This is a genomic window from Bacillus cereus group sp. Sample62, assembly GCF_036851315.1.
Lineage (GTDB): Bacteria > Bacillota > Bacilli > Bacillales > Bacillaceae_G > Bacillus_A > Bacillus_A wiedmannii.
Window position 1 is genome coordinate 488015 of record NZ_JAFLPK010000001.1, and the last position, 46986, is coordinate 535000.

Consider the following 46986-nt stretch of genomic DNA (forward strand, 5'->3'; position numbering starts at 1 on the left):
GTTGCTAACTTTCAAAGTGATGAGAAGTTAGTGGAACATAAAGTGAAAAAATATTTAAATCAATATTTACCCAACGATATTAGCATTACGAGTGTAGAAGAAGTACAAGATCGCTTCCATGCTCGTTACAATTCTAAAGCAAAAACATATCTTTATAAAATTTGGAATGAAGAGCATACAAATCCATTTATGCGTAAATACAGCATGCATGTGAATAAAAAATTAAATGTGAAAAGCATGAAAGAAGCTGCGAAACATTTAGTTGGTTCACATGACTTTACTGCTTTTTCAAATGCGAAATCAAAGAAAAAGTCTATGGTTCGAGAAGTATATACACTTGAAGTGATGGAAGAAGCAGGATTTGTACAAATTAGAGTAAGTGGTAACGGATTCCTTCATAACATGGTACGAAAAATTGTTGGAGCATTAATTGAAGTCGGATTAGGACAATTAGATGCGGACGCAATCCCAAATATTTTAGAGGAAAAACAACGTAATCAAATTAATTGTCTTGCAGAGGCGAGTGGTTTGTATTTGGAGAATGTTGAATTTTAATAAACAGTAAAAAAATCGAGCTGTGTAAGCTCGATTTTTTTATTGTTTTGGCATTAAGAAGATTTTTCTTTCTTCATACGTATCTTCAAATTCCAAAAAGCAGCAAGCATAATAGCTGCAAAGGAGCCGCTAATTGTTGCTAATAGTTTTGCATAAGAATAAGCATTCATATCAACTAGTAACATCATACATACAATGGTAGGGAAGAAGGCTAAGTATTGTAATAACTTTAATTTGTTATCATTACTCATATATATCGTTCCTTTCTAGTATGTTATATGTTTATTATAGAATATTTTTCCAATTTATATTTACACTTGGAAGCAGATTTATCCTGCATTAACAGACAATAAAAGTCCAATTGGTGAGGGTGAACAAAACCTCCACAGATTAAAGCTTCACTTCATTTCATATGTGTAAATGCAATTTTTTAATTCGATATTGTAAGTTTTGCCTACTTAATCCTAAAAACTTTGCAGCCTGTGAGATATTACCGTGATACTCTGTCAGAATTTGATTAATGTAGTTCTTCTCCATTGCCTCTATTGTGTGCTTTAACGTTTTAGGTGCATCAGCATCGTTATTAGTTAGGGAAGGTTGCATATTGAATTCTTTTTTTATTTGTTCACGAAAGCGAGTGGGAAGATGAAACGCTGTAATAATATTTTCATCCTCGACTAAATTCATCGAACCTTCAATGATATGTTCCAATTCTCGTACGTTTCCAGGCCAATCATATGCATACAAGAATTCTCTTACATGTACATCTAAATCTGTTACGCCAAGTCCAAATTGAATGTTGTACTTTTCGATAAAGTGCTGCACAAGATCAGGAATATCTTCTTTTCGTTCACGTAAAGGCGGGAGACATAAAGTAACGACGCTTAATCGGTAATATAAGTCTTCCCGTAATCGATTGTGTGTAATAGCTTCAAGAGGATCTTCATTAATAGTTGCTATAATACGAACATCAATTTCTTTTTCTTGTGTGCCTCCGATTCTTCGTATTGTTTTTTCTTGTATAGCTCGTAGCAACTTCGCTTGAAGTGCTGGACTTAATGAGTTGATCTCATCTAATAACAAAGTTCCTCCATTTGCTTCTTCAAATAAACCAGCTTTATCGATAGCTCCTGTAAATGCACCTCGGTTCGTACCAAATAATAAGCTTTCCATGAGTGTATCAGGTATAGCGGCACAGTTTTGTGAAATAAATGGTTTTGTTGAACGTTGACTTTCATTATGGATACTTTGTGCAAATAGTTCTTTACCGGTCCCTGTTTCTCCTACGAGAAGTATGGATGAGGATGTACGAATTACTCTCTTTGCTTCTGTAATGACAGATTGAAGAGCATTAGAATCACCGATTATGTGATCAAAGGTAAATTTATTATTTTGTTTTCGAGAAAGGTTCGTTTTCATTGTTTGTTTGAAATGGCTAATCTCTGTTGAAATTTCAATAGCGCCTTTAATTTTTCCGTTTTCTATTATAGGGAAAGTATTGTTAATCGTTGTAATTTCTTGCCCTTTATTGTTAAAATACGTTTGTTTTATATTTTTGTTTGTTTTTCCTAATTTTAATGCCTCTATAAGAGTACTATTTTTCTTTTCTTCAAATGCGAATACTTCTAAAGGACTTTTATATAGCACATCTGAGCGTTCCATTGATTCAATTTCCATCATTTTGCGGTTATAGATAATCGTTTTACTTTCCTCATTAATAATATGAATCCCGATATCGAGCTCATTGAGTAAAGTTTCATATAGCATATTCATTTCAATGATCTGTTTAAAATTAATTTCTTCTGTACGCATAGATTATCTTCTCCTCATTTCACCCTATGAAGACTGACTTTTTATAATTTTATTAAAATTCTTATAAAATCGCAAAATTTTTTTGCTATTTTCCCTTTAAAACTTCTCAAATGATAGAAAAATTTTGCGGTTATGAAGATTTTTTTTTGAGAAACCTTCATTTTAAATAGGAATTGGAGATTGGTACGCATTTTGCATAAATAATAGTTGAAATCTCTAAAGGAGGGATATGCAACGTTTCAGTACCAATTAATAAGAAGGAGGAGTTTATAAAGTGAAGATGGTTATAGAAGGCGTGTATAGTCCTTGTTACGGGAAAGTAGAGAAGTTATTTGTTACGGAAAGTTCTTACGTATACGAGTGGGAGAAATTAGCGTTAATTGAAACAATAGATAAACAGAAAGTAGAAATTAAAGTAGGAATCAGTGGATATATCGAATCATTAGAAGTAGTAGAAGGACAAGCTATCGCTGATAAAAAGTTATTAATAACAGTGAGGGATGATCTTTTAATAACAGGTAGTGATTGATACTATGTATTTTGCTCTTTTCAATAATTATTCTTATTATGAATGTTTTTAAAAACGCTTACATGAAATAGGTTTCCAAAGGGAAAAGGGGGGATTTATATGATGGATCAAAACCAAGGGTTAAAACGGGAATTGAAAAGCAGGCACATCTTTATGATTGCACTTGGAGGAGTTATTGGTACCGGTCTTTTTTTAGGATCTGGGTATACAATTCATGAAGCTGGGCCTGGAGGAGCGATTGTAGCGTATCTTGTTGGAGGATTTGTTATGTATTTAACGATGCTCTGTCTTGGAGAGTTAGCTGTTGCGATGCCTGACGCAGGATCTTATCAAACGTATGCTACAAAGCACATTTCCCCTGCAGCGGGTTATGTAGTCGGCTGGATGTCATGGCTAAACTGGTCTGCTACGATAGGTATTGAACTGATTGCAGTTAGTATTTTAATGAAACGGTGGTTTCCTGATGTACCGTCATGGATTTGGTGTGTAGCGTTTGCGGTACTGCTCTTTGCTATCAATGCGTTATCTTCAAGAAGTTTTGCAGAAGTTGAATTTTGGTTTGCAAGTATTAAAGTAATTACAATCATTGCATTTATTATTTTAGGCGGGGCAGCAATGTTTGGTTTTCTAGATATGAAAGGAAATGAACCAGCACCGATGTTCTCTAGCTTTACTGATTATGGTGGGTTGTTTCCAAATGGATTATCAGCCATTTTAATTACGATGATTGCAGTTAATTTTTCCTTCCAAGGAACGGAACTAGTTGGTATTGCAGCTGGAGAGAGTGAAAATCCAGAGAAAACGATCCCGAAGGCAATTAATAATACGGTTTGGCGTATACTTGTGTTCTTTGTATTATCTATTTTCATTCTTGCAGGCTTATTCCCTTGGCAGCAAGCGGGAGTGATAGAAAGTCCATTCGTAGTTGTATTTGATAAAATTGGTATTCCTTATGCGGCGGATATTATAAATTTCGTTATTATTACAGCGGTTCTATCCGTTGCGAATTCAGGATTATATGCAACTTCTCGTATGCTATGGTCTATGTCTAATCAAGGAATGATTAGTCCAATTTTCGGTAAGTTATCTAAAAATGGTGTTCCTATTTATGCATTGATTGTAAGTACAATTGTAGGTTGCCTTTCATTACTATCAGGTATTTATGCGGAAGATACAGTTTATTTATGGCTACTTTCTATTGCCGGGTTCGGGGCGATATTAGTTTGGGCATCTATTGCTCTATCTAACTTATTGGCTAGAAGGTCATACATTAAGCAGGGCGGGGATGTGAAGGACTTGAAATTTAAAACACCGCTGTATCCATTCGTACCACTGCTTGCGTTAGTATTAAATGTAACAGTAATTATTGGTATGGCTTTTATTCCAGAACAAAGAATGGCATTATATTGTGGTATTCCATTTATGATTGTTTGTTTACTGTTTTACCGTGCGACAAGAAATAAGGCACGTAAGGTAGAACATATTGAAAAAACAAATACAACAGAGGTAGAAAGTTTGTAAATATATTAGCAACTTATGCTAAAAAAAGAGACTGTAAAATTGTAAACAGTCTCTTTTTTTGTGACAATAAAGCTGGAAACATACTATGTATGCAAAGGGGAATTAGCGATGAATCAAGAAGTTTCACAGCTATTAGAACAGATTGATTTACGAAAAGATGAGTTACTAGAGCTTACAAAGACTTTAATTCGTTTTGAAACACCAGCACCGCCGGCGAGAAACACAAATGAGGCGCAAGAATTTGTTGCAGATTTTCTAAGAAAACGAAATTTTAGTGTTGATAAATGGGATGTATATCCGAATGACCCGAACGTTGTTGGGGTGAGAAGAGGGATAGAAAGTGACACACATAAAAGTCTTATTATTAATGGACATGTGGATGTAGCTGAAGTATCAGCAGATGAAGCGTGGGAAACCAATCCGTTTGAGCCATTTATAAAAGATGGTTGGTTAGTTGGACGTGGTGCGGCGGATATGAAAGGAGGACTGGCTGGAGCACTGTTTGCTATTCAACTTTTACAAGAAGCTGGCATTGAATTACCTGGAGATTTAATCTTTCAATCAGTAATTGGGGAAGAAGTTGGAGAAGCAGGTACACTTCAATGCTGCAAAAGAGGTTATGATGCTGATTTTGCAGTCGTAGTGGATACAAGTGATTTACATATGCAAGGACAGGGCGGCGTAATTACTGGATGGATTACTGTGAAAAGCCCCCAGACGTTTCATGATGCAACACGCAGGCAAATGATTCATGCTGGAGGACGTTTATTCGGAGCGAGTGCGATTGAAAAAATGATGAAAATTGTGCAAAGTTTACAAGAATTAGAGCGTCATTGGGCAGTTATGAAAACATATGAAGGTTATCCATCTGGAACAACAACAATTAACCCAGCTGTTATTGAAGGCGGACGGCATGCAGCGTTTATTGCGGATGAGTGCCGGTTATGGATAACGGTACACTTCTACCCGGATGAAACACATGAACAAATAATAAACGAAATTGAAAAGTATATTGAGAAAGTAGCGGCTGCCGATCCATGGTTAAGTGAAAATCCACCACAATTTAAGTGGGGCGGAGAATCAATGATTGTGGATCGTGGCGAAATTTTCCCTTCTTTAGAAGTAGATAGTGAACATGCAGCAGTAAAAACCCTTAGCTCAGTACACGAATCAATTATATCTAAAAATGCAATTTTAGATATGTCTGCAACGGTAACGGATGGTGGTTGGTTTAGTGAATTTCATATTCCAGCTGTTATTTACGGACCAGGTACATTAGAAGAAGCTCATTCAATAAATGAGAAAGTTGAAGTAAAACAGTTAATTGAATTTACAAAAGTAATAACAGCATTTATATATGAATGGTGTCATACAAAAAAATAGACTAGTATATTGAAATCGTACAGGTATGTATACTTGTACGATTTTTTAGTGAACTATTTCAGAGTTGAACAGAAACAACTGAAATAGTTCTTTGGTTTTCTATGTTTTTCGTTTTAGTTCGATTAATTTCTCTTTCGCTAATTCAACAGCAATTGCATCATCTAAATAGCCAATTGGAAAGAGATAGTCGGGAATAATATCTGTCGATAAAATGAAATACAGTAATGCGCCTCCAAGAACTGCACGCTCTTCTTTTGAGATAGTTTCATTGCAAAATTGTTGATACATATCGGTTAATTGTTCAATAAAAGGACCAGCGCTATCAATTTGTTCTAATTTACTCGCGAAACTTTCATGAATACGTTTTTCACCTTCTGTTGTCTGAGCATAGCGTTCATAGTTTTCAAGTTCTTGTTTTACGCGAGTTGTTGTATAGTCGAAATCGAATAAGTTAGAGGATTGCAGAGTTTGCTGAATTGTATCGAGAGATGTGTACATATCCGTCTTTTCTTTATTAATGTGAGGAGAATCAGGATACATTTCATCAAATAACAATTGGGGTGGAACTTGCAAACATTCTGCAAATTTTTGTAGATGTTTTTGTTTTGGCGGTTGTTTACCATTCATAATTCTTGAGATTGTAGCGGGATCAATATTTGTATGCATTCCTAATTGGCGCATGGATAAGGCACGTTCTTTTAAAAGTTTTTTTATTAATGTACTAAGCCGCTCATTTGGATTTTCTTTAGGCATAGTGAAGGCACTCCTTTTTATTGTTGAAAAAATGTTGAGTATTTATTACATGTATATGAAACAGACAGGCACAGTTGCTCAACATTTTCATAAGATGCATGGAAAAGTGAGAAAAAGGGGTGGCTGTTTATGAGTACGGCAGGTCTATTTTCAATTTTTTTAATCGGGATTGCTTCTAATTTAGATAATGCAGGTGTTGGGATTGCATATGGCATTCGTAAAATTCGAATTTCGTGGCTTAACAATTTTATCATCGCATTTCTTGGATTTTTATTTACTTTATTAGCTGGATTTTTTGGGAACTGGATAGCGTTATTTATTTCAGAGTTTACTGCAAACCTAATTGGAGCAATCGTTTTAGGGATAATCGGTGTGTTTATTTTATGTCAGCCTTTCTTGGGGCAAAGAAATACTGTAGGCTCTAAAGATGGTAGTGTACTTATGGGAATTTTACGTGATCCAGAAAAAGCAGATTTTGATGGTTCTAAAACAATTAGTTTTTCAGAAGCAATTGTTTTAGGGATAGCGTTGTCTATCAATAATATTGCAGGTGGATTTGATGCTGGGGTAACAAACTTGAATCTGTGGCTTACGGCAACTATTTCTGGGGTGTTTAGTTTTATTTGTATTAGTGGTTTTGCGTATGTAGGAAAACGATTTTTAGCAGAATACTTAGGGAAATGGGCTACTGTGATTGCGGGCGTGCTATTAATTCTTATTGGGATAGATCAGTTATTGTAACATACAATGTTCGAGCATTTCCTCGGAAATACTCGAATGAATTGCATATATCGACATCGGATGCGCAATTACCGAAACGTTACTGTTTTTATAAATATTAAAGCACCTACATAGGTGCTTTTTTAACGTATATCTTCAATTAATTGTTCCGATTCTTCATGCATACTGTATTCACTTAACACTTGAATGCAAAGCCACTTTAATTCTTCGATAGTATGTTCAAGTTCTTCTGGAAGTACATGATGAATGTCTTCAAGTCCCATTCCGAAATGAATGAGTTCAAGTACTTGATCATCGATGTTCCGATCCATTAGTAGTTCAAGCACTTCTAAATTGAATATGTATCGGTGAGCTTCATCGAGTGAAACAACTTTTAACTTCAAGCTTTCTACAATACTCAATATAAAAAGAAGAATTGTTTTTTCAAGAACAGGCTGTTTTTCCATTTGAAATATTAGTTTCATCTTTCACACCTCCACATATAGCGCTAGGTTGTACTATATTATTCAGGAGGGGGGAGCAAATATGCATGATATCGAGAAACTTTCAGCACGGTTTTTGTAAGGGGATGGATAGCTGATAAGGTTGAGGGTTTTATGAAATAAAAAAATCCTGCTAGTATAGCAGGATAACTCTCAATTAAAAAATGCTCCAACCTTCTTGAGCAGAAAGAAGTTCAAGAATTTTAAAACCAGCGATACTATTTCCGTTTGCATCTAAAGCTGGTCCGAAAATACCAATTCCCATTTCTCCTTTTACGCAGCCGAAAATACCACCAGCTACACCACTTTTGGCTGGAATACCAACACGAATCGCAAATTCACCAGACTCGTTATACATACCGCATGTAACCATAAATGTTTTACAGATTTTTGTAATATGTTTAGGGATAATTTGCTTTTTCTTATATGGATCATAGCCATCCATCGCAAAAATTAAGCCAATACGTGCTAAATCGATACAGTTTACTTCAACTGCACATTGACGAGTGTATAAATCCATAAGTTCTTCGATGTCACAATCGATAATTCCGTTTTGTTTCATATAGTAACAAAGTGAACGGTTTAAGTAAGCTGTCTCTAATTCTGAATTGGCAACTTTAGAAGAATAATTAATAGTAGGATTATCTGTTATTTCACGTACAAAATGAAGGATACGCTCCATTTTTTCTTCATTATCGTTTCCTGTTAACATACTTGTAATAGCTAGTGCCCCTGCATTAATCATTGGATTAAGTGGCTTAGAAGGACTTGTCGTTTCTAACTTAATAATAGAATTAAATGGGTCACCAGTTGGTTCCATTCCAACTTTAGAAAATACATATTCTTCACCACGATCTAAAAGGGCAAGTGCAAGTGTAATTACTTTTGAAATACTTTGAAGAGTAAATAGTGTTTGTGAGTTGCCAGCATGGATGTATTCTGTTTCTTTATGGAAAATGGCAATCCCTAAATCAGCCGGATTTGCATTTCCTAGTTCGGGGATATAAGTAGCAAGCTTTCCTTTTTTCGTATATGGTTTTACTTGTTCTAACAACTGTTGTAAGTTGTTTGTTTCAATGCACTGCATAGTACCAACGCTCCTATTTCGAATTAAATAAGTTTACTTTTCCCGATATGCTCGGAAATAAATAATAACATGAAAAAGTGGAATGATAAAACGAAAGTTACATGTTCTATAGTAGGTATTTCGTTTCGAGTATTCCATATTAAAAAGGAGAATTTTCCTTTTATATAACAGTTTGGAAATAGGAGATTTATCCATAAAAAATTCAAAAATAAAAACTACACATCTATACAACTATATGTTATTATGGTTATGTAAATAGAAAGCGTTTTCTAAGGCGTACTTATAATGATAACGATTTCATAAATTTGATAGGGGGAATTAAAATGTTGCAGTTTCTACAACGTATTGGTAAAGCATTAATGCTTCCAATCGCCGTACTACCAGCAGCAGGATTATTGCTTCGTTTAGGGCAACCAGATGTATTTGATATTCCTGTTATGGCACAGGCCGGTGCAGCAGTTTTTGATAATTTAGCACTTATTTTTGCAATTGGTATTGCAATCGGTCTTTCAGTTGATGGTAGTGGTGCAGCAGGTCTTGCAGGTGCAATTGGTTATCTGGTTATGAAAAACAGTATTGATGCACTTAGTAAGGGATATTCTACTGTAGAATTACAAGATAAATTAGGCAAAGTTCAAGATTTAGTAGGTAATAGCGCTAATGTAGATCCATCTAAGCTTGCAGATACAATGACACAGGTATCTAAGGCAGCCGAATTATCGACTAAAGTGGATATGAAAGTTTTAGGTGGTATTATTGTCGGTGTTATAGCAGGACTTCTTTATAATAAATTCCATAAGATTAAACTTCCAGAATGGTTAGGGTTCTTTGCTGGAAAACGTTTCGTTCCGATTGTTACATCGGTTGTGATGTTACTATTAGGAATTCTATTCGCACAAATTTGGCCGGCAATTCAAAATGCTATCGATGCATTAGCTCATGGAATTGTTAATTTAGGGGCAGTTGGTTCAGGTCTATTTGGTTTATTAAACCGTCTATTGATTCCAATCGGTTTACACCACGTAATGAACACATACTTCTGGTTTGTACTTGGTGACTTTACAAATGCAGCAGGTAATGTTGTAAATGGTGATATTGCTCGCTTCCTTGCAGGAGATAAAACAGCGGGTATGTTTATGACTGGTTTCTTCCCAGTTATGATGTTCGGTTTACCAGCAGCATGTTTCGCAATGATTGCGGCTGCTAAACCAGAAAACCGTAAAATGGTTACAGGTATGTTAGGTGGTCTAGCATTAACGTCATTCTTAACTGGTATTACAGAACCAATTGAATTCTCATTCATGTTCTTATCACCAGTATTATATGGTATTCATGCTGTATTAACAGGTCTGTCTCTATTCATTACAACAACACTCGGCATTCACGATGGTTTCACATTTAGTGCCGGTGCAATCGATTACTTCTTAAACTTCGGTATTGCAACAAAACCAGTATTACTCGCGGGAGTCGGTTTAATTTACGCAGTAATTTATTTCGTTGTATTCTACTTCTTAATTAAGAAGTTCGACCTGAAAACGCCTGGTCGTGAAGATGAAGAGGAACTAGCTGAAGGTGAAGAAGCTCCAGTTGCAGGTTCAATTGGTGAAACTTACGTAGCAGCTTTAGGTGGAAAAGAAAACTTAACAGTTATTGATAACTGTGCAACACGTCTACGCTTACAAGTGAAAGATGCTGGTCAAGTAAACGAAGCAGCATTAAAACGTGCTGGTGCAAAAGGTGTTATGAAATTAAGTAACACGAGTGTCCAAGTTATCGTAGGTACAAATGTTGAATCTGTTGCCGATGATATGAAAAAACACGTATAAATAATGAGATAAGAGGATATCCCAAAAGATTGATAATATCAATTTTTTTAGAGGATATCCTCTTTTTTTTGTTAACAATTTAACGGGAATCTTACTTTTGTAAATTTTCTTTTTCTTTTTCATACATATAGGTTGGTAATATGTGCAGTGCGTGATAAAGTAGGGATGACGTCGAATGGAATGTCAAAAATCTATGAAAAAGATCCGGAATGAATCTTGTGTAGTGGAATTAAATTATCGGTAAATAAGGGGAAAAAAGCAATCATGGATCAGGAAAAAAATAATGCGAATGGGAAAGCACGTCGGCCGATTGTATACATAAAAAGAACAATCATTCTCGTCTTACTATTTTCAGTTGTATATTTCATGTATACAAAAATTGTTGCGCATAATAAGAAAGAAGAAACTTTAAAAGCAGCGGCAGAAATGAAGAAACAAGAAGAGCTAAAAAAGAAAGAAGAAAAGAAGAAGCAAGAAGCACAAAAACAAAAAGAGCAGGAAGAACAAGTAAAGCAAGTACAAGCTGTGGAGAAGCCTGCTGAGGGACCACCTCAAGAAATTAATGAAAACGCTCAATTAGATCAATATTTACAAAACGTAGGATTTAGCGGGACAGCTGTTATTGTGAAGAACGGAAAAGTTCTTTTGAATAAAGGATACGGTATGGCGAACAAAGAGAAACAAGTACCGAATAATTCAGAGACAACTTTTTATATTGGTTCTATTTCAAAGGCATTTGTAGCGACTGCTATTATGCAATTAAAGGATCAAAATAAATTAAACGTAGAGGATACGGTTGCAAAGTATATTCCAGATTTCCCTCAAGGTAATGGTATTCAGTTAAAACATTTACTAACACATACATCAGGAATTCCAGAGTATGAGCAGGGAACAGAGGATATTTCTCATGAAGAATTGATAAAACGAATAGGAAAGCAAAAGCGTGTTGGGGGTCCAGGAGAGAAATGGAAGTATTCCGATTCGAACTATTCGATACTTGCCTACATCGCTGAGAAGGTAAGTGGACAACCGTTAGAAGAATATATTAAACAACATATTTTTACTACTGCGGGTATGAAGCAGTCTGGTTTCGGCAAAGCGTTAGAGCAAACAAGGTTTCCATCGACAGGTTATAAAATAGTAAATAACAATATGACAACACCTAATATTCCAAGTATGTCACAACTATATGGTTGTGGTGATATATATACAAGTGCACATGATTTATATTTATTTAATGAAGCACTCTTCTCTGGAAAGTTAATTTCAAAAGAGAGCTATGATCAAATGTTTACAGGCGGAAAAAAAGATTACGGATTTGGTTGGTATGTAGACCCGGGCAGTTATTCAAATCACGGTGTAATGCCAGGATGGAATTGCTTAAATGGATTTAGTAAAAACGGAAGTGTGTATGTCGTTTTATTATCTAATATTCAAAACAACATTAAATCGTTTGGTAAAGTGAATAACGACATTTTTACGATGTTGCGAAATATTGAAGTGTAAGAGGCTATCCTATTGGATGGTCTTTTTTTATTGAGGAGGTGTATGTGCAATGAGATAATGAAAAAAATGGAAAAGAGGGAAGGGGTATGAGTATACATAAGCATCACGCACGTAATGCAAAACGCATTTTTTTTGTATCTGTCATCGTATGGATTATCATCGCAATTGGATTAGCGGTGGAATATAAAAAAGGGGTGCTATTCACTTCGGAGAAAGAAAATCTAAAATTAATAGGTGTTGTACTACCAGCATTTGGATTATTAATATATAGTTTTATGGAAAAACGAAGGTCAAAAATGCTTAAACAGGAAAATTATAATATAGAGACTTCTGAATTATTTGAGCAAAAAAAATTTGTTGTTCGCAAAGAGGTAGGGGTATTTCAAGTAATAACGTACTTTGGATTAGATGGCAGTGCAGTAGGATTTTTAAAAGAAGAGTATGATTTGGTTATTCAACGTGTATGGCAAGCAGTACTTTCATTTCTTTTTAAGGGACTACATAAGCAACAATTTTATTTATATAATCATTTGGGAGAAAGGTTGTTGCGTGTTCAAAAGGAGAAGGGATTACGCAATTTCTATACTTTTTCTAATGTAGATGGAAAGAAAATTGGAGAGTTGAAACAAGTACTAAGTTTAACAAAGTGGGAATGGATCTTTTTAGGGGTGAATGGTAAAGAATTTGGTAAAGTGACTGGGGACCTTTCAGCAACAATGCAGAAAATAGATTGGCGAGATGGAACGCATATTGATGTAAAAGAAGATGGTATTCCTTTAGAAGCTGTTAAGTATTTCTCGGCAAGTGGTGGTTCACTTGTTACAGCTTCTATAAGTGAACAGGCAGAATTACCACGAGTGGTTTATTATGGTGTAGCTGCTATTGTTACAATTAAAAATTAAAATATATATAAAGATAGATGGGATACCATCTATCTTTTTTATGTGACTAGAAAAGATTGTTTCTTTGAAAAATGTATGCCTTACCTATCACAAAAAAAGCCTGATTTGTATACATTAAGATGTATGGATGTAATTTTTAAACTTTAAAAAATAATAGGAGGAGAAGTATATGTGTCTGTTCGGTAAGTATTGGAAAAAGTTATCGAGATTGTTTAATAGGCAATTAGATTATTTTTTAGACAATAAGCTATTGCCCGCTGTGGAAAGACTTTTATTTTCACAAAACTTCGCGAGATTTATTCAAAGAAACTCTAAGCAAGCTACGGAAGAATTTATTGAATCAAGTAGATTTCAATCTATTATTTGTAACATATTAAAAGAATGTAATACATCACCGTTCAAAGAAATTGCACAGCAATATTTAGGTAAAAACGTCGAAATTACTGTGACGGTTGGACAGCTAACGGGTGTGATTGTAGCAGTTGGTGATGATTTCTTAACACTGCAAGAAGGAATAGGAACAGAAGTTTTATTACCATTTACAAGTATTATATCAATTAAAGAAGCGTAAGAAAGGAGACTTATATATGTTATTTACTGATGAATTGCGTAACCATGTTGGTGAGTTAGTGCAAGTTGTGACAGCTGTAGAAATTGTTGCAGGTATTCTGTTATCTGTGACAGACGGGGCAGTAAGTGTTCGTACTTCTCCTTCTTATGGACCACCGGAAGATGTAGTGGTACGTATTCCTATTATTTCTTATGTTCGCTTGGAAGGGTAAGAGTGATACAAGTATGAGAGTATCAGTTGTTATTCCAGTGCATAATGAAGCGAGTACTTTATCACAAGTTTTAGTAGAAGTGGAGAAGCTGAAGCCATATGAAATTATCGTAGTAGATAATGGATCGACAGATGGGACGAAAGAAATAGCGTTACGACATCATTGCCAAGTAATTTATTATCAATGCTCTCTTGGCAATGATGTTGGACGGGCAATTGGAGCAAGAGAAGCGCAAGGTGACATTGTTTTGTTTTTAGATGGTGACATTGTCATTGATAGTAAAGAGCTGCAACGTTTCGTAAAAGGAATTCAGCAAGGCCACCAAATTGTTGTGAATAATTTAACATGGTCTGTTTATTTAAAGATGAGACCGCATTATACGACGGTTGGGAAATTTATGCTAAATCGTTATTTGAATAAAAAAGAGCTTGTTGTTGGATCTTTAATCGCAATTCCACATGCAATGAGTAGGGAAGTTATTCAGAAATTTGGTTGGTGGAATTTAGCAGATCCAGCACTGTTTCAAGCGATGGCGATGTCTAGAGGAGTAGATATTGTCGATATGGCTTCGGTCGATGTTATTCATACAAATAAAGTGCGTCCTGTTCATACTGGTACATCACCCGATTCGCCTTATCCGAAAGCGACTAGTCGTATTATGGGAGATCATTTACGTGCTTTGCAATACGTAATCGAAATATATGGTAAGCGTGGTGGTTTTTCGGAAGGAAATAGGGATAGAGGGTTTATAGGAAAGTATAAACCAGTTGTATTACAAAAGAAAAAAGCGAAATATAGTGCCATTATCCCCGTATCAGAAGAGAAAATGACTATAAGATTTGTTATACAAGAAGTAAAAAAAGCAGGTGTAGATGAAATTATAGTGGTTGCGAATGGAGCTGATATTGAGACAATTAAACAAGCAAAGTTAGAGAATGTGATCGTTATTGAATTCGAGGAAGCTCTCGGGCATAATGTGGCCCGAGCGATAGGCGCTATGCATGCCACGGCCGATATTTGTTTATTTGTCGATGGTGATTTTGTTATTCCGGGGAAAAAACTAATTCCCTTTTTACATGCTATTGAAGATGGATACGATGTGGCATTAAATGATTTACAGTGTTTATTAGATATGTTTCATCCGGCAGACCCAATTAGTATGGGGAAATATTTTGTGAATTTAGTAGCAAAACGACCAGATTTATGGAATAACTCATTAACAGCAGTACCACATGCTATGCATAAAAAGGTAATAGAACAAATAGGATATGACTCTCTCGTTATTCCGCCATTAGCTCAAATGAAAGCTATTTTGGAGGGATTTTCTATTACAGCGGTAGAATTTGTAGATGTAATAAAAACAAATCGAGTACGCCCAGAGCAACATGGATTTGTAAATGGGCGTATTCCAGCATTTGACCGTATTTTTGGTGATCAACTTGAGGCAATTGCATATTTATTACAATCCACAGACGAACGCGGGAGTTTTACAGATGGAGAGCGGGATAGAAATATAATTCAACAATTGAGAAAGGAAGAAGAGAATACAGATGAATGTTAGTAGTACAGTTGCCATTATCGGATTAGGATATGTTGGCCTTCCTTTGGCAGTCCATTTTGCAGAGAGAGGACATACAGTACTTGGATTAGATAAAGATACTAGAAAAATAGAATCAATTATAAAAGGAGAAAGTTATATTCCGGATGTTTCTTCTAAATTGTTACAAAGTTTATTGGCTAAAAAAAAATTAATAGTAAATACACCGGATCAAGGTATTGCTGATTTTCAAAATAGTGATTATGTTATTGTCACTGTCCCGACTCCAATTAATGAACAAAGAGAACCAGACTTAAGTGCCCTCATTTCAGCTTCGCATTATATACAACAAAACCTTCAAAAAGGACAAACCTTCATTTTCGAAAGCTCCACATATCCAGGTACGCTCGAGGAAGTTATTATTCCGATTGTTTCTCAAGGCGGCCAAAAGGTAGGAGAAGATTTCTATATCGGATATTCTCCTGAGAGAATTGATCCAGCAAATAGTCAATATTCCGTTCAGGATATTCCAAAGGTTATTAGTGGACAAACTGAACAGTGCAAACAAAAAGTACAGGATTTATATAGCACGATCTTCGATGTAGTCGTTCCTGTTAGCTCTCCAAAAGTAGCGGAAATGTGTAAGTTATTTGAAAATATTCAGCGCCTAGTCAATATTTCATTAGTAAATGAGTTAAACACACTATGTGAAAGTTTAGGAATTGATTTTTATGAGGCGCTTGAAGCTGCATCTACAAAACCGTTTGGATTTACCCCATATTGGCCAGGACCAGGAATAGGGGGACATTGTATTCCAGTAGATCCTTTATATTTCCAATGGAGAATAAAAAAGAATGGGACAATTAGTCAATTAATTGAAGCAGCACATGTGATTAATGAAGAAATGCCAGAGAAAATAGTCCGGAAAGTAAAAGGCGTGGTGCAATCACCTGCATCAGTTTTAATTGTAGGAATTGCGTATAAGAAAGATGTAAATGATTTGAGAGAATCACCAGCTTTACCAATTATTGAATTGTTAATAAAAGAAGGATATGAGATAGAGTATCACGATCCATATATTTCTTCTGCAAAATTCGGAGATAAGGTGTACCAATCGGTTTCTTTGGATGAACAAGTCATTAAACAAGCGGGCTGTATTTTAATTTTAACTGATCACTCTAATATCGATTGGAAGCTTTTTAAAGGAATGAAGCGAGTAATAGATACACGTGGAATTATAAAGAAGGTGAGTGTATGAGTAAGAAATGTTTAATTACAGGTGGAGCAGGCTTCATTGGATCGCATCTAGCTGAAGAATTGGTGGAAAGAGGAAATGAAGTCACGATTGTGGATAACTTCTATAAAGGGAAAAATAAATATCATGATGAGTTAATGAAAGAAATTCGGGTTATTCCAATAAGCGTTTTAGATAAAAACTCTATTTATGAATTAGTAAATCAACATGATGTAGTGTTTCATTTAGCAGCAATTTTAGGTGTGAAAACGACAATGGAAAAGAGTATAGAGCTTATCGAAACGAATTTTGATGGAACGAGAAACATTTTACAAGCAGCGCTAAAAGGAAAGAAAAAAGTAGTCTTTGCGTCTACTTCAGAAGTATATGGTAAGGCAAAGCCACCTTTCTCTGAAGAGGGGGATCGATTATACGGGGCAACTTCTAAAATACGTTGGAGTTATGCAGTGTGTAAAACGTTAGAAGAAACATTATGTTTAGGCTACGCATTAGAAGGTTTACCGGTAACGATTGTTCGTTATTTTAATATTTATGGTCCAAGAGCGAAAGATGGTCCGTATGCAGGGGTAATCCCACGATTTATCAGTGCGGCCCTGCAAGGAGAAGACATTCTCGTATATGGAGATGGAAAGCAGACACGTTGCTTTACGTATGTAAGTGATGCGGTAGAGGCAACGATTCGAGCAATGGATGAGAAGGTAAATGGTGAGATTATTAATATAGGTTCTGAGAACGAAAAGAGTATAAAAGAAGTAGCAGAAGTAATTAAAAAGCTAACGAAATCTTCTTCAAAGATTGTCCAAGTTCCTTTCGAAGAGGTATACCCACATGGCTTTGAAGAAATTCCAAATAGAAGACCAGATGTAACGAAATTAAAAGAACTTGTGCAGTTTCAAGCGACAGTAACGTGGGAACAAGGATTGAAAGAAACTATTAAATGGTTTCGTGAAGAAAACAATGGCTAAGTCGCTGTCGGTTATTATACCTGTATGTAATGAAGCGGATACGATTTCAGACGTTATTCAATCGGTAAAAGGATTAAATCCAGTAGAGGTTATTGTAGTAGCAAACGGTTGTAATGATGGTACAGAAGAGGTTGCTGGTCGTTTAGGGTGTAAAGTAATCAAGCATACAGAGCTACTAGGGAACGATGTTGGACGTGCAGTCGGCGCAAAACACGCGATAGGTGATGTACTACTATTTATAGATGGAGATTTTGCTATTCAAACTTCAAAATTACAATTATTCCTGAATCCAATTTTACATGATCAGGCCGACATCGTTTTAAATAATTTGGACGCATTATTTTTAAAGAAACAAAAACCACACTCTGTAACAGTATGGCGCCAAATATTAAATGCAATGTTAGAGCGTGAAGAGTTAAAAATTGATTCTTTATTATCTGTACCTCATGCGTTGACGAAAGAAGTTGTTCAAAGCATGGGATATGAATGTTTTGTTAATCCTATTGTCGCTCATTTACGCCTAGTACAAAGCAAATGGAGAATTAGTCGTCATTGTGCAATTGACGTTATTACACCGAATAAATTTCGGCCGGCCGAGCATGCTGCGTATGGCACAGGTCTTTCTCAATCTGAAAAACGGATGATAGGTGATCATATAGAAGCTGTAGCGGAGCGAATAGTAGGCAGTGGTGAGCGCGGAGGGTATTATGATGGAAATAGGAAAAGAGAGTGTGTCTATCATACTTTAAGTTTCGAAGATTTTTATCAAGGATGGGGCGTTACATCTAAGTTGTATAAAGGAAAACAATTATCGGTCATTATTCCTGTACAAGATGAAGAGAAAACAATTGGAAACGTTATAGATGAGCTTCGCAAAATTGAACCTTTTGAAATTATCGTTGTTGTAAATGGTTCGTCTGATAAAACAGCAACGATTGCAAAAGACAAGGGAGCAACAACAATTGTATATGAAGAAGCACTTGGAAACGATGTAGGGCGTTCACTTGGAACTTATTTTGCAAAAGGAGAAATTGTATTATTTATAGACGGTGACTTTGTTATTCCAGCTAGGGAATTATATCCTTTCGCAAAAGCTATTGCAGATGGAATGGATGTCGCATTAAATGATCTAAATCATTATTTAGATTTAAGAGTACCGCTTCATCTTGTAACTGCATTTAAATATGCATTAAATTTAGCTTGTGATAGAAAAGATCTAGGAGTAGGCTCTCTTATTGCAGTACCTAATGCATTCAGTCATAAGTGTTTGAAAGAAATCGGGTATAGATCTTTGCTGTCACCTTGTGTAGCGCAAGTGAAAGCAATTCTGTCAGGATTCGAGATTGCATGTGTAAGTCGCGTAGAGGTCGATAAGATGAATCGCATTCGTCCCAGTGAACATTTTGCAAAAATAGGTCATCCTCCAGCTGTCTTGCGAATTATAGGTGATCATATAGAAGGATTAGAGCAATTAATTGTATTAGAAGGCAGTCGTGGTGGATTCTATGATGGGAATAGAAAAAGAGATGTTTTAGAGTAGTAACAAAAAAGTGTACAACATATGTACACTTTTTTGTTCTGCTATAAAAACTATAACAGATTAGGAGAAAAGAGTATTACAGCTCTACAATGGGTATTGTTCTTATATTACAAAATAGGACTCGTATATAAGGATACCAAAAAAATACAATTAAGGAAAGGGTTAATTATAAAGACTTTTAAGTGAAGTTAACACTATGCACATAGTAGTTTGCTCAACATTTCACAAACATGTCACAACTATTTCGTTCACTTTCGCAAAAAAGTAGTATTCTAAGTGTGTAAGCTGTTATATAAAAAATCTTAGTCCTGTACTAATCAAAAATGGAGGAGATTAGGATGACTCAAGTATTAGAAAATGTTAAAAACGCATGGGAAAACTTTAAAGGTGAAAAATGGAAAGCAGAGATTGATGTTCGCGATTTCATTTTAAATAATGTAAACGTTTTCGAAGGAGATGAATCTTTCTTAGCGGGAGCAACTGAAGCAACGAAACAACTTTGGGATCAAGTAATGGATTTAACAACGAAAGAACGTGAAAACGGTGGCGTTCTTGATATGGATACAAAAATTGTTTCTTCTATTACATCACATGAACCAGGATATTTAAATAAAGATATTGAAAAAGTAGTCGGTTTCCAAACTGAAAAACCATTTAAACGTTCTTTACAACCATATGGTGGTATTCGTATGGCGGAACAAGCTTGTGAATCTTATGGATACGAAATGGATAAAGAACTTAGTCGTATTTTTAGAGATTGGAGAAAAACGCATAATCAAGGTGTATTTGATGCATATACACCAGAAATGAAAGCGGCTCGTAAATCAGGTGTAATTACTGGTCTTCCAGATGCATACGGACGTGGACGTATTATTGGTGACTACCGACGCGTAGCATTATATGGTATTGATCATTTAATTGAAGTGAAAAAAGCTGATTTGAATTTAACTGGCGGTGTAATGAGCGAAGATACAATGCGTTTACGCGAAGAGTTATCTGAGCAAATGCGTGCACTTCAAGAGTTAAAACAAATGGCTGCTTCTCATGGCTTTGATATTTCTAAGCCTGCAACAAATACACAAGAAGCATTCCAATGGTTATACTTCGCATATCTAGCAGCGATTAAAGAGCAAAATGGAGCTGCAATGAGTCTTGGACGTACTTCTACATTCTTAGATATTTATATTGAAAGAGATTTAGCAAATGGTACTTTAACAGAAGAAGAAGTACAAGAAATTGTGGATCACTTCATTATGAAGTTACGTCTTGTGAAATTTGCAAGAACACCTGATTATAATGAATTATTCTCTGGTGACCCAACTTGGGTAACTGAGTCTATCGGTGGTATGGCATTAGATGGTCGTCCATTAGTAACAAAGAACTCATTCCGTTTCTTGCATACATTAGATAATTTAGGACCAGCTCCAGAACCAAACTTAACAGTTCTTTGGTCTAAACAATTACCACAGAACTTTAAAAACTACTGTGCGAAAATGTCTATTAAAACATCAGCAATTCAATATGAAAATGATGACATTATGCGTGCTGACTACGGCGATGACTACGGAATTGCTTGTTGTGTATCTGCAATGAGAATTGGTAAACAAATGCAGTTCTTCGGCGCACGTGCAAACTTAGCAAAAGCATTACTTTATGCGATTAACGGTGGTAAAGATGAAAAATCTAAAGCACAAGTTGGTCCTGAGTACGCACCGATTACTTCTGAAGTATTAGATTACGAAGAAGTAATGCGTAAGTTTGATATGACAATGGAATGGTTAGCAGGTCTATATTTAAACACATTAAATGTTATTCATTACATGCATGATAAATATAGCTACGAACGTATTGAAATGGCACTTCATGATACAAATGTTCTTCGTACAATGGCAACAGGTATCGCGGGTCTATCTGTAGTAGCAGACTCTTTAAGTGCAATTAAACACGCAAAAGTAAAACCAATTCGTGATGAAAACGGTATTGCAGTTGACTTTGAAATCGAAGGGGATTTCCCTAAATACGGTAACAATGATGACCGTGTAGATGAAATCGCTGTAAATCTTGTAAAAACATTTATGAATAAACTTCGTAAACATAAAACATACAGAAATTCTGTTCATACAATGTCGATCTTAACAATTACATCTAACGTTGTATACGGTAAGAAAACTGGTAACACTCCAGATGGTCGCCGTACTGGAGAACCATTTGCACCAGGTGCGAACCCAATGCATGGTCGTGATACAAAAGGTGCGTTAGCTTCATTATTATCTGTAGCTAAATTACCATATGAAGATGCGCAAGATGGTATTTCTAATACATTCTCTATTATTCCAAAAGCACTTGGTAAAGAAGATGATGTACAAGTACGTAACTTAGTATCAATGCTTGATGGTTATGCAGTAAAAGAAGGCCATCACTTAAATATTAACGTATTTAATCGTGAAACATTAATGGATGCGATGGAACATCCTGAGAAATATCCACAATTAACAATTCGCGTATCTGGTTACGCTGTAAACTTTATTAAATTAACTCGTGAACAACAAATCGATGTAATTAATCGTACAATGCATGAAAGTATGTAAGTGAAAAAGTGTCCCTCTGCTTTTTATAAATAGCAGAGGGAGGCTGCTTCAATAAAGGAGGAAGTAACATGATAAAAGGAAGAATTCATTCTGTAGAGTCTTGTGGTACTGTTGATGGCCCAGGAATTCGTTATGTCATATTTACACAAGGGTGTTTATTACGTTGTCAATACTGTCATAATGCTGATACGTGGGAGATCGGTAAAGGAAAAGAAATAACAGTTGAAGAAGTAATGCAGGATGTGACATGTTACCTTCCTTTTATTGAAGCTTCTGGAGGCGGTATAACAGTTAGTGGTGGTGAACCATTATTACAGCTAGATTTCTTAATTGAATTATTTAAGAAATGTAAGGAAGTTGGAATCCATACAACAATTGATTCTTCGGGTGGGTGTTATTCTGAAGAACCAGAATTCCAAAATAAGCTAGATATTTTAATGGATTACACAGATTTAGTTTTATTGGATTTGAAACATATTGATTCAAAGAAACACCGTAAATTAACAGGGAAACCAAATGAACATATTTTACAATTTGCTCGTTATTTATCGGATAAAAATAAACCAATTTGGGTAAGACACGTATTAGTTCCTGGTGTTACGGATAATGAAGAGGATCTACAAAAATTATCTAGTTTTATTCAAAGTCTGTCTAATGTTCAGAAAGTTGAAGTGCTACCATACCATAAGCTTGGTGTATATAAATGGGAGGCACTTGGACATAAGTATCCACTTGCGAATGTAGAACCACCTACTGAAAAAAAGGTAGAACAAGCAAGACATATTTTACAAGCAGTCTAATCCAAATATTGGATTAGACTTTTTGCTTTCTTTACAATAAAACCTAGAGTATATATATTGAAAAGAGTATACTGAAAATAGAATATCCATATTTTTGTAAGGAATAAGTGGAGAAATTTACATAATTGTAAAGGGAAATCAAAATAGTAAAAAGAATTAAGAAGTAAAAGAGTGAGTATCATGGAATAGAGAACATTTGTAAGTTATTGCGAAAGCTCTTATAGGAAAGTATAATGTAAAGATATGAGCACAGATAGGATTAAGGGGTCAATCTTATATGCTTTGCATATCCACGACAGGTACATAGCTGAAAGAGAAGTATTAGAATCTGTTTATGTAATTTTTAAGGAAAATGTTTTTCCTATTGTCGTATATGCAATATGGAGAAACAATAAGCTAGGAGTGGATTTGTTTGATAAAAAACCCCAAGGTTTTAATATTAACTGCACATTACGGTAATGGTCATGTGCAAGTAGCGAAAACATTAGAACAAACATTTCGCCAAAAAGGAATTAAAGATGTAATTGTATGCGATTTGTTCGGTGAATCACATCCAGTTATAACCGATATTACAAAATATTTATATTTAAAAAGTTATACAATAGGAAAAGAATTATACCGCTTGTTTTATTATGGCGTAGAAAAAATTTATGATAAAAAAATAGCATCTTGGTATGCGAACTTTGGAAGAAAACGTTTGAAATTACTTTTACAAGCAGAGAAACCGGATATTGTTATTAATACTTTTCCGATAATAGCTGTACCAGAGTTAAAAAAGCAAACAGGTATTTCAATTCCTGTGTATAACGTATTAACGGATTTTTGTGTGCACAAAATATGGATTCATCGGGAAGTAGATCGTTATTTTGTAGCAACAGATCACGTAAAAAAAATTATGATTGATATTGGTGTGCCCGCGGAGCAAATTGTTGAAACTGGAATTCCGATTCGGAGTAGTTTTGAGCTGAAGATTAATCCAGACATTATATATAATAAATATCAGTTATGTAAAAATAAAAAGATTTTACTAATTGTAGCAGGTGCTCATGGGGTATTAGGAAGTGTAAAAGAACTATGCCAATCATTTATGTCATTACCTGATTTACAAGTAGTTGTCGTTTGTGGAAAGAATGAAGCGTTAAAACAGGATTTATTAGGAGTACAGGAAAAAAATCCTGATGCATTAAAAGTATTTGGTTATGTTGAAAATATTGATGAATTATTCCGTGTTACTTCTTGTATGATTACGAAGCCAGGCGGTATTACGTTAAGTGAAGCGGCAGCATTGCAAGTACCTGTCATTTTATATAAGCCTGTTCCAGGACAAGAAAATGAAAATGCGATGTACTTTGAAAGAAAAGGAGCTGCAGTTGTCATTCGTGATGATAGTGAGGTTTTTGCGAAGACAGAGGCGTTATTACAAGATGATATGAAGCTTCTTCAAATGAAAGAAGCGATGAAAAGCATTTATCGTCCGGAGCCAGCTGGTCATATTGTGGATACAATTTTGGCAGAAAATCATGTAGAACCGAATCATATACCTATTAAATCACCTGCTCTTGCACAATTATTTACTTAATATGAAACCCTCTCTTATATGTTTAAAGAGGGTTCTTTATTGTTTTATAAGATAAAGTAGTAACTTATCCACATGAAGATTACGCTTTCATTAAACAGTAAAGTCGAAATATTAACAACTATATCCACATTGTCCACAATTTTTAGAAAACTATCCACAATTCTAACATTTACTATGTGTTACAACATATAAACTTGTGAAGGGTTTGTTGAATTTATTCACAATTCTATAAATTGTGTGGATAACGTTATCCACACAAAAAAGGTTCCTTATTTATAAGGAACCTTTTTTGTCTATTCTATCACGTAGAAAAAATATGTAATGAGAATGAATAATTAGGGGGGAAAACTTCTAATTATTCATTCTCACTTTAAATACTTTTCGAGCGATAACCCGCTGCGCGATCTGCTTTGCGAAATTCTCGTTGGTAGAGAACTTCTTGTGTACTAGATAATGTATTTTTTGCTTTGTCACGTTTCTTTTTATCCATTACAAATCACCTCGTGTCCTAAAGTCACTATCTATCGTTTCCAAAGACATGGGGTGATATACGTATATGGCAAAATGTTAATGATTAATTATTTTTTCTAAAAATTTAGATTATGCTTCTTTTAATTGGTGAACATCTTGGAACGTTGTATCGCGCATTGTAGCAAGTGTATATTGATCTTTTGGAATTTCATATAAGTTATATACTTCTTCATTTGCGTTAATTTCATCATAAACGGCTTTTCTTGTTTCGTTTGCTAGATTTACATATTGTAGTTTTTCGGCAGCTTTAATAGAACGAATATTTATTTTACGAATACGCATAAAGATTGTTTCAATATCTAATTCATAGAAAAGTTCGCTAAAAAATGAATCTTTCGCCAATTTATTATAGCCTTTTCCATGATATGGTTTGCCAAGCCATGTTCCGAGAAATCCGGCTTTTTCTTGCACATCAAATAAAGTAATTGTTCCGATAGGGTTACCCCATTCATCTAGAATTGTGCGTGAAATTAATTCCCCACGCTCTTCAGCTTCAATCGTTTGTTTCGTTAAAAATAAATACTCCTCATAAGAATAAGCCTTTTGACGCACAAAAGGGAAGACAGCTGGGTCCACCATTAACTCGTATAGAACGTGGCTGTCGTGTAAGTCGCGTTTTTTCAACATACTAACTCCTCCTCACACGAGGGTAGCATGACGAAAAAACACCCCACCCTCGAAATTTTTATATCAATCTTTAAAAAATTTCGGGGTGGGAATCGAACCCACTAGAACCAGTTTCTAACGCTGGTGGCGCACCATTTGCCTTCCCCATTCATCAATTTGAAAATGATAATCACGACACAAATTGATTATGGTTTCATTCAGTTTATAATCGTATAATACTTTATCTAGTCAAAAAAATAAACTAGTTTTTTTTATTTTTTTTGTAAATTATTTTTCCGTCAATCATGGTTAGTACAGGCTTGGCTAAATAATGGAAAGGATGATGAGTCCATAACACGAGATCAGCGTCTTTTCCAACCTCAATGCTTCCAATTCTATTCTCTAAACGTAAATTTCGTGCTGGAAATATAGTGATTCCTTCTAGTGCAGTTTTTTCGTCTAATCCTTCTCTTACTGCGACAGCAGCACAAACATTTAAATATTGAATTGGTGTATAAGGGTGATCTGTTGTTATAGAAACTTCCACTCCATTTTTCGATAATATATGGTAAGTATCCCATGTTTTGTTTTTAAGTTCGATTTTAGAACGGCGTGTAAGAGTGGGGCCAACTGAAACCTTCAAATTGTGTTTCGAAAGCTCTTCAACAATAAAGTGTCCTTCTGTACAATGTTCAATGCGTAAATCGAGATTGAACTCTGTTGCAAAGCGTAGAGCAGAACTAATATCATCTGCTCGATGAGCGTGGATACGTACAGGTATTTCGCGGCGTAATGCTTTTAAGATAGGAAGCATTCGAAAATCAGCTTCATGTCCGTAGTGCTGTGCTTCATAGAATGATTCCCGAAGTAACCCCATAATTCCCATGCGTGTTATGGATTCTTTTGTTCCATTACTATGGACCTTTTTAGGATTTTCTCCAAAGGCAATCTTTAAGCCGGCAGGTTCTTGAATAATCATATGATCAATACAAGTTCCAGCTGTTTTTATAACACAAGTCGTACCACCGATAATGTTTTGACTTCCTGGCATAACGTGAACAGTTGTGATTCCGTTTTGTACAGCATCTTGAAATGCAATATCAAAAGGGTGGATTCCGTCTAAAGAACGGATATGTGGTGTTGAAACTTCAGATGTTTCATTTGCATCATTGCCAGCCCAACCAGTACCTTCATCATAGAGACCAAGATGAGTATGGACATCAATAAATCCAGGTAAAAGATGAAGAGCACGAGCGTCTATAACTGTCATATCTTGAGTGGGTTGAATGGAAGGCTTGACCTCGGCAATTCTTTCTCCTATAACGAGTACATCCCCTTGAAATTTTTGGGATGTAATAGGATAGACAATGGCTTGTTTGAGCAATATTTTCATAGGTACCTCATTTCTGTTACTTTACAATGTTAATGGAATTTAAGGGAAAGTAACTGAAAGGTTATTTGTGTAATAATGCTCCGAATTCTAGAAAATGAAAGTTTTGAAAGGGGGCCCTGTAAAACTGTGTTTTAGAAGTACTACATTGTATGCGAAAGTATATTTTGTAATGCATGGTCTATTGCCGGAAATGTGTATTGATACCCATGTTCAATTGCTTTACTAGGTAATACATGTTGTCCTTCTAGTACAAGTATACTCATCTCACCCAATAAAGTGTGAAGCATAAATGAAGGGACAGGTAACCAATGAGGTTTTTTCATTCTAGTTGCAATGGTTTCTCCAAATTCCTTCATTCTTATAGGTAGGGGAGCTGTGATGTTAAAAGGTCCATCAATTTCTTCTTTGTGTATGATGAAATCAATTAGGCGAACGACATCGTCTATATGAATCCATGATAACCATTGGTTTCCAGATCCAATTGTACCTCCAATATAGAATTGATAGGGGAGTAGCATTTTGGGAAGAGCTCCTCCGTCTGCGCCTAATACAACTCCAAGTCTTGCGTAGATTGTTCGCATTCCAAGAGAACGTGCTTTAGATGCTTCTTGTTCCCATGAATATACTGTATTTGCTAAAAAGTCATTTCCAGGAATCTCATGCTGTTCTGTAAAAGACTCAGTTTCAGACGTTCCATAGTATCCAATAGCACTTGCGTTAATAAATGTATTTGGCTTTGTACCAAGTGTTTGCAATTGTTTAATAAGTCCTTTTGTTGTTTGAATTCGACTGTTTAAAATGGAGTCCTTTTGTTTCTTTGTCCATCTACTATTAATAGACTCTCCAGCTAGATTAATAACTACATCAATAGAAGAGAGGGGGAAGGTTTGTAAATCTGGTGTCCATTGTACATACTGAAGGTTAGGGTGGGAAGTTTCAGTAGTTTTGTTTCGAGTAAGAATGTAAACATTATATCCTTTTTGAATAAAAAAAGTAGAAAGGTATTTACCGATAAAGCCGGTACCACCAGAAATTGCGATTCTCACAATTATTTCCTCCTCATTATATATATTCTTGAAAAGCAAAAACGTTCCTTGACTATGTTAAAATAATAGAGAGGTGAGAGTATGGCTGTCATTACAAAAATAGAAGTGCAAAAACGATCGAAAGAACGGTTTAATATTTATATTGATAAAGGTCAAGGTGAAGAATACGGATTTAGTGTGGATCAAGTAATCTTAATGAAACATGGATTACAAAAAGGGTTAGAAATTGATGAACAAGCGTTAGGAAATATTTTATACAATGAAGAGGTACAAAAAGCATATTTACAAGCAATTTCCTATCTATCCTATCAAATGAGAACAAAAAAAGAAGTAGAAGACTATTTACGAAAAAAAGAAGTGGGACAGGCCGTCATCTCTGAAGTCGTTTCGAAATTATTACATGATCGATATATTAATGATAAAGAGTACGCTGTTTTATATACGCGAACGCAAAGTAATGTGAATCGAAAGGGTCCAACTGTTATTAAAAGAGAGTTATTAAATAAAGGTGTTCAGGATCTAATCATTACACATAGTTTACAAGAATATCCGAAGGAAAAGCAAATTGAGAATGCTTTACTTCTTATAGAAAAGAAGAAAAGGTCTTATCAAAAGCATTCCTTTTTACAAATGAAGCTTAAGTTAGACGAAATGCTTGTTCGTAAAGGATATTCTAGAGATGTAATTCAAATTTGTTTGGAAGAATTGAAAGACGAAAAAGATGACGAACAGCAACAAGAAGCGTTACACTATCATGGGAATAAATATTATGAGAAATATAAGAAGTATGATGGATGGACATTCGAAAATAAGATGAAACAAGCGTTATATCGCAAAGGGTTCTCTATTGATGAGATAGAGATATTTTTGCAGATGAAACGTGAAGAGGGATGAGGGGAATAAGATGAATATGCCAAAACGCTACAGTGAAATGACACCACATGAGCTAAGGGAAGAAATTGGGGTTTTGAAAGAGCAAGCAATAAAGGCAGAGCAGCTTGGTATTGTAAATGAGTTCGATGTATTAATGAGAAAGATGGCAATGGCTCGTGCTTATATGACTGATATAAACAAATTTCATATTGGTGAGACATATGAATTAGTAGAAGAACCTGGTATATTATTTGAAATTACGTATTTCAACGGGGTATTTGCTTGGGGACGTAAGCAAAATGATAATGAAGAGATTGGAATACCGATTTCTTTATTGCAAGAAAAATGAAAACCAGAGAGCGAATATCTCTCTGGTTTTCATTTTTGGTAGGCGTTACAGGAGATAGGAGATTCTAAAATTGGCGTTTTTTACATTCATTCGCCAGTATAATGAGAGACTGGGTTTGTTGCGTCTGTCCGTTAACTTGCGCTTTTGCATGTTTCGGACGAGTCCACGTATGGTTAAATAATTCAGAACGACTATCTAAGCGATCACGGTAGCTCATCTTTATCACCTCGTGTAGGAAGTTAATTTTTTAGGTTGTACCTGAACTATTCTTCCTGCTGATTTGCAGCACGCATACGTTCTTGTGGGTGCGTGTTAATTGTGCCGTTAGGTCGTTTCGAAGCGAAGCGTGATTTCGCTTTCGGCTGACCATCGATTTTGCTGTTGTTTTTTGACTCAGACCAAAATTCGGCTTGTTTACCCATTGCGAACGCCCTCCTCATCATCAGTTGATACCTCTTTAAGAAGTATCACTTATAGAATGTGCAAAATAGAAGAAACTATCCTTTAGAAATTAAGGGAATAAATAGGTAAAAGGAGAATAGAACATGAATGATATTCACGAAACATTAACAAAAGAATTATTAGACAAAAATGACAAACTTTCTTACGCACAAGCTCGTGCGTGGGTTGAACTATTGTGGGAAGACTTTCAAACAACTTATGCTAAATCAGGTCGTTATCAAGGTGATGAAATGACTGAACAAGTGGTACGAACATGGATTAATAATCATGGAGGTCGCCTTCATGAAATGCGTACAAATAATCCGAAATATAGCCATTTAATCAATCAAGAAGATCATTTGAAACATTAAAAAAAGCGACTTAAGTCGCTTTTTTTAATGTGGAAGTAATTCCAGTTTTTTTCGAAGTTTTTCTTCACTAAAAATCCATCCTGTATAGGAACTAATAATATTTAAATTGTGGTCGAGTTGAACGATTGCAACGAATGGATAATAATCTTTACTGCGATAGCGCAAATCAATGAATCGAACTTCGTAATAATGATCATAATCGAAAATGTCCCAGCGATACACAGGGGAGAAAGATAGAAATGCTGAGATGTTTTCATCTTGTTTAGCTGCGCGCATAATAGCATTATCTGGGAACGGTACCCGGTCGAACTTATCATATATCATGATGTTACCACGATGCCATCTAGCAACGTAGTAATAATCAGTTGTAACGATTGCTAAATGATAATGATAAAATCTGTAAGAAGGGGAAATGATTATTTTCTCCACATGATTGAAGCGTTTATATACGACGCTACGTATGTTTCTATGCATCATAATCCGTCCGATATAGTAAATAATCATCAATATATACGCTGCTAAAGCAGTATACCCTTTATGGGAACCTACGAGCATACAAGCAATCGCGAGTAGGTGGATAAAGAAAATGACGGTATCAAATGTATTAATGATGCCGAGTGCTACCCATTTTTTTGTGAAGGGCCGTAACGCCTGGGTACCGTAGGCGTTGAAAATATCTACAAAGACATGAAGAAAGACTGCAATAAATGACCAAAGTAGTAGATGCAAATATGGAGCGTCTGAAAAGAAGGCGAAAGAGATGCCACTTATAAGGAATGACCAAAGAATCACTGCAGGAATGGAGTGAGTAATCCCGCGATGATTTCTTATATATTTAGCGTTATTACGCAATTTTAAAACTGTATCGATGTCAGGAATATTGGAACCGGCAATTGCAGCAAGCATAACTGCTTGTGGCCCAATATCACTTTGTGCTATGGCTGGATCTAACGTTGCCAAACTGCCTAGAGTAACGCCCATAACAAGGTGAGTGGCTGTGTCCATAGAAATCCACCTCCGTTTTTTATTAATGTAACTCTTTTTATTCGATACCTCAAGTCCTTTGCCTTCTATTTCCTATGTCATCTTACTTAAATTTTTTCCTAAAATCTTTATAATAGTACTTATATGCAAAAAAATGAGGGGGATCAAGTTTGACACTTGAAATATTAAATAATTTTAACATAGAGCAGTTTCAAAATGATTTAATTGGTTGGTTTGAAAAAGAGCAACGCGACTTACCGTGGCGTAAAAATAAAGATCCATACCGCGTCTGGGTTTCGGAAATTATGTTGCAGCAAACGAGGGTAGAAGCTGTAAAACCATATTACGCGAATTTTATGGGGAAGTTTCCTACTCTAGAAGCTTTGGCAAACGCTGGTGATGAAGAAGTGTTAAAAGCATGGGAAGGTTTAGGGTATTATTCTAGAGCACGAAATTTACATGCGGCTGTAAAAGAAGTGAAAGAAGTATACGGCGGGATAGTACCGAGTGATGTAAAGAAAATTGAAAAATTAAAAGGAGTTGGCCCATATACAAAAGGTGCTATTTTAAGTATCGCATATGGTATACCAGAGCCGGCAGTTGACGGAAATGTTATGCGTGTATTATCTCGCATTTTATCAGTATGGGATGACATTGCAAAACCGAAAACTAGAAAAGTGTTTGAAGAGATTGTACGTGAAATTATTTCGGCTGAAAATCCATCTTATTTTAATCAAGGTTTGATGGAATTAGGTGCACTAATTTGTATTCCCAAAAATCCATCGTGCTTACTTTGTCCTGTACGTGAACATTGCCGAGGATATGCTGAAGGTGTTCAAAGGGAGTTACCAGTAAAAAGTAAAGCGAAGGCCCCTACAATGGTACCGATTGTTGCAGGGGTACTTCAAACAGAAGATGGTCGTTACGTCATTAATAAACGTCCAAGTACTGGGTTGTTAGCTAACATGTGGGAGTTTCCAAATGCTGAACTTGGGGAAGGGATTCGGAATCAGAAAGAGCAGCTTACAGATTATATGAAAGAAAAATTTGAGCTCTCGATTTCTATTGAAGAATACGCAATGAATGTACAACATACATTTACACATCGCACTTGGGATATATTCGTATTTTACGGAAAAGTAACTGGTGATATTGTTGAAACAGATACATTGAAATTTGTATCGAAAGAAGCATTTGAGCAGTTACCATTCTCGAAATCGCATCGTACGATTTATGAGAATTGCGTTGAGAAAATTACAATGCAATAAAGTGAAACTTTAATCAGTGGGGGTTTTCTTCATCCCCCACTGATTATTAGTTGAACTAATCGGACTTTTATGGGCAGTTGATCCCCCACCTAAATTCTTTGCTTTCGCTGCATTTTGAGGTGGGGGTCTTACTGCCCATTAAAGCGGGATAAATTAAAAAAGTGTTCCCTAGATTGGGAACACTTTTTTAATCGTAAGAAATTTTTGTCCCATGAGTCCAACTAGCTTCACCTTCTTGTAAGCCACCTCTTGATTCAATTTCTACTACAACTTCTTTATAGATACTTTGACCTTCTGCATTTAAATACGGCAAAATCTGTTGTAATGAGTGATGAAAATAAGCTAATTCATCTTCTTTCCATTCATTTTTTGAAATCATCGTTAGCTCAGTCATATCGCGTCCTATATACATACTCCCACCTCCATTTCCTATAGTTTGAATGAGTAATAAGAGATATATGCGGAATTTTTTTAAAAGAAAATTACGGATAGCTTCTAAAGGAATTGGTTACATTATTGGTTGTGGAGGTGAGAAAGATGAGTAAAAAACAACAAGGTTATAACAAGGCAACTTCTGGTGCTAGCATTCAAAGTACAAATGCTAGTTATGGTACAGAGTTCGCGACTGAAACAAATGCACAAGCAGTAAAACAAGCAAACGCACAATCAGAAGCAAAGAAAGCACAAGCTTCCGGTGCACAAAGTGCAAACGCTAGTTATGGTACAGAATTTGCAACTGAAACAGATGTGCATGCTGTGAAAAAACAAAATGCACAATCAGCTGCAAAACAATCACAATCTTCTAGTTCAAATCAGTAATGAAAGAAAAACACTTCTCTAATTCGGGAGAAGTGTTTTCTTTGTGCCTGGGTTATGGTAATGAAAATAAAGTGAACGACATAACTTCTAATAAGTCAACAAATGTAGTCAAAGGAGAAGGGAGTTAAAGATGAGAAATATGTAATGAGGAATAATAACTGATAAATAAGTCCAAAAGGGGGTAAGTAATGAACGACTTTGATAAGTTGGTAGGAGAGCAATTGGAAACGATGGATGAGTTGTTAAAGTTACAAGCTCATCTAGAGAAGTATCAGCAAATTGAAATGAGCGAAAAGGATACGTGCGATAAAAAGGAATTACATTTTATCCGTCAAGAAATATATAGAACAGAATTAGCGTTAAAACTGTTACATGAGAAATTTGAAGAGCAAACAAATAGTGTGATTCAATCTTTTGAAACTGAAAAAATGATTTCGAATTTAGGGTAAGGCATATTGTTACCTTCCGGTGAAAGGCCCTTCTTTAGATAGAAATAAGGAAGGGCTTTTTCTATTCCCATTTCCTCGTTTGTAAATCATTCAGCGAAGGCCCCGTCTCCTAAGAAGATTAGGGATATAGTATTCAGTGTGAAAAATAGAGTCTTGTCGCTTTAGTTTTAAAATTTCGACAAAAAAGTTATAATAGAAAAAAAGTGAATGCAGCTCAAAGGGCATTTGCAGTTGAAAGAAGGGAGCATATATGGGATTTCCCAAAGAAGGAGAAAAAGTACAAATACATAGTTATAAACATAATGGCTCCATTCATAGAATGTGGGAAGAGACAACAATTTTAAAAGGGACACAGAGCCTTGTGATCGGAGCAAATGATCGTACAGTAGTGACAGAATCAGATGGTCGAACATGGATTACTCGTGAACCAGCAATTTGTTATTTTCATGCAAACTATTGGTTTAATGTGATTGGGATGCTAAGGGAAGAGGGAGTATACTATTATTGTAATTTAGGCTCACCTTTTGCATATGATTCTGAAGCATTAAAGTACATTGATTATGATTTAGATATTAAAGTATATCCAGACATGACATATACGCTTTTAGATGAAGATGAGTATGAAAAGCATAGTCAAATTATGCAGTATCCACCTGTTATTGATACTATTTTAAAACGAAATGTAGCACAATTAACACAATGGATTCATCAAAGAAAAGGGCCATTTGCGCCAGATTTTGTAGATATGTGGTATGAAAGATATTTAATGTACAGAAATTAAAACAAACCTGCAGGGGATTCCCCGGCAGGTTTGTCCTATTAGAGGGGGGATTATGTGCAAGGTATAAAAAGATATTTGCAATTTGTTAAACCATATCGATGGCTTATTGCTATTACGATTATGATTGGTCTAGTTAAATTCGGTATTCCGCTTATTATGCCGTGGTTATTAAAATATATTATCGATGATGTAATTCAAGGCGGAGGGTCACTTCAAGATAAAACATCCCAATTAGTAACAGCCGTTGGGATTGCTTTTTTTATTTTTGCAGTAGTAAGACCGCCAATTGAATATTATCGTCAATATTTCGCACAGCGTATCGCAAATACAATACTATATGATTTACGAAAACATATTTTTGGTCATTTACAAAAGTTGAGTTTACGCTATTATTCGAATACAAAGACAGGGGAGCTTATTTCACGTGTAATCCATGATGTAGAACAAACAAAGGATTTTGTAATTACTGGTTTGATGAATGTTTGGCTAGATACGGCAACAATTGCTATTGCTATTATTGTTATGTTGTCTATGAATATAAAATTGACATTTGTTGCGCTATTAATTTTACCTATTTATGTAGTGGCAGTGAAATATTTTTTCGGACGTCTTCGAAAATTGACGAAAGAGCGTTCACAAGCGTTAGCAACGATGCAAGGGTATTTACATGAACGTATTCAAGGGATGCAAGTGACACGTAGCTTTGCATTAGAGGAGTATGAGGGTAAGCAGTTTGAAAAAAGAAATAATGAATTTTTGACGAAAGCATTAACGCATACGAGTTGGACTGCAAGGACATTTTCAGCAGTGAATACGTTAACCGATTTAGGCCCGTTACTGGTGATCGGTTTTGCAGCATATGAAGTAATTCAGGGGCGGTTAACATTAGGGACTATGGTTGCCTTTGTTGGATATATGGATAGTTTGTATAGTCCGCTTCGCCGCCTTGTTAATTCCTCCACAACATTAACACAGTCTTTCGCATCGATGGATCGAGTGTTTGAATTGTTAGATGAAAAATACGATATTGTCAATGTGCCAAGTGCAGTACAAACGACAAAATTAAATGGTGAAGTGATATTTGATAATGTATCTTTTCGTTACAACTCGGATGAAAAAGAGATATTACATAATCTTTCGTTAACTATGTTGCCAGGAGAGAAGATAGCACTTGTAGGAGCAAGTGGGGGAGGGAAGTCATCTCTTGCTAGTTTAATCCCACGTTTCTATGATGTTTCTTCAGGTGCAGTTTATGTAGATGGGATAGATGTTAGAAAGTATGATATGAGAAATTTACGTAGTCATATTGGAATTGTACTGCAAGATAATTTGTTATTTAGTGATACAATCGGGGCAAATATTTTATATGGAAATCCGAAAGCTACAAAGGAAGAAGTGATTGCAGCTGCCAAAGCTGCGCAAATTCATAATTTTATTATAGAGTTACCTGATGGCTATGATACTGTCGTTGGGGAACGCGGTGTGAAGTTATCTGGTGGGCAAAGGCAACGTGTAGCGATTGCAAGAGTGTTTCTAAAGAATCCATCGTTACTTATATTAGATGAGGCGACTTCCGCTTTAGATTTAGAAAATGAACGGTATATTCAAGAGGCGCTTCAGACGTTAGCTGCTGATCGGACGACGATCGTAATCGCACATCGATTGGCGACGATTACACATGTGGATACGATTATTTACATTGAAGATGGTGAAATTAAAGAAACAGGTTCTCATGAAGAGTTAATGAAAAAAAGAGGGTTTTATTACAATTTATATCAACTTCAACATATAACAGAAACAGCTCCTTTAGCGTAAAAGGAGCTGTTTTCTTTATTCGTCTTCTTTTTTATCTTCGATTTGGAGTTCTGCTTCTGGTTTATGGTATGTGTAGAAGCTATCCACAAGTAAATCTAAATGCTCTACTTCTTCACTATAGTTAATAATGGCAGAAATAAGAGGGAAGAGGTGTAGCCATGTTTTATAAGCTTCCTCATCGTCCTTGTTTTGATAATCCATAAAGATATCAATTAATTCTTGTTTACCTGTTTCAACTTCATCAAGCATTTCAACGGATTGTTGTTTTTTTGCTTTACCAATAAATTTTAATAAAACTTGTTCATGGTAATGGGTTAATGAGTCAAGTTCGTTTTGGATAGATTCCTGAAATTCTTCTGGCATATAGCGCAGTTCATTTTCAGTACGGTGTAATGATTTCAACGTACTTAAAGCACGGCTTGTCGTCGCTAACATTTGTCTGAATAAAACGAGCTTACGAATTTTTGCGAACTTTACTTTTTTCGTGTAGCTTCTTTCTTCTTTATACAGCAAATAGTAATGGTTTAGTTTGATCATCTTTTCTTTCATACGATCAATATCAGTTTTTAGCGTTGTAAAATCAGAAGCTTGCCTGCTATTCATTCGAATCCATTTTACAATTTCTTCTGTATTATCAACGATACGATGATATAATTTTGTTTCGTATTTTGGCGGCATAAAAACTAAATTTACAAGTGAAGCCGCAATAATTCCAATCATAATCGTCGCAAAGCGAAGTAAGGCAAAACTAAAGAAATCGTCGCCCTGATACTCCATAATGGCGATAACTGTTACTAAAGCAATTGATATTGTGTTTTCTAATCGTAATTGTAACGTAAGCGCAATTACTAATATACATGTTAATCCAATAATAAAAGGATTATGTCCAAAAGCAGTAGCAAATACGATAGCGAATACCGCACCAATGACGTTTGCTTGAATTTGCTCAAGAGCTGTTAAATACGAGCGGTATACAGACGGTTGAACAGCAAATATAGCTGAGATTCCCGCGAATACTGGACTCGGTAATTGAAGTAAAATACAAGCAAATAAAGCTAATGTGATGGCAATACCCGTTTTTAAAATGCGAGCACCAAGTTTCATACCCTTAATAAGATCCTTTCTCTTGTCATAATGAATGTACAACATGATACTATACATTCATTACAATATGTTAGCAAGTGATATTTTAGTGACGTTAATAAGAAATTAAGATTCATTTTATACTTTTTCCTAATTCTTTTTAAACATCAATTTTTAGTGAAAAAACCTGCTGAATTTCAGCAGGTTTCAAATTGTTACTATAGATTACTATGAGAAGTGTACTTCGTCAATTTTTTCTTGAAAATGAAAAGTTGGTATATCACTCTGTGGAGATAGATGGATCAGCCTGCTCTTTTTTCGGGATAATTTCAAAAAACAGTTGCTGCATATCATCGAGTAACGGTGTTAATAAAGCAACTTCCTCGTATTGCTCATGTTCATTTAATACACGAATGTAATCCAGCAATAACTCAGTCACATCTTGCACGCCGTTTTTACTAATTGGTTGTAATGTAACATTGGCCCCTTTTGCGATTCTTCTTTTTAAGGCGTGTTCTGTTAAACCCGAGCTTGAATCATGACGTAAATAAACAACACCACCAGTCATACCAGCACAAATCCATGGACCAGGATCCCCTAAAACAAGCGCTCGCCCATTTGTCATATATTCAAAAGCGAAACCTTTAATATTAGAGTATACACCTATATTCCCTTGCTCTTTTTCACGGAGTGGCTTTGTCATTCGCCCTCCAATTATCATGTCTGCTCCAGAGAGGCGAATGCCAGCGCGAGCATCAGCGTTACCTTGAACGTATAGCGATCCTTTTTGTGCACCGTACCCAAAACCTTTTCCGACAGAACCGTTATAATATATGCCGTCTTTTCCTTTTGCTTTCGTTATATAAATACCACCACCAAAGGAGGTTTTACCAATACCATCTTGTGCACCGCCATTTACGTGTATAAATAAGTTCTCACTATTATAAGCACCTAATCCATTTCCAGGAATAGAGCCATTCGTATACTTTAATGTAAGTGGTTCAAGTTTCGTGTCTTCATATAATTTACTACGAACGCGATAGCAAGATTCTAGCCCACCCATAACGCGTTGCTCTACGCCAACGCCTACTAATTCTTTTGAATGAGGGGAATGAACTGTTTCAAATTGTTTTTCCGGTACGTATTCTGTTTTTGTAACAGATGGGTGTTCTATCGTTTGTAGTAAATTACATAAATTTAATAAATTTTCGCCTCGAACTTGTTCTAATAAATCGGAACGTCCGACAATTTCTTGTAAATTTGCATAACCAAGATTTCCTGTTAATCGTTTTAGTTCTACGCCAAAAGTGGTGAATAAATGTAATAATCCAGCAACGGCGCTTTCTAATTCGCGCGGGACGAAGCGGCGTAATCCGTGTTCTTTCGCCTGAGCTTCAGACTCAATTTGTGTTGCAATTCCAACGTGACAAGTATCTAGATGACATCCGCGGCAAGTTGTACAGCCGATTGCAATCATGGATAATGTACCAAACCCAATACGGTTTGCTCCAAGGAGCATGATTTTCAAGGCATCATTAACACTTCGAATACCACCGTCAGCCCAAATTTCTACTTTATGTCTCATATTTGCTTCTAATAAAGCATTGTGAGCGGCTTTCACACCAATTTCTACAGGAAGCCCTACATGTTGCAATGCGTGAATACGTGCAGCACCTGTACCACCATCAAATCCGCTAATGTTAATAAAGTCAGCACCAGCTTTTGCGATACCGACAGCAATTGTTCCAATGTTAGGGACGACAGGGACCTTTACAGCTACTTTCGCAAGTTGATTAGCCGTTTTAATTTCTGTAATCATTTGAGCTAAATCTTCAATGGAATAAATATCATGGTTGTTAGAAGGTGAAATTAAATCTGAGCCAATTGTAGCATTACGTGCTTCAGCGATTTTTGCTGTTACTTTTGAACCAGGCAAATGTCCACCTTCACCAGGCTTTGCGCCTTGCCCGATTTTTATTTCAATTAAGTTTGATGAATTTAGTAGTTCGGCGTTTACGCCAAATCGCCCAGATGCAACTTGTTGTCCACGTGTATGTGGATATTTTCCAATCATATCTTTAATTTCGCCGCCTTCACCGTTTAAACTAATCATATTTAGCTGATCGGCCGCTTCTGCATATGCACGGAAGGCAACTTCATTTTGAGAACCGAATGACATGGAACTAATAATAAATGGTAAATCATGATTTTGAATGCTGATGGACACTTCTTCAGTTGGAACTATATGTTTTGTTTGTTTCGTTTGAACAAGGTGTCTAATTGCGATTGGATTATTTTCTTCTAATTCACTTAACTTGTCACGGTAATCATCATAAGAGTTTCCTTTTGCGACATCGCCGATTGCTTTCCAAATTCGCGGGAATATATGAAAAGATTTTCGCATTCTAACTTTAGGATTGTTATAATCATCCGCTCGCAATTGTGCATCTTCAGCAAGTGATTCAAGCGAAAAAGCTAAATCATTTGAACCGAAGAAATTCGTAATTTGTAATATATTTGCAATTTCCTCATGTAATCCGATAGAAGAATAGAGGCGACCGTAACCACGTAATTCATGAATTCCAATTGTTGAAATGACTTTTTCTAGTCCTTTATTAAGAGCAGTATACAAATTCGTAATTGGCGTTTTTGTTCCATCATTTACGGTTGCAAATAATAAATATGGATTCATACCATCTGCTCCTAATCCATACAGTGTGACGATATCATGTAAGGAGCGAAGGGCACCAGAACGTATAACGAGAGAGCAGTTTCGGCGTAATTTATTTTCGCTTAATACTTGATGTACTTTAGCGGTAACTAAATGCGGATCAATCCATAACTGTTCATTTAGATGAGCGTTGGCATCGTCTATTAATAGTAGGGAAGCTCCATCGTTCACGGCCTTTATCGCTTCAGAACTAATTCGATTTAAGGCGCATTGTAAAGTTTCTGTCGGGCTGAATGTAGCAGAGATTGTAGCGATAGAGCTATGAGTATTGAATAGCTGTATAAGTTGTTCGTACGTAATTGTGTGTAATTCCTCTGTAATAGATTGTGCTACACTTCCTTCTAAAATAATGGGGGAAAGCATCTCAACTACAAATGGCTGTTTAGCTCTGCTTAATAAACTTGGGCGCTCTCCAAGTATCGTTCGTGTGGAGAAGTGTTCGACCTCTCGATCACGATCGATTGCTGGATTTGTAACAACGGCTACACTTTCCTTAATGAAGTCAGCGATATTTCGTCTATCAGTATCGAGTGCTGCAAGTGGTGAGTCATGCCCAAGTGAGCGAATTGGCTCAACGCCTTTTGTTGCCATCTGTTCAAGAAGCTGAATATGCTCTCGATCCCACCCGAAAGAAACGTACTGTTTCGTTTCAACTTGAACAGAATCACATAATCCTTGGATTTCTTTCGTTTCAGGGATAGATAAGTTTAAATGATAATTGCTAACATCGATTCGTTTTTGGAAACGATTATATACTTCAATTTGGTATTTGTCGTATTCATAAAGAACAAGTTCATCTTGTTCATTCCACTTTAGACCGACTTTTTCTCCAGGAGCGAGTGGTTTCGGTTCTGCTACATATTCAGTTGGTGATACAACTCCAGGTTCAGAAGAGAAAACATAAGAACTCGCTGTCTCTACTTTCCATACTGGTCGTAGTCCAAGGGAATCAACGCTGAAAACAGCCTCATCTTTATAACGTGAAATAATACCAGCTGGACCTTGCGCAAAATGGCCCCAAGCTTCACGTATATACGTATATAAATCTTGTAAATGCGGTTCATAAAGTTTAATTTCATTAATAATTGGTGGGAATAGTATATCCATTGCTTCAAATAAACCGTAGTCGTATTGAACAAGTAGAGTTTCTAGGGTGCGGTTTAAATCTTGGGAGTCACTCCCCCCAACAGTAAGTGGAACATGAATCATGTCAGCTTGATCGCGTAATTTTGCAATTGTGTTAATTTCACCATTATGTCCGAGAACGCTAAATGGTTGTACACGAAAAAAATTAGATAATGTATTAGTAGAATAGCGGTTATGTCCTAGTGTCATAGTTGAAGCGATAAGTGGATGTTGTAAATCATTGTAATAGGCAACAAGTGTATCCCCAGCGCCTAGAACTTTATATACAACATGGTCACGACTTAATGAGGCAACATGAATCGCTTCGTTTTCCTCTATTTTTATCGTTACTGAAAATAATGTTTGCTCAATATTTTCAACTTTATTTTCTGCGATAAGAGCAACTTGCCAAAATAAAGGTTCTTCCTGTTTACCAAGTGGACCGAGTGCATCGGAATTTATTACATCATCACTTTCAAAAATAATAGTAAAACTTTCGTCATTTAATTGCGTACGAATATGATTTTTTAAATTAACGATATTTGCGTTTTTGTTTAGAAAAAAATGTCCAACGATAAAGTGGGGATGATCCACAATCGTTGGATTGTATCCGTTATTTTTCAGCTTTTCATTCCAAAGTGCTTTTGGGACATCAATGTGAATTCCGATACCATCTCCTTCACCATTAATGAAACCAGCTCGATGATTCATTTTGACAAGTGATTGTATGCAAAGGTCAATGTTTTCTTTTGTAGGAATTTTTCGTTTCTCCATAACGGAAACGATTCCACACGCATCATGTTCTGCATTTTTATAATCTCGAAATAAAGACGGTGTCCATGTATTTGTTTTATTGAGCATCCGTCAATCCCCCCTCTTATTGAAGTTTGAATAATCTTACTATTCAAGGCGTGAGCAGCCTTATATACAAGGATAGTAAGGATATAAAAGAAAATTAAACAGATAATTATGAATAATTATACTATTAATGAGGGATTTATGAAATAGAAAAAAGGAAAAAAGAAAGATGTGCTTTCTTTTTTCCTTTTAATAACGGGATTATTTATTATCCGCTAAAGCAGCAAATGCTCTGCCTACAGCTTCGATTGTATATTCAATATCTTCTTTTGTATGTTCTGTCGTTAAGAACCATGCCTCGTATTTAGAAGGTGCTAAGTTAACTCCTTCTTGAAGCATAAGCTTGAAGAATTTACCGAACATTTCACCGTCTGTATCTTGTGCTGCATCGTAATCTTCAATTGTATTTGTTGTGAAGTATACAGTTAAAGCACCTTTTAGACGGTTTAATGTAATATCAATATTATGTTTTGTAGCTTGCTCTAAAATTCCTTTTTCAAGCATTGCACCAAGTTCATCTAATTTCTCATAAAGCCCTTCTTCTTGAAGAACTTCTAGACAAGCAATACCAGATGCCATAGAAGCAGGATTTCCTGCCATTGTACCAGCTTGATATGCAGGTCCAAGAGGGGCAACTTGTTCCATAATTTCTTTCTTACCACCGTAAGCACCGATTGGAAGTCCACCGCCAATAACTTTACCAAGCGCTGTTAAGTCTGGTGTTACGCCAAGTAAGTCTTGAGCACCACCGTACATGAAGCGGAAAGCAGTAATAACTTCATCATAAATTACTAGTGCACCAGCTTCATGAACAAGTTCATTTACTTTCTCAAGGAAGCCAGGTTTTGGCTCTACAATACCGAAGTTTCCAACAATCGGTTCTACAAGGATAGCTGCTACTTCATGTCCCCATTTATCTAATGCTTCTTTTAAAGTTTCTACATTATTAAATGGAACGGTAATAACTTCTTGTGCGATACTTTGTGGTACACCAGCTGAGTCAGGAATTCCTAGAGTAGAAGGACCAGATCCAGCTGCTACAAGTACTAAATCAGAATGACCGTGGTAACAACCAGCGAATTTCATAATTTTTGTGCGGCCTGTGTAAGCACGAGCGACACGGATTGTTGTCATTACTGCTTCAGTACCAGAGTTTACGAATCGGACTTTATCTAATGCAGGCATTGCTTCTTTTAACATTTTTGCAAATTTTACTTCTAGTGCTGTTGGTGTTCCGTAAAGTACACCATTTTCAGCAGCTGTTGTAATTGCTTTTGTAATGTGCGGGTGAGCATGTCCAGTAATAATAGGACCGTATGCTGCTAAATAATCGATATATTTATTTCCGTCTACATCCCAGAAATAAGCACCTTTTCCACGTTCCATAGCAACAGGAGCGCCGCCGCCAACTGCTTTAAAAGAACGAGAAGGACTATTAACTCCGCCAACGATATGTTCTAAAGCTTCTTTATGTAATGCTTCTGATTTTGTGAATTTCACTACAATTCATCTCCTTACAAAAATCTATGTATTATTCTAACATGTTTTTCGAAAAGACGTATTGTTTGTGATAGAGAAGGCAGTTGGGTAAACTATTCGTTGTGACATTTAGGAAGGGGGTCCGGTTATGAAATCGGTAATTGAGGTACAAGGGTTACGTAAAGAGTTTACAGCCTATTCAAGTCGTCCGGGTTTAAAGGGTGCATTTCGCGATTTATTAAATCGTAATTATAAAATAGTACCAGCAGTAAATGATGTATCTTTTACTGTGAAACAAGGTGAAATGGTTGGGTATATTGGTGAGAATGGTGCCGGTAAATCAACGACAATTAAAATGCTTACTGGGATTTTGACTCCGACATCAGGAGAGATTTTAGTAAATGGGATGAATCCGCATAAGCAGAGAGAAGAATTCGTAAGAACAATTGGTGTTGTTTTCGGTCAACGCTCACAACTTTGGTGGGATATTGCTGTACAAGAATCTTTTCGTTTATTAAAAAAAGTGTACGGTGTATCAGACGCTCAGTATAAAGAGCATATGGAACACGTGATTGAAACGTTAGATATTGGTCCTTTATTAGATAAGCCAGTTCGAAAGTTATCTCTAGGTCAAAGAATGCGTTGTGAATTAGCGGCAGCATTAATTCATAATCCACCGTTATTATTTTTAGATGAACCAACAATTGGGTTAGATGTTCTTGTGAAATTGAAAATACGTGAATTTTTAAAAGAAATGAATGAACGTTATAAAACAACAATTTTATTAACAACCCATGATATTACTGATATTGAAGCTTTATGTGAGCGCGTTATCATGCTGGATGAAGGAAATATTATGTATGACGGTTCTTTAAATAATCTTCGTACGCAGTGGGGAGCAGAGAAGGAAATACATTTTCAATTTATTGCACCAGTTTCCTATCAGGCGTTATCAATGGTTATGCCAGATAGTCACGTCGTTTGGTCGAAAGCGAAAGAGGAAAACGCGTGGGTTGCAAAAATACCGAATGAAGAAGTTATCATTTCAATGCTTATTTCTAAAGTAGTACAAGCATTTCAAATTAAAGATTTAAAAATTAACGAAGTGTCTACAGAGGAAATTATTCGTAACATTTATGAAGAGGGTATTAAACATGGGTAAGTACATTGAAATGATTCGAATTCGCTTTTTAATGATGCTTGCGTATCGTACAAACTATTATAGCGGGATTTTAATTTATACAATTAATATCGGCGCGTATTATTTTTTATGGCAAGCAATTTATAGTGGAAAAGAGAATATTGAAAGTTTATCTATTTCGCAAATGACTACGTATATCGCAATTGCGTGGATGGCACGTGCCTTTTATTTTAATAATATAGACAGGGAAATTGCGATGGAAATTCAAGAAGGACGTGTAGCGGTAGAACTGATTCGTCCATATAACTATTTAGGAATGAAAGTGATGCAAGGTCTTGGTGAAGGAATATTTCGTTTTGCCTTCTTTTCAATTCCAGGTATGGTTATTGTTACCTTATTATTTTCATTGCAAATTACTACGAATTTTCAAACGTGGTTATATTTCTTCTTATCTTTAATATTTAGCTTTATTATTAATACACAAATTAATTTAATGACGGGAATGCTCACGTTCTTCCTATTTAATAATAGTGGAATTATGTATGCAAAACGTGTTGTTATTGATTTATTTTCAGGTCTATTATTACCAATTAGTTTTTATCCGTTATGGGCCCAAAAGGCAATGATATTTTTACCGTTTCAGGCTATTAGTTATATTCCGAGTATGATTTTTTCAGAAGGTATACAAGGAAGTAAATTGTATGAGGCATTATTATTCCAAGTAATTTGGGCAATTGTACTTATTATTCCAATTGTACTCATGTGGAGAACGGCGAGAAAACGTCTAATTGTACAAGGGGGATGATGAGATGATATATATAAACCTATTTTTGCAATATGCAAGCCAATATATAAAAACAAAATTGGAGTATCGGGGCGATTTTATCGTTGGATTACTTTCTGATTTAGCACTACAGGCTGTTAATTTAATCTTTATTCTCGTTGTGTTTGGGCATACACAAGCATTGAAAGGCTGGAGTAGAGAAGAAGTAATCTTTATTTATGGTTTCTTTTTAGTACCGTTTGCCATATTCTCAGCTTTCTTTAACATATGGGACTTTAATGATCGTTATATTATTAAAGGAGAAATGGATCGTATATTAACGAGACCGATTCATAGTTTATTTCAAATTATATTAGAAAGAATGGAACTTGAATCTTTAATTGGAGCCATTACAGGAATGATTGTAATGGGCTACGCAGCAGTGGAGCTGCAATTATCTTTTTACTGGTACGATTTCTTCTTATTCTTACTGATGGTAGGAGGAGGAGCACTTGTATATGGAGGGATATTTGTTACGCTTGCGAGCCTTGGTTTTTGGTCGGATGCGAAAAGTTCAATTATGCCGCTAATGTATAACATAGGTAACTATGGCCGCTATCCTGTTAACATTTATAACCGTGTGATTCGCTTCATTTTAACGTTTGTTTTACCATTTGCGTTTGTCGGAGTGTATCCAGCAGCATACTTTTTAAGAAAAACAGAGTGGAATAGCTATGCATTTGCAACACCACTCGTTGGTGTTATCTGTTTTATGATTGCAATTACTCTTTGGAATCAAGGGGTAAAAAGGTATCGTGGTGCTGGGAATTAATTATAGAAGCTTGTTTGTTTCTAAGGGATAAATCCAGTGGCTGCCTCATACATATAAAATGAGGTGGAGGACATGTTATGGGGATTTATTCTATTAATTGCAGCAATTGCTATTTTGAGAAGTGTCCAATTGTTATGGAGTTCATATTCAGATTCTAGGCGTTTCTTTTCGCTTTATAATTTAGCCTCCTTATTTTTAATTTATACAACGGTATTGATTGCGTTTGGGTTAAGTTATGTTGTATTAGAAGAAATGGGTTTTGCGGTTTTGAAAGAAGATGGAGAAAGCTTGCATGCCCAATCTTTTCAACTTGTAGAAATTTGCTTATATTTTAGCGCAGTTACTTTATTGTCCGTTGGGTACGGTGATATAGCTCCGATTGGAATAGGGAGATGGATTGCGATTGCAGAAGCGCTAATTGGATATACATTACCGTTTGCTTTTGTAATGAGGTCTGTAATAGACAATGAAAAATAAGATAGCATTTGATATAGTAAAAGAAAAGAGTAGGAGTGATAACAATGATTACAGTAGGAGAAATGGCTCCAGAATTTACAATAGAGGGAAGTAACGGGGAACAAGTTCGCTTAGCTGATTTTCGTGGTAAAAATGTAGTGCTATATTTTTATCCGAAAGATATGACTCCAGGGTGTACAACTGAAGCATGTGATTTTCGAGATGCATATGGATTATTTCAAGAGAAAGATACAGTTATTCTTGGTGTAAGTCCTGATTCAGCGAACAGACATCTGAAATTCATTGAGAAGCATGAGCTTCCATTTGTACTTTTAGTAGATGAAGATCATAAGGTAGCAGAATTGTACGATGTTTGGAAATTGAAAAAGAACTTTGGAAAAGAGTACATGGGAATCGAGCGTTCTACATTCCTTATTAATAAAGACGGTGAGCTTGTAAAAGAATGGCGTAAAGTGAAAGTGAAAGGACATATTGAGGATGTTCTTTCTTATATAAAGTAAATTCATTGTGGAGATAAATATATAGAAGTAAGGCGAGTGTCTATACATATTTTATCGTCTTACATAAAGTGAAGTGTAGGGCATACCTCCTCAGATGATAGTATTCCAAGTGCGATTATGTCGCACTT

At 35.7% G+C, this 46986-nt stretch carries 46 protein-coding genes and 1 pseudogene (1 of these 47 running past the window's edge); 31 read left to right on the forward strand and 16 right to left on the reverse strand.

Translation table 11 applies throughout. The features are described 5' to 3' along the window. On the forward strand, positions 1–555 hold the 3' portion of the coding sequence (gene truA / locus J0835_RS02480; protein WP_001067305.1) for a tRNA pseudouridine(38-40) synthase TruA. The gene continues 183 nt to the left of window position 1, outside the view; only the last 555 of its 738 coding nucleotides appear in the window; the start codon falls outside the window, past its left edge; its stop codon occupies positions 553–555. A 53-nt stretch (positions 556–608) separates the two neighbouring features. Here the strand turns inward: truA and J0835_RS02485 are convergent, their stop codons facing one another. Continuing rightward, positions 609–806, reverse strand: coding sequence for a hypothetical protein (locus tag J0835_RS02485; protein WP_087979322.1), 198 nt, complete (start codon positions 804–806; stop codon positions 609–611). A gap of 157 nt (positions 807–963) precedes the next feature. Beyond that, positions 964–2367, reverse strand: a complete 1404-nt coding sequence (locus J0835_RS02490) for a sigma-54 interaction domain-containing protein (RefSeq protein WP_087979323.1) — start codon at positions 2365–2367, stop codon at positions 964–966. Between the two features lie 274 nt (positions 2368–2641). On the opposite strand from J0835_RS02490, the gene J0835_RS02495 reads away from it, so the two are divergent. The 3 genes from J0835_RS02495 (at position 2642) to J0835_RS02505 (ending at position 5800) form a co-directional block, all read left to right on the forward strand. Further along, positions 2642–2896: a biotin/lipoyl-containing protein gene (locus J0835_RS02495; RefSeq protein ID WP_000784766.1), complete on the forward strand. Its 255-nt coding sequence runs from the start codon at positions 2642–2644 to the stop codon at positions 2894–2896. Positions 2897–2995: 99 nt separating this feature from the next. Beyond that, entirely contained in the window at positions 2996–4417 is a 1422-nt protein-coding gene (locus tag J0835_RS02500; protein ID WP_087979324.1) for an amino acid permease, read from the forward strand. A 108-nt stretch (positions 4418–4525) separates the two neighbouring features. After that, the gene (locus J0835_RS02505; RefSeq protein WP_087979325.1) at positions 4526–5800 is read left to right on the forward strand and encodes an acetylornithine deacetylase; all 1275 of its coding nucleotides are present in this window, start codon (positions 4526–4528) and stop codon (positions 5798–5800) included. Positions 5801–5899: 99 nt separating this feature from the next. Here J0835_RS02505 and J0835_RS02510 read toward each other — a convergent pair whose 3' ends face one another. Next, positions 5900–6553, reverse strand: coding sequence for a DUF1232 domain-containing protein (locus J0835_RS02510; RefSeq protein WP_001123723.1), 654 nt, complete (start codon positions 6551–6553; stop codon positions 5900–5902). Positions 6554–6682: 129 nt separating this feature from the next. On the opposite strand from J0835_RS02510, the gene J0835_RS02515 reads away from it, so the two are divergent. Next, a complete protein-coding gene (locus tag J0835_RS02515) occupies positions 6683–7294 on the forward strand; it encodes a manganese efflux pump (RefSeq protein ID WP_087979326.1) in 612 nt (203 codons plus the stop codon). 122 nt (positions 7295–7416) lie between these two features. Here J0835_RS02515 and J0835_RS02520 read toward each other — a convergent pair whose 3' ends face one another. Together J0835_RS02520 and glsA are read right to left on the reverse strand one after the other, a co-directional pair. Continuing rightward, the gene (locus J0835_RS02520) at positions 7417–7758 is read right to left on the reverse strand and encodes a DUF3969 family protein (protein WP_000766602.1); all 342 of its coding nucleotides are present in this window, start codon (positions 7756–7758) and stop codon (positions 7417–7419) included. 175 nt (positions 7759–7933) lie between these two features. Next, the gene (glsA, locus tag J0835_RS02525) at positions 7934–8863 is read right to left on the reverse strand and encodes a glutaminase A (protein WP_001149843.1); all 930 of its coding nucleotides are present in this window, start codon (positions 8861–8863) and stop codon (positions 7934–7936) included. Between the two features lie 69 nt (positions 8864–8932). Here glsA and J0835_RS02530 point away from each other — a divergent pair. From J0835_RS02530 to J0835_RS02590, 13 genes and pseudogenes are all read left to right on the forward strand, one after another. Next, positions 8933–9045 (forward strand): annotated as a pseudogene (locus tag J0835_RS02530) (transcriptional regulator). Between the two features lie 141 nt (positions 9046–9186). Beyond that, positions 9187–10689 carry an N-acetylglucosamine-specific PTS transporter subunit IIBC gene (gene nagE, locus J0835_RS02535; RefSeq protein ID WP_087979328.1) on the forward strand — a complete coding sequence of 501 codons (1503 nt, stop codon included), beginning with the start codon at positions 9187–9189 and terminating at the stop codon, positions 10687–10689. A 264-nt stretch (positions 10690–10953) separates the two neighbouring features. Then, complete coding sequence (locus tag J0835_RS02540) at positions 10954–12195, forward strand: serine hydrolase domain-containing protein (protein ID WP_333728055.1); 1242 nt, start codon at positions 10954–10956, stop codon at positions 12193–12195. Positions 12196–12281: 86 nt separating this feature from the next. Further along, positions 12282–13097: a sugar ABC transporter ATP-binding protein gene (locus tag J0835_RS02545; RefSeq protein ID WP_087979330.1), complete on the forward strand. Its 816-nt coding sequence runs from the start codon at positions 12282–12284 to the stop codon at positions 13095–13097. A 169-nt stretch (positions 13098–13266) separates the two neighbouring features. Further along, the gene (locus J0835_RS02550) at positions 13267–13668 is read left to right on the forward strand and encodes a DUF2642 domain-containing protein (protein ID WP_087979331.1); all 402 of its coding nucleotides are present in this window, start codon (positions 13267–13269) and stop codon (positions 13666–13668) included. A 16-nt stretch (positions 13669–13684) separates the two neighbouring features. Then, entirely contained in the window at positions 13685–13879 is a 195-nt protein-coding gene (locus J0835_RS02555) for a hypothetical protein (RefSeq protein ID WP_002166988.1), read from the forward strand. Continuing rightward, positions 13860–15440: a glycosyltransferase family 2 protein gene (locus J0835_RS02560; RefSeq protein ID WP_140386657.1), complete on the forward strand. Its 1581-nt coding sequence runs from the start codon at positions 13860–13862 to the stop codon at positions 15438–15440. The genes J0835_RS02555 and J0835_RS02560 overlap by 20 nt, the downstream gene beginning before the upstream one ends. Next, positions 15430–16674: a nucleotide sugar dehydrogenase gene (locus J0835_RS02565; protein WP_087979333.1), complete on the forward strand. Its 1245-nt coding sequence runs from the start codon at positions 15430–15432 to the stop codon at positions 16672–16674. The genes J0835_RS02560 and J0835_RS02565 overlap by 11 nt, the downstream gene beginning before the upstream one ends. Next, on the forward strand, positions 16671–17636 hold the full coding sequence (locus tag J0835_RS02570) for an NAD-dependent epimerase/dehydratase family protein (protein WP_087979334.1): 966 nt from the start codon (positions 16671–16673) through the stop codon (positions 17634–17636). The genes J0835_RS02565 and J0835_RS02570 overlap by 4 nt, the downstream gene beginning before the upstream one ends. Beyond that, positions 17629–19176: a glycosyltransferase family 2 protein gene (locus tag J0835_RS02575; RefSeq protein ID WP_140386658.1), complete on the forward strand. Its 1548-nt coding sequence runs from the start codon at positions 17629–17631 to the stop codon at positions 19174–19176. Before J0835_RS02570 ends, J0835_RS02575 begins: the two co-directional genes overlap by 8 nt. Before the next feature lie 338 nt (positions 19177–19514). Continuing rightward, positions 19515–21764, forward strand: a complete 2250-nt coding sequence (gene pflB, locus J0835_RS02580; protein ID WP_087979337.1) for a formate C-acetyltransferase — start codon at positions 19515–19517, stop codon at positions 21762–21764. 68 nt (positions 21765–21832) lie between these two features. Beyond that, positions 21833–22564: a pyruvate formate-lyase-activating protein gene (gene pflA, locus J0835_RS02585; protein WP_048559761.1), complete on the forward strand. Its 732-nt coding sequence runs from the start codon at positions 21833–21835 to the stop codon at positions 22562–22564. A 412-nt stretch (positions 22565–22976) separates the two neighbouring features. Next, positions 22977–24143 (forward strand): diglucosyl diacylglycerol synthase, encoded by a 1167-nt coding sequence (locus tag J0835_RS02590; RefSeq protein ID WP_087979338.1) that lies wholly within the window; start codon positions 22977–22979, stop codon positions 24141–24143. Positions 24144–24513: 370 nt separating this feature from the next. Here J0835_RS02590 and J0835_RS02595 read toward each other — a convergent pair whose 3' ends face one another. From J0835_RS02595 to J0835_RS02610, 4 genes are all read right to left on the reverse strand, one after another. Continuing rightward, positions 24514–24633, reverse strand: coding sequence for a YfhE family protein (locus J0835_RS02595; protein ID WP_000358484.1), 120 nt, complete (start codon positions 24631–24633; stop codon positions 24514–24516). A 110-nt stretch (positions 24634–24743) separates the two neighbouring features. Next, positions 24744–25301, reverse strand: coding sequence for a GNAT family N-acetyltransferase (locus J0835_RS02600; RefSeq protein WP_087979339.1), 558 nt, complete (start codon positions 25299–25301; stop codon positions 24744–24746). A 241-nt stretch (positions 25302–25542) separates the two neighbouring features. Next, positions 25543–26673: an amidohydrolase gene (locus tag J0835_RS02605; RefSeq protein WP_087979340.1), complete on the reverse strand. Its 1131-nt coding sequence runs from the start codon at positions 26671–26673 to the stop codon at positions 25543–25545. Between the two features lie 140 nt (positions 26674–26813). Further along, a complete protein-coding gene (locus tag J0835_RS02610; RefSeq protein WP_087979341.1) occupies positions 26814–27719 on the reverse strand; it encodes a TIGR01777 family oxidoreductase in 906 nt (301 codons plus the stop codon). 81 nt (positions 27720–27800) lie between these two features. Here J0835_RS02610 and recX point away from each other — a divergent pair, with 81 nt between their 5' ends. After that, positions 27801–28613: a recombination regulator RecX gene (recX, locus tag J0835_RS02615; protein ID WP_000268514.1), complete on the forward strand. Its 813-nt coding sequence runs from the start codon at positions 27801–27803 to the stop codon at positions 28611–28613. 10 nt (positions 28614–28623) lie between these two features. Beyond that, complete coding sequence (locus tag J0835_RS02620; RefSeq protein ID WP_087979342.1) at positions 28624–28941, forward strand: YfhH family protein; 318 nt, start codon at positions 28624–28626, stop codon at positions 28939–28941. Positions 28942–29005: 64 nt separating this feature from the next. On the opposite strand, the gene J0835_RS02625 is transcribed toward J0835_RS02620, so the two are convergent. Next, the gene (locus J0835_RS02625; protein WP_000122093.1) at positions 29006–29158 is read right to left on the reverse strand and encodes a YpzG family protein; all 153 of its coding nucleotides are present in this window, start codon (positions 29156–29158) and stop codon (positions 29006–29008) included. Between the two features lie 46 nt (positions 29159–29204). Beyond that, positions 29205–29363, reverse strand: coding sequence for a small, acid-soluble spore protein K (locus J0835_RS02630; RefSeq protein ID WP_000517891.1), 159 nt, complete (start codon positions 29361–29363; stop codon positions 29205–29207). A 123-nt stretch (positions 29364–29486) separates the two neighbouring features. Here J0835_RS02630 and J0835_RS02635 point away from each other — a divergent pair, with 123 nt between their 5' ends. Continuing rightward, positions 29487–29753, forward strand: a complete 267-nt coding sequence (locus tag J0835_RS02635; protein ID WP_000997857.1) for a YfhJ family protein — start codon at positions 29487–29489, stop codon at positions 29751–29753. Positions 29754–29777: 24 nt separating this feature from the next. On the opposite strand, the gene J0835_RS02640 is transcribed toward J0835_RS02635, so the two are convergent. Further along, the gene (locus J0835_RS02640; protein ID WP_087979343.1) at positions 29778–30758 is read right to left on the reverse strand and encodes a metal-dependent hydrolase; all 981 of its coding nucleotides are present in this window, start codon (positions 30756–30758) and stop codon (positions 29778–29780) included. Between the two features lie 149 nt (positions 30759–30907). On the opposite strand from J0835_RS02640, the gene mutY reads away from it, so the two are divergent. Continuing rightward, entirely contained in the window at positions 30908–32005 is a 1098-nt protein-coding gene (mutY, locus tag J0835_RS02645; RefSeq protein WP_087979344.1) for an A/G-specific adenine glycosylase, read from the forward strand. A 187-nt stretch (positions 32006–32192) separates the two neighbouring features. On the opposite strand, the gene J0835_RS02650 is transcribed toward mutY, so the two are convergent. After that, positions 32193–32417 carry a hypothetical protein gene (locus J0835_RS02650; RefSeq protein WP_140386659.1) on the reverse strand — a complete coding sequence of 75 codons (225 nt, stop codon included), beginning with the start codon at positions 32415–32417 and terminating at the stop codon, positions 32193–32195. Positions 32418–32542: 125 nt separating this feature from the next. Between J0835_RS02650 and J0835_RS02655 the strand changes: the two genes are divergently transcribed. The 4 genes from J0835_RS02655 (at position 32543) to J0835_RS02670 (ending at position 35869) form a co-directional block, all read left to right on the forward strand. Continuing rightward, positions 32543–32824 (forward strand): gamma-type small acid-soluble spore protein, encoded by a 282-nt coding sequence (locus tag J0835_RS02655; protein ID WP_000039033.1) that lies wholly within the window; start codon positions 32543–32545, stop codon positions 32822–32824. 188 nt (positions 32825–33012) lie between these two features. Next, positions 33013–33273 (forward strand): YgaB family protein, encoded by a 261-nt coding sequence (locus tag J0835_RS02660; protein ID WP_000997582.1) that lies wholly within the window; start codon positions 33013–33015, stop codon positions 33271–33273. A 250-nt stretch (positions 33274–33523) separates the two neighbouring features. Next, positions 33524–34054: a nucleoside tri-diphosphate phosphatase gene (ntdP, locus tag J0835_RS02665; RefSeq protein ID WP_000506626.1), complete on the forward strand. Its 531-nt coding sequence runs from the start codon at positions 33524–33526 to the stop codon at positions 34052–34054. Positions 34055–34108: 54 nt separating this feature from the next. After that, entirely contained in the window at positions 34109–35869 is a 1761-nt protein-coding gene (locus J0835_RS02670; RefSeq protein ID WP_087979346.1) for an ABC transporter ATP-binding protein, read from the forward strand. A gap of 15 nt (positions 35870–35884) precedes the next feature. On the opposite strand, the gene J0835_RS02675 is transcribed toward J0835_RS02670, so the two are convergent. The 3 genes from J0835_RS02675 to hemL all read right to left on the reverse strand — a co-directional run bounded on the left by J0835_RS02675 (position 35885) and on the right by hemL (position 43166). Beyond that, positions 35885–36973, reverse strand: coding sequence for an aromatic acid exporter family protein (locus J0835_RS02675; protein WP_000765792.1), 1089 nt, complete (start codon positions 36971–36973; stop codon positions 35885–35887). A 259-nt stretch (positions 36974–37232) separates the two neighbouring features. Continuing rightward, on the reverse strand, positions 37233–41669 hold the full coding sequence (locus J0835_RS02680; protein WP_087979347.1) for a glutamate synthase-related protein: 4437 nt from the start codon (positions 41667–41669) through the stop codon (positions 37233–37235). A 198-nt stretch (positions 41670–41867) separates the two neighbouring features. Then, positions 41868–43166 carry a glutamate-1-semialdehyde-2,1-aminomutase gene (hemL, locus tag J0835_RS02685; protein WP_131933278.1) on the reverse strand — a complete coding sequence of 433 codons (1299 nt, stop codon included), beginning with the start codon at positions 43164–43166 and terminating at the stop codon, positions 41868–41870. 127 nt (positions 43167–43293) lie between these two features. Between hemL and J0835_RS02690 the strand changes: the two genes are divergently transcribed. The 5 genes from J0835_RS02690 to bcp all read left to right on the forward strand — a co-directional run bounded on the left by J0835_RS02690 (position 43294) and on the right by bcp (position 46858). After that, positions 43294–44307 (forward strand): ABC transporter ATP-binding protein, encoded by a 1014-nt coding sequence (locus tag J0835_RS02690; RefSeq protein WP_000843649.1) that lies wholly within the window; start codon positions 43294–43296, stop codon positions 44305–44307. Beyond that, positions 44300–45091 (forward strand): ABC transporter permease, encoded by a 792-nt coding sequence (locus J0835_RS02695; RefSeq protein WP_087979349.1) that lies wholly within the window; start codon positions 44300–44302, stop codon positions 45089–45091. Before J0835_RS02690 ends, J0835_RS02695 begins: the two co-directional genes overlap by 8 nt. A gap of 4 nt (positions 45092–45095) precedes the next feature. After that, positions 45096–45881, forward strand: a complete 786-nt coding sequence (locus tag J0835_RS02700; protein ID WP_087979350.1) for an ABC transporter permease — start codon at positions 45096–45098, stop codon at positions 45879–45881. 72 nt (positions 45882–45953) lie between these two features. Next, complete coding sequence (locus tag J0835_RS02705) at positions 45954–46358, forward strand: potassium channel family protein (RefSeq protein WP_000964347.1); 405 nt, start codon at positions 45954–45956, stop codon at positions 46356–46358. A 44-nt stretch (positions 46359–46402) separates the two neighbouring features. Beyond that, positions 46403–46858: a thioredoxin-dependent thiol peroxidase gene (gene bcp / locus J0835_RS02710; RefSeq protein ID WP_000633708.1), complete on the forward strand. Its 456-nt coding sequence runs from the start codon at positions 46403–46405 to the stop codon at positions 46856–46858. Positions 46859–46986 lie beyond the last annotated feature (128 nt).

Bases quoted from the DNA above. Each gene is read 5' to 3' on its own strand.
- J0835_RS02485 (WP_087979322.1), bottom strand. From the start codon at position 806: ATGAGTAATGATAACAAATTAAAGTTATTACAATACTTAGCCTTCTTC.
- J0835_RS02490 (WP_087979323.1), bottom strand. From the start codon at position 2,367: ATGCGTACAGAAGAAATTAATTTTAAACAGATCATTGAAATGAATATG.
- J0835_RS02500 (WP_087979324.1), top strand. From the start codon at position 2,996: ATGATGGATCAAAACCAAGGGTTAAAACGGGAATTGAAAAGCAGGCAC.
- J0835_RS02505 (WP_087979325.1), top strand. From the start codon at position 4,526: ATGAATCAAGAAGTTTCACAGCTATTAGAACAGATTGATTTACGAAAA.
- J0835_RS02510 (WP_001123723.1), bottom strand. From the start codon at position 6,553: ATGCCTAAAGAAAATCCAAATGAGCGGCTTAGTACATTAATAAAAAAA.
- J0835_RS02515 (WP_087979326.1), top strand. From the start codon at position 6,683: ATGAGTACGGCAGGTCTATTTTCAATTTTTTTAATCGGGATTGCTTCT.
- J0835_RS02520 (WP_000766602.1), bottom strand. From the start codon at position 7,758: ATGAAACTAATATTTCAAATGGAAAAACAGCCTGTTCTTGAAAAAACA.
- glsA (WP_001149843.1), bottom strand. From the start codon at position 8,863: ATGCAGTGCATTGAAACAAACAACTTACAACAGTTGTTAGAACAAGTA.
- nagE (WP_087979328.1), top strand. From the start codon at position 9,187: ATGTTGCAGTTTCTACAACGTATTGGTAAAGCATTAATGCTTCCAATC.
- J0835_RS02540 (WP_333728055.1), top strand. From the start codon at position 10,954: ATGGATCAGGAAAAAAATAATGCGAATGGGAAAGCACGTCGGCCGATT.
- J0835_RS02545 (WP_087979330.1), top strand. From the start codon at position 12,282: ATGAGTATACATAAGCATCACGCACGTAATGCAAAACGCATTTTTTTT.
- J0835_RS02550 (WP_087979331.1), top strand. From the start codon at position 13,267: ATGTGTCTGTTCGGTAAGTATTGGAAAAAGTTATCGAGATTGTTTAAT.
- J0835_RS02555 (WP_002166988.1), top strand. From the start codon at position 13,685: ATGTTATTTACTGATGAATTGCGTAACCATGTTGGTGAGTTAGTGCAA.
- J0835_RS02560 (WP_140386657.1), top strand. From the start codon at position 13,860: ATGTTCGCTTGGAAGGGTAAGAGTGATACAAGTATGAGAGTATCAGTT.
- J0835_RS02565 (WP_087979333.1), top strand. From the start codon at position 15,430: ATGAATGTTAGTAGTACAGTTGCCATTATCGGATTAGGATATGTTGGC.
- J0835_RS02570 (WP_087979334.1), top strand. From the start codon at position 16,671: ATGAGTAAGAAATGTTTAATTACAGGTGGAGCAGGCTTCATTGGATCG.
- J0835_RS02575 (WP_140386658.1), top strand. From the start codon at position 17,629: ATGGCTAAGTCGCTGTCGGTTATTATACCTGTATGTAATGAAGCGGAT.
- pflB (WP_087979337.1), top strand. From the start codon at position 19,515: ATGACTCAAGTATTAGAAAATGTTAAAAACGCATGGGAAAACTTTAAA.
- pflA (WP_048559761.1), top strand. From the start codon at position 21,833: ATGATAAAAGGAAGAATTCATTCTGTAGAGTCTTGTGGTACTGTTGAT.
- J0835_RS02595 (WP_000358484.1), bottom strand. From the start codon at position 24,633: ATGGATAAAAAGAAACGTGACAAAGCAAAAAATACATTATCTAGTACA.
- J0835_RS02600 (WP_087979339.1), bottom strand. From the start codon at position 25,301: ATGTTGAAAAAACGCGACTTACACGACAGCCACGTTCTATACGAGTTA.
- J0835_RS02605 (WP_087979340.1), bottom strand. From the start codon at position 26,673: ATGAAAATATTGCTCAAACAAGCCATTGTCTATCCTATTACATCCCAA.
- recX (WP_000268514.1), top strand. From the start codon at position 27,801: ATGGCTGTCATTACAAAAATAGAAGTGCAAAAACGATCGAAAGAACGG.
- J0835_RS02620 (WP_087979342.1), top strand. From the start codon at position 28,624: ATGAATATGCCAAAACGCTACAGTGAAATGACACCACATGAGCTAAGG.
- J0835_RS02625 (WP_000122093.1), bottom strand. From the start codon at position 29,158: ATGAGCTACCGTGATCGCTTAGATAGTCGTTCTGAATTATTTAACCAT.
- J0835_RS02630 (WP_000517891.1), bottom strand. From the start codon at position 29,363: ATGGGTAAACAAGCCGAATTTTGGTCTGAGTCAAAAAACAACAGCAAA.
- J0835_RS02635 (WP_000997857.1), top strand. From the start codon at position 29,487: ATGAATGATATTCACGAAACATTAACAAAAGAATTATTAGACAAAAAT.
- J0835_RS02640 (WP_087979343.1), bottom strand. From the start codon at position 30,758: ATGGACACAGCCACTCACCTTGTTATGGGCGTTACTCTAGGCAGTTTG.
- J0835_RS02650 (WP_140386659.1), bottom strand. From the start codon at position 32,417: ATGTATATAGGACGCGATATGACTGAGCTAACGATGATTTCAAAAAAT.
- J0835_RS02655 (WP_000039033.1), top strand. From the start codon at position 32,543: ATGAGTAAAAAACAACAAGGTTATAACAAGGCAACTTCTGGTGCTAGC.
- J0835_RS02660 (WP_000997582.1), top strand. From the start codon at position 33,013: ATGAACGACTTTGATAAGTTGGTAGGAGAGCAATTGGAAACGATGGAT.
- ntdP (WP_000506626.1), top strand. From the start codon at position 33,524: ATGGGATTTCCCAAAGAAGGAGAAAAAGTACAAATACATAGTTATAAA.
- J0835_RS02675 (WP_000765792.1), bottom strand. From the start codon at position 36,973: ATGAAACTTGGTGCTCGCATTTTAAAAACGGGTATTGCCATCACATTA.
- J0835_RS02680 (WP_087979347.1), bottom strand. From the start codon at position 41,669: ATGCTCAATAAAACAAATACATGGACACCGTCTTTATTTCGAGATTAT.
- J0835_RS02690 (WP_000843649.1), top strand. From the start codon at position 43,294: ATGAAATCGGTAATTGAGGTACAAGGGTTACGTAAAGAGTTTACAGCC.
- J0835_RS02695 (WP_087979349.1), top strand. From the start codon at position 44,300: ATGGGTAAGTACATTGAAATGATTCGAATTCGCTTTTTAATGATGCTT.
- J0835_RS02700 (WP_087979350.1), top strand. From the start codon at position 45,096: ATGATATATATAAACCTATTTTTGCAATATGCAAGCCAATATATAAAA.
- J0835_RS02705 (WP_000964347.1), top strand. From the start codon at position 45,954: ATGTTATGGGGATTTATTCTATTAATTGCAGCAATTGCTATTTTGAGA.
- bcp (WP_000633708.1), top strand. From the start codon at position 46,403: ATGATTACAGTAGGAGAAATGGCTCCAGAATTTACAATAGAGGGAAGT.